Source organism: Salipiger sp. CCB-MM3 (assembly GCF_001687105.1).
GTDB lineage: Bacteria > Pseudomonadota > Alphaproteobacteria > Rhodobacterales > Rhodobacteraceae > Salipiger.
This window is the reverse complement of record NZ_CP014596.1, coordinates 1,229,192-1,284,764: the sequence shown is the minus strand read 5'-3', so window position 1 is coordinate 1,284,764 and position 55,573 is coordinate 1,229,192. Positions and strand designations below refer to the sequence as shown.

At 66.0% G+C, this 55,573-nt stretch carries 51 protein-coding genes and 1 riboswitch (2 of these 52 cut by a window edge); of the genes, 27 read left to right on the top strand and 24 right to left on the bottom strand.

Going from position 1 to position 55,573, the window contains the following annotated elements; genetic code table 11:
* The 3 genes in view from nrdE to nrdH are tightly spaced (at most 19 nt apart) and all read right to left on the bottom strand, a layout consistent with a single transcriptional unit that may run on beyond the window.
* On the bottom strand, positions 1–856 hold the 5' end (the start) of the coding sequence (gene nrdE, locus AYJ57_RS19610; protein WP_066110482.1) for a class 1b ribonucleoside-diphosphate reductase subunit alpha. It extends 1,268 nt beyond the left edge of the window; the window shows 856 of its 2,124 coding nt (coding positions 1–856); it begins with the start codon at positions 854–856; its stop codon lies beyond the left edge, outside the window.
* Positions 841–1,254: a class Ib ribonucleoside-diphosphate reductase assembly flavoprotein NrdI gene (gene nrdI, locus AYJ57_RS19605; RefSeq protein ID WP_066110035.1), complete on the bottom strand. Its 414-nt coding sequence runs from the start codon at positions 1,252–1,254 to the stop codon at positions 841–843. Before nrdI ends, nrdE begins: the two co-directional genes overlap by 16 nt.
* Before the next feature lie 19 nt (positions 1,255–1,273).
* The gene (gene nrdH / locus AYJ57_RS19600) at positions 1,274–1,495 is read right to left on the bottom strand and encodes a glutaredoxin-like protein NrdH (protein ID WP_066110033.1); all 222 of its coding nucleotides are present in this window, start codon (positions 1,493–1,495) and stop codon (positions 1,274–1,276) included.
* 97 nt (positions 1,496–1,592) lie between these two features.
* A riboswitch (cobalamin riboswitch) is annotated at positions 1,593–1,793 on the bottom strand.
* A gap of 574 nt (positions 1,794–2,367) precedes the next feature.
* Here nrdH and AYJ57_RS19595 point away from each other — a divergent pair.
* From AYJ57_RS19595 to katG (AYJ57_RS19585), 3 genes are all read left to right on the top strand, one after another.
* Positions 2,368–3,360, top strand: a complete 993-nt coding sequence (locus AYJ57_RS19595) for an asparaginase (protein WP_066110030.1) — start codon at positions 2,368–2,370, stop codon at positions 3,358–3,360.
* 93 nt (positions 3,361–3,453) lie between these two features.
* Positions 3,454–4,863 (top strand): alkaline phosphatase D family protein, encoded by a 1,410-nt coding sequence (locus AYJ57_RS19590; protein ID WP_066110027.1) that lies wholly within the window; start codon positions 3,454–3,456, stop codon positions 4,861–4,863.
* Between the two features lie 279 nt (positions 4,864–5,142).
* Positions 5,143–7,317: a catalase/peroxidase HPI gene (katG, locus tag AYJ57_RS19585; RefSeq protein WP_066110023.1), complete on the top strand. Its 2,175-nt coding sequence runs from the start codon at positions 5,143–5,145 to the stop codon at positions 7,315–7,317.
* Positions 7,318–7,475: 158 nt separating this feature from the next.
* On the opposite strand, the gene AYJ57_RS19580 is transcribed toward katG (AYJ57_RS19585), so the two are convergent.
* The 3 genes from AYJ57_RS19580 to AYJ57_RS19570 all read right to left on the bottom strand — a co-directional run bounded on the left by AYJ57_RS19580 (position 7,476) and on the right by AYJ57_RS19570 (position 10,322).
* Positions 7,476–8,243 carry a FadR/GntR family transcriptional regulator gene (locus AYJ57_RS19580; protein ID WP_066110020.1) on the bottom strand — a complete coding sequence of 256 codons (768 nt, stop codon included), beginning with the start codon at positions 8,241–8,243 and terminating at the stop codon, positions 7,476–7,478.
* Positions 8,244–8,261: 18 nt separating this feature from the next.
* Complete coding sequence (gene denD, locus AYJ57_RS19575) at positions 8,262–9,227, bottom strand: D-erythronate dehydrogenase (RefSeq protein WP_066110017.1); 966 nt, start codon at positions 9,225–9,227, stop codon at positions 8,262–8,264.
* Positions 9,228–9,302: 75 nt separating this feature from the next.
* Entirely contained in the window at positions 9,303–10,322 is a 1,020-nt protein-coding gene (locus tag AYJ57_RS19570) for a TRAP transporter substrate-binding protein (protein WP_066110014.1), read from the bottom strand.
* Between the two features lie 293 nt (positions 10,323–10,615).
* On the opposite strand from AYJ57_RS19570, the gene AYJ57_RS19565 reads away from it, so the two are divergent.
* Positions 10,616–11,995 (top strand): YncE family protein, encoded by a 1,380-nt coding sequence (locus AYJ57_RS19565; protein ID WP_066110011.1) that lies wholly within the window; start codon positions 10,616–10,618, stop codon positions 11,993–11,995.
* A 53-nt stretch (positions 11,996–12,048) separates the two neighbouring features.
* Here the strand turns inward: AYJ57_RS19565 and AYJ57_RS19560 are convergent, their stop codons facing one another.
* The gene (locus tag AYJ57_RS19560) at positions 12,049–12,519 is read right to left on the bottom strand and encodes a hypothetical protein (RefSeq protein ID WP_066110008.1); all 471 of its coding nucleotides are present in this window, start codon (positions 12,517–12,519) and stop codon (positions 12,049–12,051) included.
* Between the two features lie 312 nt (positions 12,520–12,831).
* Here AYJ57_RS19560 and AYJ57_RS19555 point away from each other — a divergent pair, with 312 nt between their 5' ends.
* The 4 genes from AYJ57_RS19555 (at position 12,832) to AYJ57_RS19540 (ending at position 16,153) form a co-directional block, all read left to right on the top strand.
* A complete protein-coding gene (locus AYJ57_RS19555) occupies positions 12,832–13,623 on the top strand; it encodes an META domain-containing protein (RefSeq protein WP_066110005.1) in 792 nt (263 codons plus the stop codon).
* Between the two features lie 157 nt (positions 13,624–13,780).
* A complete protein-coding gene (locus AYJ57_RS19550; protein WP_066110002.1) occupies positions 13,781–14,995 on the top strand; it encodes a glutathionylspermidine synthase family protein in 1,215 nt (404 codons plus the stop codon).
* Positions 14,996–15,023: 28 nt separating this feature from the next.
* Complete coding sequence (locus AYJ57_RS19545; RefSeq protein ID WP_066109999.1) at positions 15,024–15,605, top strand: DUF1190 domain-containing protein; 582 nt, start codon at positions 15,024–15,026, stop codon at positions 15,603–15,605.
* A 254-nt stretch (positions 15,606–15,859) separates the two neighbouring features.
* Positions 15,860–16,153, top strand: a complete 294-nt coding sequence (locus tag AYJ57_RS19540) for a hypothetical protein (protein ID WP_066109996.1) — start codon at positions 15,860–15,862, stop codon at positions 16,151–16,153.
* Between the two features lie 282 nt (positions 16,154–16,435).
* On the opposite strand, the gene AYJ57_RS19535 is transcribed toward AYJ57_RS19540, so the two are convergent.
* Complete coding sequence (locus AYJ57_RS19535) at positions 16,436–17,125, bottom strand: winged helix-turn-helix transcriptional regulator (RefSeq protein WP_066109991.1); 690 nt, start codon at positions 17,123–17,125, stop codon at positions 16,436–16,438.
* A gap of 213 nt (positions 17,126–17,338) precedes the next feature.
* Here AYJ57_RS19535 and AYJ57_RS19530 point away from each other — a divergent pair, with 213 nt between their 5' ends.
* The 5 genes from AYJ57_RS19530 (at position 17,339) to AYJ57_RS19510 (ending at position 22,131) form a co-directional block, all read left to right on the top strand.
* On the top strand, positions 17,339–18,784 hold the full coding sequence (locus tag AYJ57_RS19530; protein WP_066109988.1) for an FAD-binding oxidoreductase: 1,446 nt from the start codon (positions 17,339–17,341) through the stop codon (positions 18,782–18,784).
* Between the two features lie 81 nt (positions 18,785–18,865).
* Positions 18,866–19,240, top strand: a complete 375-nt coding sequence (locus AYJ57_RS19525) for a group I truncated hemoglobin (RefSeq protein ID WP_066109985.1) — start codon at positions 18,866–18,868, stop codon at positions 19,238–19,240.
* Positions 19,241–19,536: 296 nt separating this feature from the next.
* The gene (locus AYJ57_RS19520; RefSeq protein ID WP_237220232.1) at positions 19,537–19,962 is read left to right on the top strand and encodes a YbaN family protein; all 426 of its coding nucleotides are present in this window, start codon (positions 19,537–19,539) and stop codon (positions 19,960–19,962) included.
* A gap of 178 nt (positions 19,963–20,140) precedes the next feature.
* Entirely contained in the window at positions 20,141–21,373 is a 1,233-nt protein-coding gene (locus tag AYJ57_RS19515; RefSeq protein WP_066109982.1) for an NAD(P)/FAD-dependent oxidoreductase, read from the top strand.
* A gap of 134 nt (positions 21,374–21,507) precedes the next feature.
* Positions 21,508–22,131: a YitT family protein gene (locus AYJ57_RS19510; protein ID WP_066109979.1), complete on the top strand. Its 624-nt coding sequence runs from the start codon at positions 21,508–21,510 to the stop codon at positions 22,129–22,131.
* Here the strand turns inward: AYJ57_RS19510 and AYJ57_RS19505 are convergent.
* The gene (locus AYJ57_RS19505) at positions 22,128–23,033 is read right to left on the bottom strand and encodes a formate/nitrite transporter family protein (RefSeq protein ID WP_066109977.1); all 906 of its coding nucleotides are present in this window, start codon (positions 23,031–23,033) and stop codon (positions 22,128–22,130) included. The two genes, AYJ57_RS19510 and AYJ57_RS19505, sit on opposite strands and share 4 nt — an antisense overlap.
* Before the next feature lie 188 nt (positions 23,034–23,221).
* On the opposite strand from AYJ57_RS19505, the gene katG (AYJ57_RS19500) reads away from it, so the two are divergent.
* Together katG (AYJ57_RS19500) and AYJ57_RS19495 are read left to right on the top strand one after the other, a co-directional pair.
* Positions 23,222–25,396 carry a catalase/peroxidase HPI gene (gene katG / locus AYJ57_RS19500; RefSeq protein ID WP_066110480.1) on the top strand — a complete coding sequence of 725 codons (2,175 nt, stop codon included), beginning with the start codon at positions 23,222–23,224 and terminating at the stop codon, positions 25,394–25,396.
* 175 nt (positions 25,397–25,571) lie between these two features.
* Positions 25,572–26,576 carry an ROK family protein gene (locus tag AYJ57_RS19495; RefSeq protein ID WP_237220231.1) on the top strand — a complete coding sequence of 335 codons (1,005 nt, stop codon included), beginning with the start codon at positions 25,572–25,574 and terminating at the stop codon, positions 26,574–26,576.
* A gap of 15 nt (positions 26,577–26,591) precedes the next feature.
* On the opposite strand, the gene AYJ57_RS19490 is transcribed toward AYJ57_RS19495, so the two are convergent.
* The 7 genes from AYJ57_RS19490 to AYJ57_RS19460 all read right to left on the bottom strand — a co-directional run bounded on the left by AYJ57_RS19490 (position 26,592) and on the right by AYJ57_RS19460 (position 34,030).
* A complete protein-coding gene (locus AYJ57_RS19490) occupies positions 26,592–28,370 on the bottom strand; it encodes an adenine deaminase (protein ID WP_066109974.1) in 1,779 nt (592 codons plus the stop codon).
* The gene (locus AYJ57_RS19485) at positions 28,367–29,257 is read right to left on the bottom strand and encodes a nucleoside hydrolase (protein WP_066109971.1); all 891 of its coding nucleotides are present in this window, start codon (positions 29,255–29,257) and stop codon (positions 28,367–28,369) included. The genes AYJ57_RS19490 and AYJ57_RS19485 overlap by 4 nt, the downstream gene beginning before the upstream one ends.
* Positions 29,254–30,267: an ABC transporter ATP-binding protein gene (locus tag AYJ57_RS19480; RefSeq protein WP_066109968.1), complete on the bottom strand. Its 1,014-nt coding sequence runs from the start codon at positions 30,265–30,267 to the stop codon at positions 29,254–29,256. The genes AYJ57_RS19485 and AYJ57_RS19480 overlap by 4 nt, the downstream gene beginning before the upstream one ends.
* Entirely contained in the window at positions 30,260–31,048 is a 789-nt protein-coding gene (locus AYJ57_RS19475; protein ID WP_203595350.1) for an ABC transporter permease, read from the bottom strand. Before AYJ57_RS19475 ends, AYJ57_RS19480 begins: the two co-directional genes overlap by 8 nt.
* Positions 31,049–31,052: 4 nt before the next feature.
* The gene (locus tag AYJ57_RS19470; protein ID WP_066109964.1) at positions 31,053–31,874 is read right to left on the bottom strand and encodes an ABC transporter permease; all 822 of its coding nucleotides are present in this window, start codon (positions 31,872–31,874) and stop codon (positions 31,053–31,055) included.
* Positions 31,875–32,009: 135 nt separating this feature from the next.
* Positions 32,010–33,026, bottom strand: a complete 1,017-nt coding sequence (locus AYJ57_RS19465; protein WP_066109961.1) for an ABC transporter substrate-binding protein — start codon at positions 33,024–33,026, stop codon at positions 32,010–32,012.
* Between the two features lie 5 nt (positions 33,027–33,031).
* The gene (locus AYJ57_RS19460; protein WP_066109958.1) at positions 33,032–34,030 is read right to left on the bottom strand and encodes a LacI family DNA-binding transcriptional regulator; all 999 of its coding nucleotides are present in this window, start codon (positions 34,028–34,030) and stop codon (positions 33,032–33,034) included.
* Positions 34,031–34,330: 300 nt separating this feature from the next.
* Here AYJ57_RS19460 and AYJ57_RS19455 point away from each other — a divergent pair, with 300 nt between their 5' ends.
* From AYJ57_RS19455 to AYJ57_RS19435, 5 genes are all read left to right on the top strand, one after another.
* Complete coding sequence (locus AYJ57_RS19455) at positions 34,331–35,455, top strand: ABC transporter permease (RefSeq protein ID WP_066109953.1); 1,125 nt, start codon at positions 34,331–34,333, stop codon at positions 35,453–35,455.
* Positions 35,452–36,264: an ABC transporter ATP-binding protein gene (locus AYJ57_RS19450; protein WP_066109950.1), complete on the top strand. Its 813-nt coding sequence runs from the start codon at positions 35,452–35,454 to the stop codon at positions 36,262–36,264. Before AYJ57_RS19455 ends, AYJ57_RS19450 begins: the two co-directional genes overlap by 4 nt.
* Positions 36,265–36,266: 2 nt before the next feature.
* A complete protein-coding gene (locus tag AYJ57_RS19445; protein ID WP_066109947.1) occupies positions 36,267–37,985 on the top strand; it encodes an MlaD family protein in 1,719 nt (572 codons plus the stop codon).
* 6 nt (positions 37,986–37,991) lie between these two features.
* Positions 37,992–38,624 carry an ABC-type transport auxiliary lipoprotein family protein gene (locus AYJ57_RS19440; RefSeq protein ID WP_066109944.1) on the top strand — a complete coding sequence of 211 codons (633 nt, stop codon included), beginning with the start codon at positions 37,992–37,994 and terminating at the stop codon, positions 38,622–38,624.
* Positions 38,625–38,720: 96 nt separating this feature from the next.
* Positions 38,721–39,005: a hypothetical protein gene (locus AYJ57_RS19435; RefSeq protein ID WP_066109941.1), complete on the top strand. Its 285-nt coding sequence runs from the start codon at positions 38,721–38,723 to the stop codon at positions 39,003–39,005.
* A gap of 91 nt (positions 39,006–39,096) precedes the next feature.
* Here AYJ57_RS19435 and choV read toward each other — a convergent pair whose 3' ends face one another.
* From choV to AYJ57_RS19420, 3 genes are all read right to left on the bottom strand, one after another.
* Positions 39,097–40,122, bottom strand: coding sequence for a choline ABC transporter ATP-binding protein (gene choV, locus AYJ57_RS19430; RefSeq protein WP_066109939.1), 1,026 nt, complete (start codon positions 40,120–40,122; stop codon positions 39,097–39,099).
* Positions 40,119–40,958: a choline ABC transporter permease subunit gene (gene choW / locus AYJ57_RS19425; RefSeq protein ID WP_066109936.1), complete on the bottom strand. Its 840-nt coding sequence runs from the start codon at positions 40,956–40,958 to the stop codon at positions 40,119–40,121. Before choW ends, choV begins: the two co-directional genes overlap by 4 nt.
* An 83-nt stretch (positions 40,959–41,041) precedes the next feature.
* Complete coding sequence (locus tag AYJ57_RS19420) at positions 41,042–41,962, bottom strand: choline ABC transporter substrate-binding protein (RefSeq protein WP_066109934.1); 921 nt, start codon at positions 41,960–41,962, stop codon at positions 41,042–41,044.
* A gap of 107 nt (positions 41,963–42,069) precedes the next feature.
* On the opposite strand from AYJ57_RS19420, the gene betI reads away from it, so the two are divergent.
* The 7 genes from betI (at position 42,070) to AYJ57_RS19385 (ending at position 49,980) form a co-directional block, all read left to right on the top strand.
* Positions 42,070–42,747 (top strand): transcriptional regulator BetI, encoded by a 678-nt coding sequence (gene betI, locus AYJ57_RS19415; protein ID WP_066109932.1) that lies wholly within the window; start codon positions 42,070–42,072, stop codon positions 42,745–42,747.
* Positions 42,748–42,749: 2 nt separating this feature from the next.
* On the top strand, positions 42,750–44,210 hold the full coding sequence (gene betB / locus AYJ57_RS19410) for a betaine-aldehyde dehydrogenase (RefSeq protein ID WP_066109929.1): 1,461 nt from the start codon (positions 42,750–42,752) through the stop codon (positions 44,208–44,210).
* A gap of 11 nt (positions 44,211–44,221) precedes the next feature.
* Entirely contained in the window at positions 44,222–45,880 is a 1,659-nt protein-coding gene (betA, locus tag AYJ57_RS19405) for a choline dehydrogenase (protein ID WP_066109926.1), read from the top strand.
* 133 nt (positions 45,881–46,013) lie between these two features.
* On the top strand, positions 46,014–46,865 hold the full coding sequence (locus AYJ57_RS19400) for a glycoside hydrolase family 25 protein (RefSeq protein WP_066109923.1): 852 nt from the start codon (positions 46,014–46,016) through the stop codon (positions 46,863–46,865).
* A 576-nt stretch (positions 46,866–47,441) separates the two neighbouring features.
* Positions 47,442–48,503, top strand: a complete 1,062-nt coding sequence (locus AYJ57_RS19395; protein WP_066109920.1) for a methionine ABC transporter ATP-binding protein — start codon at positions 47,442–47,444, stop codon at positions 48,501–48,503.
* On the top strand, positions 48,493–49,167 hold the full coding sequence (locus AYJ57_RS19390; protein WP_066109917.1) for a methionine ABC transporter permease: 675 nt from the start codon (positions 48,493–48,495) through the stop codon (positions 49,165–49,167). Before AYJ57_RS19395 ends, AYJ57_RS19390 begins: the two co-directional genes overlap by 11 nt.
* A gap of 36 nt (positions 49,168–49,203) precedes the next feature.
* Complete coding sequence (locus tag AYJ57_RS19385; RefSeq protein ID WP_066109914.1) at positions 49,204–49,980, top strand: MetQ/NlpA family ABC transporter substrate-binding protein; 777 nt, start codon at positions 49,204–49,206, stop codon at positions 49,978–49,980.
* Between the two features lie 63 nt (positions 49,981–50,043).
* Here AYJ57_RS19385 and AYJ57_RS19380 read toward each other — a convergent pair whose 3' ends face one another.
* From AYJ57_RS19380 to AYJ57_RS19360, 5 genes are all read right to left on the bottom strand, one after another.
* Positions 50,044–51,300 (bottom strand): NAD(P)/FAD-dependent oxidoreductase, encoded by a 1,257-nt coding sequence (locus AYJ57_RS19380; RefSeq protein ID WP_066109911.1) that lies wholly within the window; start codon positions 51,298–51,300, stop codon positions 50,044–50,046.
* Positions 51,301–51,478: 178 nt separating this feature from the next.
* Entirely contained in the window at positions 51,479–52,363 is an 885-nt protein-coding gene (gene purU / locus AYJ57_RS19375; protein WP_066109909.1) for a formyltetrahydrofolate deformylase, read from the bottom strand.
* 19 nt (positions 52,364–52,382) lie between these two features.
* Positions 52,383–53,657: a serine hydroxymethyltransferase gene (gene glyA, locus AYJ57_RS19370; protein ID WP_066109905.1), complete on the bottom strand. Its 1,275-nt coding sequence runs from the start codon at positions 53,655–53,657 to the stop codon at positions 52,383–52,385.
* 17 nt (positions 53,658–53,674) lie between these two features.
* Positions 53,675–54,220: a sarcosine oxidase subunit gamma gene (locus AYJ57_RS19365; RefSeq protein WP_066109902.1), complete on the bottom strand. Its 546-nt coding sequence runs from the start codon at positions 54,218–54,220 to the stop codon at positions 53,675–53,677.
* A 10-nt stretch (positions 54,221–54,230) separates the two neighbouring features.
* A protein-coding gene (locus AYJ57_RS19360) for a sarcosine oxidase subunit alpha (protein ID WP_066109899.1) crosses the window boundary here: on the bottom strand, positions 54,231–55,573 show its end. It continues 1,648 nt past the right edge of the window; 1,343 of the gene's 2,991 nt are visible here — the last part of the coding sequence; its start codon lies beyond the right edge, outside the window — the gene reads right to left on this strand; the stop codon is at positions 54,231–54,233.

Below are 55,573 nucleotides of genomic sequence, written 5' to 3'. Positions count from 1 at the left end.
CCACGCCAAGGCTGAGGGTCTTGATGCGGATCTTCTCGTCGGCGTTCTCGCGCTTGGTGTCGAGGAACTTCAGGATGTCGGGGTGGTGCGCGTTCAGGTAGACCGCGCCCGCGCCCTGACGCGCGCCGAGCTGGTTGGCGTAAGAGAAGCTGTCCTCGAGCAGCTTCATCACCGGGATGACGCCCGAGGACTGGTTCTCGATGCCTTTGATCGGGGCACCGGCCTCACGGATGTTGGTCAGCATCAGGGCGACGCCGCCGCCACGCTTCGACAGCTGCAGCGACGAGTTGATCGCGCGGCCGATGCTTTCCATGTTGTCTTCGATGCGCAGCAGGAAGCAGGAGATCAGCTCACCGCGGCTCTTCTTGCCTGCGTTGAGGAAGGTCGGCGTGGCGGGCTGGAAGCGGCCCGACAGGATCTCTTCCATGAAGGACATCGCCAGCCCTTCGTCGCCGCGCGCCAACGCCAGCGCCACCATCACCACACGGTCCTCGTAGCGTTCGAGGAAGCGTTTCCCGTCGCGGGTCTTCAGCGTGTAGGAGGTGTAGTATTTGAACGCGCCGAGGAAGGTCGGGAAGCGGAACTTCTTGGCAAAGGCCGCGTCCCAGATCTTCTGCAGGAAGCTCTGCTCATACTGCGCGAGAACCTCGGCCTCGTAGTAGCCCTCGTCGACGAGATAGCCCAGTTTCTCGGTCAGCGAGTGAAAGAACACCGTGTTCTGGTTCACGTGCTGCAGGAAATACTGCCGCGCGGCCATGCGGTCCGCCTCAAAGCGGATGTTGCCGGCCTCGTCATAGAGGTTCAGCATCGCGTTGAGCGCGTGGTAATCCAGCGTCTCGTTCAGGCGGTCAAGCATGGGGTCCCCCAGAAAGCGTCGAGCCCGTCGTTGACGCGGGCGAAATCCTTGGTCGTTCCCGCCAGCTCGAAGGAATAGAGCAGGGGGACATTGCATTTTTGCGCGATGACGCGGCCCGCAAGGGCGAAGGTCTCGCCGAAGTTGCGGTTGCCGCCAGCGATCACGCCGCGCAGCAGCGCGCGGCGGGACGGGTCATTAAGAAAGCGGATCACCTGTTTCGGCACCGCGCCCCGGCCCTCGCCATCGGCGTAGGTCGGGCAGATCAGCACGAAGGGATCGGCGGTCTCGGGCGTCATCTCTTTCGGCGACACCGGGATGCGCAGCGCCGCCCGGCCAAGGCCAGAGATGAAGCGCGCGGTATTGCCGCTGGCAGAAGAAAAATAGACGAGCCCGGACATGGCCGATCCCCTCGAATGATCAGGAGGCGATGCGTGCGATCAGGTCGGGGCGGAAGCCCGACCAGTGGTCCTCGCCCGAGGTGACCACGGGCGCCTGGCGGTAGCCCATCTCGGTGACGCGAGCCATGGCGTCGGCGTCCTCGGTCAGGTCGATCACGTTGTAATCGATGCCCTTGGCGTCGAGCGCGCGGGTGGTTGCGGTGCACTGCACGCAGGCCGGTTTCGAGTAGACGGTGATCATGCTCTTGCGTCCTAAGCTGTGAAGGGGAGGGCGCGCCGCCGGACAGGACTTTTGCCTGCCGCCGTTTGATCACGCCCCGAACCCTCCGTTCGTGGTAAATTCTATCCGGCTTCCGGCAGGTCTCCTGGCTTTGCGGGTCGTGGTTCCGGCCGCGCCTTCCCGGGATATCCCAGTGGCTCTCAGGGCCTTCACTCGCCGCTTACAGTTGCGGGGGCAGCACCGGAATCAGACCGGTTTCCCTCTTAGCGCCGCGCCGGGCCGTCACCCGACTCGATGAACCGAAAGCAACTACATGTAGATCAGTTCACCAATAGGCCGTCAACATACAGTTAACGGTGGGCTGATCGGAAATCGCAAGATGATGTGGAATGAGGCAGATGAGACACGCGGCGCAGGTGGTGCCTCGGAATGCCTGCGGTCCAGAGACCACATCCGCCACGGCAGCGCCAGACGCCGCAATCCGAGCCCGCCCTTGCATCATTGAGCGGTGGACTGCTGCGACCAACGTAGACCGCAGAAACCGAGGCGGAATTGGCGCGCCTTCGCTGCCATGCACACAGAGCAGGGCAGGCTTGCAGCTTTTGCGATTGTGAGCAATTGGAACAGTTAGTACATTCTGCTCACAGACGCGGAAACGCGCTACGGGATTTCCCGGGGCTTACTCCTCCTCCCTCAAGCCCCGGAAATCGGCGGCGACCCTTCTCCTCCTCCCTTGGGTCGCCGCCTCCCCCCGTATCTTTCCCAAACGCTATCTTCCCTAAGGTTCCGAACCTCTGCATGGTCGATCCCGCGTGGGCGGCAATGCGCCGATCCTTCCGCGCAGACGCCGCCGGGCCTCATGGTCCGCCCATCCCGTGCCATAGGAGTTTCGCATGCCCCATATCGTTCTCGTCGCGACCGGAGGCACCATCGCCTCTTTTGCTCAGACCGAAGGGGGCCCGGTGACCGCCGGGCTGACCGGCGACGCGCTGCTGAAAAACCTGCACGCCCCATTGCCGGGCATCGAGGTCACCGTCGACAACCTTCCCGCGGCGGGCAGCAACGCGCTGACACTAGAGACAGTGCATAGCTTCTGCCGCCATATTGACGCGCGTCTGGCCGAGCCGGGTGTCGATGGGGTGGTCGTCACCCATGGCACCGACACGATGGAGGAAAGCGCCTTCCTCGCCCGCCTGCTGGTCAAATCCGACAAGCCCGTGGTGTTTACCGGGGCGCAGCGCCACGCGGGCCAGCCCGACACCGACGGGCCGCGCAACATGCGCGACGCGCTGCTCACCGCCGCCACGCCCGACCTGACCGGCGTCGGCGCGGTGATCGTCTTCGAGGGCGACATCCACGGCGCGCGCTACGTCAGCAAGGTGCACAGTTCGCGCGTCGACACCTTCCGCTCGAACGGCCACGGCAAGCTGGGCGAGATCGACGAGGGCGAGGTGCATCTCTACTCCCGCCCGGCGCGTCCGCGGTTTGTCATCGACACGCCCGCGCTCGATCCCGATGTCGAACTGGTGGCGCTGGGGCTCGGCAGCACGCCGCGCTATCTGCGGTGGGCCGGGGCCAATGGCGCCAGCGGCGCGGTGATCGAGGCCTTTGGCCGCGGCAATGCGCCCAAGGGCTTTGCGGATGCCGCGCGCGATCTGGTGGCGGCGGGCATCCCGGTAATCCTCGCCTCGCGCTGCCCCGAGGGGCGCACCCGCGCCATCTACGGCTCCGACAGCGGCGGCGTCACCATGGTGGAGGCAGGCGCACTGCTCGCCGGGGACCTGAGCGCCGCCAAGGCGCGGCTGCTGCTCGCCGCGCTCTTGCCGACCCTGCCCGCAGGTGCCGGGCGTATGGCGGCGATCGCCGAGGCCATCGCCAAGGTCTGACAGACCCTCCCGCGCGATTTTCCGCGCGGGCACGGGCATTTCCGCGGCGGATGCCTATCTCTAGCGAAGGCAAGAGACAGCAGGACCCCGCAGATGAGCAGTTTCCCCGATCGGATCGGCCCGATCCTCTATTTCCGTGCCGCAGAGGCAGATGCGCTGCGCGTCGCCGCGCTTGTGGTGCGCCCCGAGGGCGAGACGCCCGGCGAGATGCTGGCGGGCGGCATGGGTGTCGCCCCGCTGCCTCTGGCCGCCTGCGAGGGCCGCCAGCTTTGGCGCTATGATCTGACGCTGCCGCAGGACGCGCCGCACTACAGCTTCGAGGGCCGCGAGCGCCGGGTGCAGGTGGAACTCTCCGGCGATCTGCGCATCGCCTTCGTCTCCTGCAACGGCGAAGAGCATGGCGATCTTGGCCGCGACGCCGAAGAGCGCAACGCCATGTGGCAGCGCCTGCTTGGCCAGCACCGGGACAGCCCCTTTGGCCTCATGCTCATGGGCGGCGACCAGATCTATGCCGACGAGGCGACCGACGGCCATCCGCTCAGCGACGACTGGCCGGACGATATTCCCGAAAGCCCCACGCCCGCGCAGCTTGCCGATCTCGAACGCCACCTGCGCGCCCGCTTCTTCGAGCGCTACCTCAGCACCTTCTCGGCCCCCGGATTTTCCGAGGTCTCCGCCGAAGTGCCCGCGCTTTGCGTGTGGGACGATCACGATATCTGCGACGGCTGGGGCTCGCTGCACCGCGACGCCACCCGCTCGGCGGTGGGGCAGCTGCTGTTTCGCGTCGCGCGCGAGACCTATCTTCTGTTCCAACATGCGGCGCGCGAAGAGGATGTGCCGCAGCTTTTCCTCGACCCTGAGGGGCGCAGCCTGTCGTGGCGCCATGAACTGCCCGGCCTGACGCTCTTTGGCCCCGACCTGCGATCCGAGCGGGGGCGCCGGCAAGTCATGGGCGCGCCGGGCTGGCAGGGCGTCACCCAGATCGAAGGCGGCCCGCATACGTTCCTCGTCTCCTCCGTGCCGCTGCTCGGCCCGCGCCTGTCGCTGATCGAGGGGCTGATGATGGCGATCCCGAAGATGCAGAAATACGAGGACGATCTGCGCGACCAATGGCAGAGCCGCGCACATCGCGACGAATGGCGGCGGATGCTGAGCGAAGTGCTGCGGATGCGCCGCGCCGGGCCGGTCACCGTGCTGTCGGGAGAGATCCACCTTGCCACCCGCGCCGAGATGGGGGCGGGCGAGCATCTCATCCACCAGCTTGTCGCTTCGGGCATTTCGCACCGCGCGCCGCCGCGCGCCTATGCGCTGGGGCTGGGCACGCTGGCGGGACTGGGCGAGGCACCGCTGCCCGAGCATCCGATCCGCATCCGCCCGTTGCCGGGCCAAAGCACGCGCTACGCGGCAGAGCGCAACTACCTGCGGCTGGAGCGCCGCAGCGGCCAGTGGCGCGCGATCTGGGAGCTTGAGGACAGCGGCCCAACCCCGGCCATGGCACTGTGATGGCACCTTCGCGCTCCGCCTGTCACCATGACGCCGCCATGTAACCGGCTCGTGACATAAATGCAGCATGTGAAACTCATAATTTAGCCCGAGGCAGAATGACGCATGCGCAACGTCAGGTGGTACGAATCACCTGACCCGTCCGGTCCGTCTGGTTAGACTGCCCGTGCAGGAGGGAAGACGGCGTCGAGCCGGGCAGGGTCCGCCAAAGACCCGCGCCAGCGCCCCACGCCCTGCCTTCGTCCCGCGCAAGGATGACCATCCTATGGGAGAATTGACATGGACGGAAACGACATCAGCACCGCAGGCAAATGCCCGGTGATGCATGGCGGCCTGACCGAGCGGGGCCAGTCGGTCACCAGCTGGTGGCCCAAGAGCCTCAACCTCGACATCCTCAGCCAGCACGATCTGAAGACCAACCCGATGGGGCCGGACTTCGATTATCAAGAAGAGCTGAAATCGCTCGACGTCGAGGCGCTGAAGGATGACCTCCGTCAGCTGATGAAGGACAGCCAAGCGTGGTGGCCCGCCGATTGGGGGTCCTACGTCGGCATGTTCGCCCGCGTCGCGTGGCACGCGGCAGGCTCTTACCGTCTCGCCGACGGGCGCGGTGGCGGCGGCACCGGCAACCAGCGCTTCGCGCCGCTGAACTCCTGGCCGGACAACGTCAACACCGACAAGGGCCGCCGCCTGCTCTGGCCGATCAAGAAGAAATACGGAAACAAGGTCAGCTGGGCTGACCTGATGATCCTTTCGGGCACCATCGGCTATGAGGTCGCTGGCCTGAAGACGTTTGGCTTCGCCTTCGGCCGCGAAGACATCTGGCACCCCGAAAAGGACGTCTACTGGGGCGCCGAGAAGGAATGGCTCGCTGCCTCCGACAACCGCTATGACGACGTGTCGAACCCCGCGACCATGGAGAACCCGCTGGCCGCCGTGCAGATGGGCCTGATCTACGTGAACCCCGAAGGGGTGAACGGCCAGCCCGATCCGCAGAAGACCGCCGAGCAGGTCCGCGAGACCTTCAAGCGCATGGCGATGGATGACGAGGAAACCGCCGCGCTCACCGCAGGCGGGCACACCATCGGCAAATGCCACGGCAATGGTCTCGCCGAGAACCTCAGCGCCGATCCCGAAGCCGCCGAGCCCGAGTACCAGGGCATCGGCTGGATGAACACCAAGGGCCGCAGCATTGGCCGCGATCAGGTGGTCTCGGGCATCGAGGGCGCATGGACCTCCAACCCCACGCAATGGGACATGGGCTGGTTCGACATGCTCTTCGGCCACGAGTGGGAGCTGAAGAAATCCCCCGCCGGCGCATGGCAGTGGATGCCGGTGGACATCAAAGAAGAGGACATGCCCGCCGACGTCGAAGACCCGTCGATGAAGACCATGCCGATCATGACCGACGCCGATATGGCGATGAAAGTGGACCCGGCCTATAACGCGATCTGCCAGAAGTTCATGGCCGACCCCGCCTATTTCGCCGACACTTTCGCCCGCGCGTGGTTCAAGCTGACGCATCGCGACATGGGCCCCAAAGCGCGCTACTTCGGCCCGGACGTTCCCGCCGAGGATCTGATCTGGCAGGACCCTGTCCCCGCGGGGACAACCGATTACGACGTTGCCGCGGTGAAGGCGAAAATCGCTGCATCCGGCCTCAGCCCTGCCGAAATGATCGCAACCGCCTGGGACAGCGCCCGCACCTACCGCGGCTCGGACATGCGTGGCGGCGCCAATGGCGCGCGCATCCGGCTGGCGCCGCAAAAGGACTGGGCGGGCAACGAGCCCGTGCGTCTTGCCAAGGTGCTTTCGGTGCTGGAACCCATCGCCGCCGAAAGCGGTGCCTCCATTGCCGATGTGATCGTGCTGGCGGGCAATCTCGGGGTCGAGCAGGCGGCCAAGGCCGCGGGCGTCGATCTTGACCTGCCCTTCGCGCCGGGCCGCGGCGACGCCACCGACGAGATGACCGACGCTGAAAGCTTCGATGCGCTCGAGCCGCTGGCCGATGGCTTCCGGAACTGGCTCAAGCAGGACTATGCCGTCTCCGCCGAGGAGTTGATGCTCGACCGCGCGCAGCTGATGGGGCTGACCGCGCCGCAGATGGTGGCGCTCTTCGGCGGTATGCGCGCCATGGGCACCAACCACGGCGGCACGGCGCATGGGGTCTTCACCGACCGCCCCGGCGCGCTCAGCAACGACGTGCTGGTCAACCTCGTGGACATGGCCAACACCTGGGTGCCGGTAGGAGAGGGGCTCTATGAGGTCCGCGACCGCCAGAGCGGCGCGGTCAAATGGACCGCCACCCGCATGGACCTGATCTTCGGCTCCAACTCGATCCTGCGCGCCTATGCCGAGGTCTACGCGCAAGACGACAACGCCGGGAAATTCGTCAAGGATTTCGCCGCAGCCTGGACACAGGTGATGAACGCCGACCGCTTCGATCTGAAGTGAACTCGCGCATAAATTGAGAAGAGGCCCGCAGCCCTATGGCGCGCGGGCCTTTTTTCTGCGCGCAACCAAGCCGCCCCCCGGGCTTCTTCTCTTTAAAAATACGCCGGGGGAGTCGCGCGTCGCGCGACGGGGGCAGCGCCCCCTCAGCCCTTCGTCATTCAGCTCTGACCTGCCCGCGCCTTCAGCCGGTGCAGCACTTCCTCGCCGCCGCCATCGCCTTCGAAGAGTTGCCAGCGCTCCAAGAGCGGTTGGCCCGAGTTGCGGCAATGGTGCGCCATGGCCGCGCGTGCGCCACCGGCGTCGCGTGCGGCGAGCGCATCGACAATGGCCACATGCTCGTCGCGCGAGAACCGCGCAATGTCCTCGGCGCTCTGGCGGTTATTGAGGCGGGTCCATTCCGGATAGCGCTGACGCACGCGCCAGAATTCCTCGACCACCGAGACGAAGACCGAATTGCCGGTGGAGCGCGCGACGATCAGATGGAACTCGCGGTCATGCGCCTCGATCCGGTCGAAGGGCAGGGCGGTGTCGCACATGCCCTCGATACAGGCGTTCAGCGCCGCGATTTCCTCGGGCGAGATCGCCCCGGCGGCGATGGCGGCAATCTCGGGCTCGAAGACGGCGCGCGCCTCGACCAGTTCGAAGAAGCCCGGCAGGCCGCTCGGTTCGCCCTTCACCTCTGGCGGAGCGGCGGGCAGCGTATCGGCGACAAAGGCCCCGGCGCCGTAGCGGGTGACCACATAGCCCATAAGCTCCAGCGCGATCATCGCCTCGCGCACGGTGGTGCGGCTGACCCCGAGCTTTGCGACCAGATCCTTGTCGGCAGGCATCTTGGTGCCGGGCGCGAAGTCACCGGCGCGGATGCGCGCGGCGATCTCCTCGGCCACCAGCCGGTATCGTGGGGTCTGGATAATCGGGGTCAGCATCGCGTCTCTTTCGGCCCGTCAGGCCTTGGGCATGTCGTCTTCCATGTAGTAGCGCACGTTTTCCTCGAAGCTCGCGTCGGCTTCAAGCCCCAGCGCCAGCGCCTTGTCGAAGCGATAGTCGAACCGCCAGCCGCGCACGATCGCGGCGATCTCGGGCTGTTCTTCCCATTTGATCAGCTGCGCGGGTTCCGGCCCGGCCACGGCGGTGAGCGCGTCGATCATCTGGCGGATCGACAGGCGTTGTCCGGGCATGGTCATGCAGCGCTGCATGCCGAGGTCTTCGGCATCAAGCTCGGCGCCCTTGATCAGGTTTTCCACGCAGCGGCGCGGCGAGAGGTAGAAATGCTCTTGCCCTTCGTCCACCGGGCAGATCGCCGGCTCGCCGTTCAGCGGCTCGCGGATGATCGAGGACATGAAGGACGAGGCGGCGCGGTTGGGCTTGCCCGGACGCACCGAGATGGTCGGCAGGCGGAAGCCGCGGCCATCCACATAGCCTTTGCGCGAATAATCGTTGAGCAGCAGTTCCCCAATGGCCTTCTGCATGCCGTAGGAGGTCTGCGGGTTGGGAATGGTGTAATCGGTGATCGGGTCGGGCACCTCGCCGCCGAAGACCGCCAGCGAGGAGGTGAAGACCACCACCGGGCAGGTCTCCAGCGCGCGGCAGCGCTCCAGCACGTTGAGCGTGCCGTCGAGGTTGACCTTCATGCCTGCCTCGAAATCGGCCTCGGCATGGGCCGAGACGACGGCGGCGAAATGGAAGATCACGTCGGTCTCGGCGTCGATCAGCGCGTCCACCGAGGCACGGTCGGTGATGTCGCAGGCGCGGGTCTCGACCGGGAAGGGGGCCTCAATGGGCTCGGGCGCCACAATGTCGGCCAGCGTGATCTTGTCGATGGGCGCGTCGCGCAGGTCGCCGCGCGCGGCGAGGCTTTGGGCAACCTTGCGGCCGACGAAACCGCCGCCGCCGATGATCAGAACGTTCATCCTAAGTGTCTTTCCGTAGCAATGGAGGGACGCGCGCGGCCGGGGATGGCCGCGCGCTCAGATGTGGGGCCGGGATCAGCTGTCGCTGTCCTGACCAAGGCCGATGCGCTTGAGGAAGGCCTTGTGGCTGTCGACCATGACCTTGGCCTCGGGCGATTTCTCGGCCCAGACGTCCCAGCGGCTGATCGCGGCCTTGCGGAAGGCGGCGCGGTCCTCGGCGGACCAGTCGTAGATCGTCACGCCTTTCTCGGGCAGCGAGGTCAGCGCCTCGCCGTTCTGCACGATGGTGCGCATCATCAGGTTCAGCGCCAGATCATCCACCGCCGCTTTCAGGATCGCCTGCTGCGCCGGCTCGAGCCCGTCCCAGACCTGCTTGTTGCAGGCCAGATGGTCCGAGCTCATCGAGTGGAAGCCGGGGTAGGTGGTGTGCTTGGCGATGTCGTAGATGCCAAGGCCCACGTTGTTGGCCAGCGTCGAGGCGTCCGCCCCGTCGATGATGCCGGTTTCCAGAGCGGTGAAGATCTCGGTGAAATCCATCACCACCGGGGTGGCCCCCAGTTCGGCGAAAATCTCGGATTCCATGCCCGGCGGCGAGCGGAATTTCCAGCCCTTGAGGTCTTCGATCCCGGCCAGCGGCGCGGTGGAGTTCATCGACTCCTGACCGCCCAGATAGGCGCCGACGAATTCCATCCCGCTTTCGTGGTACAGCTCGTTGATCGCCTCGCGGCCACCGCCCTGCGAGATCCAGCTCAGGTACTGCAGCGGCGTGTCGTAGCCGCCCATGGTGTCGGCGACGAATTGGAACGCCGGGTTGCGCCCGGTCTGATAGCTGGGGTTCGTCATGTCGCAGTCGAGGATGCCGTTGGCGGCGGCCCCGAAGGTCTCGGCCGAGGCGACGACGGCGGAACTGTAGAACATCTCGAGGTCGAGCGAGCCGCCCGACATGGTTTCCACCTGCTCGGCGAACTCGCGCACAAGCTGGCCTGCGACGGATTCCGGCGACTGGTGGGTCTGGATGCGCAGCGTGGTCTGGGCACTGGCGGCACCCGCCAGCAGGATCGCGCCGGCAACGGCGGCGGTAAAGGTCTTGGACATGAATTCTCCTCCCTGTGAATCGTCCTCCAGGGAAATGCGTAGCAAGGGCATTGACTGATTGCCAGACAATCCGTCAATCACGCAGCGCGTTTGCGGGTATCCGCAGATTGGGCGCTGGGTCGGGGCGAGATCACGGCCATGTCATGTGACACGCCAAATACTTGACTGGAAAAGTCGGTCATTCTAGTCAGATGGTACCTGCGCGCCCCTCGCCGCAGAGCCACGGCGCTGCGCCCAAGCTATTGCTTTCAGTTTTCAGCGGCCCGCCCGGCCGCCTCCAAAGGAGGACTCTCATGTCCCTTGCCACGGCACTCCGCACTGGCGTCTGCGGTCTCGCGCTTTCCGCGCTGATGGCTGGCGCTGCGCTTTCCGATCCGTTCACCGGCCTTGCCAAGGGCTTTGAGGGCCAGATGATCGCCGAGGGGCTGAACCGTGCGCCGATCACCGCCGGAAGCACCGCCGAGATCCGCGGCAAGGGCTTCACCCCCGGTCAGAGCGTCGTGCTGCGGCAGAATGGCGTCGCGCTGAACGAGGGCGCGCCGATCGTGGCCGATGCCAAGGGCACCTTCCGCACCGAGATCACCGTCCCCGAAGCCGCTGAGCCGGGGCTTTACCCGGTGGTGGCCGAGATCGCCGATCCGGCCTTTGCCATGACCGTGGACCTGAAGGTCTCGCCGGTGCTGCCCGAAAGCGGCGGGCTCAACGTCACGTCGCAGAAACTGGCGTCGGGGCTCTATCAGGTGGCGCAAACCCCGGATGCGCTCTACGTGACCTCCGCCGTGGGCCGTCCGCCGGTGACCGAAAGCAAGCTGATGAAGCTTGATCCGTCGACGCTGGAAGTGCTGGCTGAAGTGACCCCCGCAGACGCGCCGGATGGCGACAATGGCCGCGATGGCGGTGTCTTCGCGGTCTATGGCGTTGGCGTCGACGTGGCGCAGGGGCAGGTCTGGGTGACAAACACGCGGCAGAACACCGTGGCGGTCTATAGCGCCGACGATCTGTCGCTGATCAAGCAGTTCGAGCCCGGCGCGGTGCCGCACCCCCGCGATGCGCTCGTGCTGGACGGCAAGGTCTACGTCAGCGCCACCTTCGAGCCGGTGATCCACGTCTTCGACAGCGCGACGCTGGAAGAACTGGCCCCGATCGAGCTGCGTTCGGGCAAGCGCGGCGAGCGCTTTGGCACCGCCAGCATGGACATCGACGCCGAGAGCGGCAGGCTGGTCGTGGTCAGCCTGACCACCGACGAGGTCGCGACCGTCGATCTGGGCACCGGCACGCAGACCTCTGTGCATGCGCTGCCGCTGTCCAAGCGCACCATCGGCGTGGCCTATGACGGGGCCGACGGTTTGATCTTCACCACCGGCATGAACACCGACAACCTGCTGATCCTCGACGCCAAGACCGGCGAGGCGCTGCATGACGTGCCGGTGGGCTCGGGGCCGCTCAACGTGACCTATGACGCGGTGAACGATCTGGCGTGGGTCGCAGTGCGCGGCTCGGACTCGCTGGTCGCCGTCTCGCCCGAAGGCGACGTGGTGGCGAAGACCGAGATCGGCAGCTACCCCAACCACCTGACAACCGCCGAAGACGGCGGCGTCTTTGTGGTCAACAAGGCGCGCGGCGCCGAGGATGAAAGCGGCGATCACATCAGCCACGTGACTCCGGGCAGTTGACCCCGAGCAGCTAACCCGGCACGGCGGGTGCCTCACTGGCACCCGCCCCATGCTCAGGCGCCGCGCACCCGCTTGGCCCAGAGATGCGTGGCGAGGCTGATCACCAGCCAGCCCACGAACAGCAGCGGCGCTCCGGCGAAAGAGAGCGGCAGCGCCACGGCACCAAAGAGGATCGGGATCAAGTCGGATGCGTCCCAGCCTTGGCGCAGGATGTCGGGCAGCAGCCCCACGGCACTGCCAAAGAGCCCCGCCACCATCAGCGCCACGATCGAGCCGACGAAGCCCAGCAGATAGCCCCCGATCCCGCGCCGCCCGTAAAGGCCCGACAGCAGCCAGCCCGACAGCGCCCCGCCCAGCACCATGGCTATGAGATAGCGTATCTGCAGGCCGCGCGGCTCGGCCACCGCCCGCTCCGGTCCGAGCGCCACCGCATCCTCATAGAGGAACGCGAAGAACAGCAGCCCGCCGACGAGGGCCATCATGAAAGTCGTGACAAATCGCGCGGTGCGTGCGTGCGGAGCCATCCAAAATCCCTACCTTTTCAAAATGCGGAGATCCGGCGGCGCGCACCACCGGGAGAGTAATCGACGGCGAGCCTAGCACAGGCATTTGCACCCGTCGCCCCCTCAGACTTGCCGGATGCGGGGCTCATCGCATTGGTGCGGCAGGGGAATTCCGCGAACGCGTAGGGCTGGGGGCGTGCGGCGCTTGCCCGTCAAGCGGGCATAGGCCATCATGGCCGCAACTGCAGCCGGAGCGTTGGAGCGCGGTTTGAAACACCACAGGCTGCGGCGAGGAGAATTGCGCAAAATGCATTGTTTACAGGGAGGTATCTCATGAACTCTTTGCAAGGTCTGGCCCGCCGTCTTGGCCTCGCCAGCCTGCTGCTGGCCTTTGGAGGAGCGCCGCTGATGGCCGACACCGTAGAGCTTCCCGTGGTTGTGCATCTCGCCGAGGGGGCCACGCTGCCGCCCGAGGCGCTGCTAGAGGTCTCGCTGCTGGACGTGTCGCGGGCAGATGCCCCGTCCATCGTGATCGCTGAGCGCAGCTATCGTATCGAGACGCTGCCGGTGCAGATCCGGCTGCCCTATGACGACGCGCAAATCGATCCGCGCATGAGCTATGTCGTCTCGGGCAAGGTCGCCTCGGGCGCCACCACGGTCCTGCGCACCACCACCGCTTTTTCCGCGCTGACCCGCGATGCGCCCGAACGTCCCGAGATCACGCTTGAACAGATCGCGCCGGTCCCCTCGGCCGAGACGGCCAAAGACCCGGCTGCCGCGCCGATGCGCATCACCGGCGTCGAATGGGCGGCCTCCGAGATTGGCGGTCGGCTTCTGGTGACCGAGGATCCGCCCAGCATCGCCTTTGACGAGGACGGCAGGTTTTCCATGTACGGCGGCTGCAACCGCTTTTCCGGACGGGCCGAGATCGGCGCGAGAACGATCAGCTTCATGCAGCCCTTCGCGGGCACCCGCCGGGCCTGCCCGGAGCCGCGCATGAAGCTCGATCAGGACATGGTCGCCGCGCTCGAACAGGCATCGGGCTATCTGCGCAGCGGCAACCGCCTCAGCCTCACCAATGCCGCCGGGGTGACCGTGCTGCGGCTGATGGAACGGCCCGAATAAACCACATGAAGTGCCGCTGCGTCACCCCGGCGCGGCGGCACCTCCGGCAATTCAATTTCCAGCGCGCGCGCCTATATACACTCGACCGGCCGATCCGCCCTTCAGTTCCCCCACCATCTCTGGCAAGGGGAGGGCGAAGACGGCCCCCGAGGAGGCGATGGAAAAGATCAATCTGCCCGAGCGCGCCGGATGGCGCGACAAGGCCGAAGAACTGGGCTTCAGCTTTGCTGACATGCATGGCGAGCCCTATTGGGACGAAACGTCGGCCTATCGCTTCACGCTGCGCCAGATCGAGGATGATCTTGAAGATCCCTCAACCGAACTGCATGGCATGTGCCGCGAGGCCGCCGCTGCGATCACGGCAAGCGAAGAGCTGATGACCCGGCTCGGCATTCCCGCCGAGCATTGGGACCTTGTCGCCGAAAGCTGGCAGCGCGGTGATCCCGAGATCTATGGCCGCTTCGATTTCGCCTATGACGGGCAGGGGCCTGCGAAGCTGCTGGAATATAACGCCGATACGCCGACCTCTCTTTACGAGAGCGCGTCTTTCCAATGGCTGTGGCTCGAAGAACAGATCGAAGCGGGCGTGCTGCGCGACGGTGACGACCAGTTCAACGGCATCCATGAGGCGCTGGTCGAGCGCTTCCGTGCGCTGTTCGAGCCGGGCACCGATCTGCATTTCACCGCCGCCGGTGGCAATGCCGAAGATTACGGCACCGTCGAGACCATGGGCTGGGCGGCGCGCGAGGCGGAGCTTGGCGCGCATTACAGCGATCTCGAAAAGCTCGGCGTCAGCACCGAGGGGCAGTTCCTCGACGCCGAAGACCGGGTGATCGGCACGCTCTTCAAGCTCTATCCTTGGGAAGACCTGCTGCGGGACGATTATGCCAAGCACCTGCGCACCGCCGGCTGCCTGATGCTGGAGCCTGCGTGGAAATCGGTGCTGTCGAACAAGGGGCTGCTGCCCGTGCTTTGGCGGATGTTCGAAGGCCATCCGAACCTGCTGCCTGCCTTCTTCGAGGACGAGGTGAGCGGCGCGCTGGCTGGAGATGCGGTGAACGACCCGCTGATCTCTCGCGCTGCAGAGGCGCTGCAGGCAGGCCATGTGAGCAAGCCGATCTTTTCGCGCGAGGGCGCTTCGGTGCGGATCACCGAGAATGGCGCACTGCTCGAAGCGGCGCCCGACGGCGGCTATGAAAACCACGCGCGTGTGGTGCAGGCCTACCAGCCGCTGCCGGTCTTTGAGGGCTTCCGCCCGGTGATCGGCGCATGGGTGATTGGCGAGACCTGCGCTGGCATCGGCGTTCGCGAAGACCGCGCGCGCATCACGCAGGATCTGTCGCGCTTTAAGCCGCATTTCATTAGAGACTGATTTATCCAGACGACCGGGAGAGACACCGATGAGAAAACGTTCCAGAACCGTCGCGCTGGCGATCGTCGGCGCCGCCTCGTTCAGCCTTGCGGGCTGCCGCGAGGAGCAGGTGGACGCGCAGGCCTTTCCCGATCTGGAGAGCTGCCGAAGCGCCGCGATCAACGGCGGCATGTTCTCGGCGCAAGATTGCGAGACCGCTTTTCAGGACGCCGAGACGCTGCATGTGGAATCCGCGCCGCGCTATGACAGCCTGCAGGTTTGCGAAGAGCAGCATGGCGAAGGCGCCTGTGACAGCGAAGCACAGCAGGTTCAGGGCGGCTCTGGCGGTATCTTCATGCCGCTGCTGGCGGGTTATCTGATCGGCAATATGCTCGGCGGGCGTTCCGGAATGGCGGCCGCACAGCCGCTGTATCGCACCCCCGACGGGCGCTTCACCAATGCCACCGGCGCCAGCACCTATTCGAGCAATTCGGGCCGCGCGAAGCTGGGCACCAGCATGTTCTCGAAACCGCCGACCACCGCAGGCAAAGCGCCGATGACCCGCGCCAGCGTCGCCTCCCGCGGCGGCTTCGGTCGCACCGGCGGCGGACGCAGCAGTTTTGGCGGATGACGCCTTGAAGGTGTGAAGAGGCGCGACCGGATCGGCACGCGTGCTTGCTGACGAAAAGTCTAAACCCGGGATATGGCTCTGCGAAGCTCTATGCAAAACAGCGTCGCAAAATCCGATCTGCATAGATTCGCCTTTTTTATGAAAATGAATTGCGATATGCTTCAAATATGGGGGCTGATTTCACCTGTATCTGGAAACCATTTGGTTTGTAATATGGGGATCTTCATTCTGCTTTTCTCGGGGGAGAGTAGAACATGATAGGCGGCAATGAGAACAAAGACCGAGCGCGCCGCGTAGGCGCCGGCGGAGGCTTTGTCATCGCCTGCCTTGTCGGTCTTATTGGCGTTGTGGGCGGGGTCATCCTGTGGCTTTCAGACGCGAGCTTGCTCGTCGTGCTGCTGGCCTATCTAGGTTTTCCCGCGATCATCATTGTCACGCTGTTCGTCATGGTGAGCGTCCGAACCAAGGTTGAGCGCTTGAAAAAACCCGAAAAAGCCACTGTGGAACAAGTGAAAAAAAAGAAGAACCACGGCCACGCAGCGGACTGAGGTGAGCTGCGCGCGCCCAGCAAAGCCTTCCGGTCGTGCAGTACTTAATTAACATAATCTTACTTATACGTTTCAGGGATTCACTTTTGGCGACGCCCGCCTGCTGGCGTGATCTCTTGCGAAAACGCTTGGCGAACCCAGTTGGCAGACCGAACTCTCAATAAGCGAGAGCCAATATATGGCTACTCTTCCTTTAAGAGAAATTACGCGCCATGCGCGTAATATGGCGCCACCACTCTCCTTCATTACGTTCAAGCATGTGGCGCCACATACGCTGCTCTTTCAGGAGACCAATTTCTTCTGCGCCGCGAATGGGCTCAGGCCAAGCCATTGCTGCATGGTCTCAGCCACCGCGCGATTGCCGTCCAGTTGCATTCTCTCGGCGGCCTGCCGCGCCGTCGCAAGACCCATCCAAATCTCGGTCATCGTGCGCAGATCGGTGGTCACGAATAGATCGACCTCGAAGCCGGGATCGGCCAGACACAGATCGACCGCGCCGTTTGGCTCGACGATCAGCCACCACGCGCGCTTGGATTGCGGCAGGTCCGGAAAGCGGAAATTCAGCACCGTCCGGCGCGGCGGCAATGGGCTGGGATCGAGATTGCGGCGCATGTCCCACATCAGCAGCGACACGTCGAGCCGCTCGAGCGACGGCTCGGATTTCACCCATTTCTGGCCCCAGATGCCAAAGGCTTCGACGATCGAAAGCAAATCCTTTCCGGCCGGTGTCAGCAGATAATCGACGTGCTGGGTTCCGGGCACCGGGCGACGCTCGACGATGTCCGCAGCCTCCAATTCCCGCAGCCTCTGCGCCAGCAGCGAGCGCGACATGCGCGGCACGCCGCGCCTGAGATCGTTGAACCGGGTCGAGCCCGCCACGAGTTCTCGGACCAGCACCATGGTCCACCGCGTACAGAGAATTTCAGCGGCCATGGCCACCGGACAGAACTGGAAATAGCTGGCATTCGACATGAGGCCCTCCCTTCCTCGCTCGGTGAGAAGAGTATAGCTCACATTCGAAAAATTGTATCCAGTCCAGTATCTGGACCTGCTGGTCCAGTTCCGCCACTGGTTCGCCTCATTCCGACCCGCCATGCTTTGGGACAGCCGTTCTGGACGGGCGGCGCATTCTTCGGGACAGCGCGACCTGCCGGTCGCACGCCCCCAAGCAAAGCGGAGGACATCATGTCAGCAGGGATTGAACTCAACGGCCTCAACGGCTCGAAACAGAAGATCACCGCAGAAGCCCACGCCGCGCTCGACGCCGCGCTCCGCGGCGGCACCGCACTTGAAGGAGAGCCCGGCTATGCCGAGGCCAGCGAGATCTGGAACGCGATGCACCGCCGCAAGCCCGCGCTGGTGATCCGCGCGCTTGGGACGTCCGACATTCAGGCCGCGGTGAATTTCGCCCGCAGCAACGGCCTGCGCATGTCGGTGCGCGCCGGCGGCCACCAGATCGCCGGACTCGCGGTCGAAGACGGCACGCTGATGCTCGATCTGTCGCTAATGCGCTCGGTGACCGTGGACCCTGCGGCGCGCAGCGCGCAGGTCGGACCCGGAGCCATCCTCGGCGATGTGGACCGTGAGACGCAGGTCCACGGCCTTGCGCTGCCGGTTGGCGTGAATTCCACCACCGGAATTTCTGGCCTGACGCTGGGTGGTGGTTTCGGCTGGATCACCCGCAAATACGGCATGACCATCGACAACCTTCTTTCCGCCGAAGTGGTCACCGCCGATGGCGCCATCCTGCGCGCCTCAGAGACGGAAAACCCCGATCTCTTCTGGGCGATCCGCGGCGGCGGCGGCAATTTCGGCGTGGTGAGTTCCTTCGAGTTCCGCCTGCATCCGGTGGGGCCTGAAGTGCTGTCGGGGCTGGTCATCCATCCGCTCGATGCTGCGGAAGACCTGCTGCCGAAGTTCCGCGAGCTCTGCGCCAAAGCACCGGACGAGTTGACCATCTGGTCGGTCCTGCGCAAAGCGCCGCCCCTGCCCTTTTTGCCCGAGGACTGGCATGGCCGCGAGGTGCTGATCTTTGCTGCCTGCTATTCCGGAGACATGAGCGAGGGCGAGAACGCAATGCGCGAGTTGCGCGCGCTCGGCAGCCCGATCGTCGATGTCATCGGCCCGCATCCCTTTGTCGGCTGGCAGGCCGCCTTCGATCCGCTGCTCACACCCGGAGCGCGCAACTATTGGAAAAGCCGCGATTTCCTGACCCTCGAAGATGCGACGATCTCGGCCATTCTGAAGGCAGTTAAAACGCTGCCCGATCCGCAGTGCGAGGTCTTCATCGCGCATGTCGGCGGTGCAATGGCGCGTGTCGCACCAAATGCCACGGCCTTCCCGCAGCGCGACAGCCATTTCACGATGAATGTGCACACCCGCTGGGACAGCGCCGACCAAGATGGCGCCTGCATCGCATGGGCCCGCGCGCTCTTTGACGCCACCGCGGCGGGCGCGGCGCCAAGCGTCTATGTCAACTTCATGCCCGACGACGAGCCGGACCGGCTGGGAGAGGCCTATGGCGACAATCTCGCCCGGCTGCGCGAGGTGAAGGCGCGCTATGATCCGTCGAACCTCTTCCGGGTCAACCACAACATCCAGCCTCAGGAAGCGGCTGCCGCCGCGCAGTGAGACGCTGGCAGGCGCCCGCTGCGGCGCCTGCCGCCAGCCACCGGAAAGATCAACCGGCAGCAAAGATCGGAGGATGATGCGATGGAGAAAACCCTGTACCAACGGCTCGGCGCCAAGAGCGGCATTGCCGCGCTGGTGGATGATGTCATCGAGGCGCATATGAAGAACCCGGTGATCAGCGCCCGTTTCCTGCCCTATCGCGAAATGCCGCAGGAGATGGACACCGCCAAGAGCCACCTGTGCGATTTATTCGGTGCGGGCAGCGGCGGGCCGGAAGAGTACACCGGGCGCAGCATGCCCGAGGCGCATCGCGGCATGAACATCGGCGACGACGAATATATGGCCGCGATTGACGATATCATGGCCACGCTCAAAGCCCATGGCATCGACGAGCAGACCCGCAAGGACGTTCTGATGATCACCTATTCGCTGAAGGCCGAGATCGTCCGCCAGTGAACCAGACAGCGAGCCAGAAAGTGAACCAAAGCGATTGACCTTGGGTACCGGGGCATTTCCGCCCTCCCTCTAAGCCCCGGGGTTCCGCAGCCGGGCCCCCTTTCCCCTTCCCCGGCTGCGGACGCCTTTTGCCTTCCGTCTCGTGGCGGGCGCCCGCTTCTACACCTTGGCGGGCTGATCACCTAGGCACGGTCCCGGCAGCCGAAGAAGGCGACGCGACCCTTTTGAACCGCAGCCGTTTTGGCCTATCTTGCAAGGCACGGCCCTGAAGGGCGTTTTGCAATCGGCACGCCGCGATGACCAAGCCTGATCCTCACCCGCATCTCCCGCGCACCGCCACCGGCGGCCTGCGCCTCCTGTGGCTGGCGCTTGGGTCCATTTCGCTGGTGACCGGGATCATCGGCATCGTGCTGCCGGTGCTGCCCACGACGCCACTGGTGCTTCTTGCGGCCTTCGCCTTTTCGCGCAGCTCGCCGCGGCTGCATGATTATTTGCAGTCGCATCCGCGCTTTGGCCCGATGATCGCCGACTGGCGCGCCAATGGCGCCATCGCGCCGCGGCACAAGGCCATGGCGGTTGGCATGATGAGCGCGGCCTTCCTGCTGAGCGTGTTTCTCGACCTGCCGGGGCGCGTTCTGCTGATCCAACTGGTCTGCATGGGGGGTGCGGCGATCTTTGTGCTGAGCCGGCCCAACGGACCGGGCCGCCGTCCCCGCGCCTGACGCCCCACCAGCCCTGCCCGTTTTCGCGCCACCGCAGCCCCTGTGACCGTGCTCAATGCGCCATGCAAAGCGGCCCTCGAGCCCGAGGCGCTTTTCGCGCGGCACTGCGCGCGCTACAGCTTGCAGGCAGTGCGGCGCAGGCGCCGCCTTGGCCAATTTCCATAGGCGGAGCAGGACTATGGCGGAAATTCTCGTGCTTGGCGCTGGCATGGTTGGCGTCTCCACGGCGCTGGCGCTGCAGGCGCGCGGCCATGCGGTGCAGCTGCTCGATCGCGGCGCGCCGGGACGCGAGACCTCCTTTGGCAATGCCGGTGTGATCCAGACCGAGGCCGCCGAACCCTACGCCATGCCGCGCGACCCGCGGGTGATCCTCGCCATGATGACCGGGCGCAGCAACGATCTGACATGGTCGCTGCGTGGCCTCGCGGGGATGGCGCCCGCGCTCTGGTCCTATTTCCGCAATTCCGCCCCCACCCGCCACGCGGCGCTGTCGCAGACCTACGCCCGGCTCACCAGCCGCGCAGCGCAGGATCACCAGCCGCTGATCGAGGCGGCGGGCTGTGATAACCTTATCGCCCGCGACGGCATGGCGCAGATCTACCGCGACCCCCGTGCTTTTGAACGCGATGCCACAGACGCCGAGCGCATCGCGGCACGCTACGGCCCGCGTTTTTGCACCTTCGACGGCGCCAGCTACCGCCGCGAGGACCCGGCCCTGCAGGCCGAGCCTGCAGGCGTGCTTCTGTGGTCCGACACATGGAGTTGCAGCTCTCCCGGCGGGCTCGTCGCGGCCTATGCGGCGCTCTTCGAGCGGCGCGGCGGGCGGATCCTTGGCGGCGATGCGGAAAGCCTTGCCCAAGACGGCTCCGGCTGGACGGTCGCCACCGCGGATGGGCCGCTTGCCGCACAGCATGTGGTGATCGCCCTCGGCCCTTGGGCGCCGCGGCTTTTGCGCCGTTTCGACTATCGCATCCCCATGGTGCTCAAGCGCGGGTATCACGGGCACTTTCAGACCAATCAGACCCCGCGCCGCCCGATCGTCGATATGGACAATGGCGTCGTCGCCTCGCCCATGCAGACCGGGCTGCGCATCGCCACCGGTGCCGCGCTTGTGGCCCATGATGCGCCCGCCGATCTGCGCCAGTTGGAGCGAGGACGCCGCGCGCTGGGGGACATGCTGCAGATCGGGCCGCGGATCACCGAGCCGCAATGGTCCGGCACCCGCCCCTGCATGCCCGACATGCTGCCAATGGTCGGCGCCGCGCCGCGCCATCCGGGCATGTGGTTCCACTTTGGCCACGGGCATCAGGGCTTCACCCTTGGCCCCACCACCGCAGAGGTGCTGGCCACGTCGCTGGAGGACGGTGAGGACGAACTGACCCGCGCCCTGTCGCCCGCGCGCCGGATCTAGCCGGATCTCGCCGCGCGATACGCGACGGCAGACCCGGAAATTCCGCCCGCCGGTTGATCTGCGGCTTGCGATGACGCGCGAAGGGGGGCAAGAGGCCCGCATTCCCATGATCCAAAGCCCGGACCCCTGCCCCGATGAAACTCCGCTCCCCGATCTCGCTCTATGATGCACAGGGCCTGGCCTTCGGCATCCTGATGGCCAGCCTCGGCGTGGTCTTCCTCAAGGCCTGCGGGCTGATCACCGGCCAGACGGCGGGGGCTTCGGTGCTGCTGAGCTATCTGCTGCCGCTGGACTTCGGGGTGATCTTCCTCGTGGTGAGCCTGCCGTTCCTGTGGCTGTCATGGAAGCGTCGTGGCAAGGTCTTCACCCTGCGCACGCTGGTGGCGGTGGTCGGCATCTCGGTGACCACGCCGCTGCTGGAAAGCTGGATCAGCTTCGAGCGCCTGCCGCCACTTCTGGCGGCGGTCCTTGCCGGAGCGACCGCGGGCGCGGGGCTCATCGCCCTCTTCCGCCACAACGCCTCGGCGGGCGGTCTGGGCGTGCTTGCGCTGATCGTCGAAGAGCGCACGGGCTTCCGCACCGGCTGGTTCCAGATGTGCTTTGACGCGGTGGTCTTTGGCGTGGCGCTTTTCGTGCTGCCGCTGGATCTGATCCTCTACTCGGCGCTTGGGGCGGCGGTGCTCAACGCGGTGATCGCGTGGAACTTCCGCATCCACCAGAGCGGCGCATCGCCGGATCAGCCCGCGCCCAAAGCCTAAGCGCGCCGGGTGCCCGAAGGCAGGCCGATCTCCTGCCCGCCCTCATCTGCCTGCGCGACCTCGTTCTTCACCTGCCCCCATGTGACAAGCGTGAAGATCGCCGTACCGCCCGCGACGTTGCCCGCCAGCACCGGCAGGAAGAAGCGGAAGAGCGCATGGCCAACACCGATCTCGCCGTGCCAGACCAGCAGCCCAGCCTCCACTGTGCCCGCGATCACATGCGCAAAGCCAGCGGCGGCCAGCAGCCACGTCATCGCCAGCACGATCAGCAGCGACTCGCCGCGCGCGCCGGGCATCACCCAGACCAGCGCCGCGATCAGCACACCCGCGGGCAGCGCCCGAAAGAAGTTGCCCGAGGCCGTGCCCTCGACCGCGTGACGCGCCACGGCAAGCAGACTGTCGGCCAGTTCGGTCGGCACCACGCCGGGCAGCAGCAGGAAAGCCGAGGCGATGGTGGCCCCGGTCACATTCGCCGCCAGAACGATGCCCCAGAGCCGCAGCATCTTGCGCAGACAGGTCGCCGAGCGCTGCGCCACCACCGGCATCACGGTGGTGATCGTGTTCTCGGTAAATAGCTGCATCCGCCCATAGATCACCACGATGAAGCCCAGCGAATAGCCAAAGCACTCGATGAGCCACGCCCAGTCGGCCTTCGGCAGATAAGCCTTCAGCACCGCCTGCGCGATCACCGACAGGCTGATCAAAATGCCCGCCGCGAGACCGGACCAGATCAATGAGACCGAGGGGCGGTTAAGCTCCTCCTCGCCGTCGCGGCGGATGACCTCGTAGATCAGGCGTGCGGAGAGGCGCGAGGCGCTCAGGACCGAGCGTTCTTCGGCGCGGCGGTGCATGGCCTCGCTTTGGGCTGGTTGGGTGCGGGAGGGGTCTTCAGGGTTGTTCATGCACAGGCAACACCCGGCGGCGCATTGGGTTCCGCTGCGCACGCGCGCCGTGAGCGTTGATAGCTTTACCTTATCGCAATGTGAAAAAATTACGATTTCGTTTTATTGCCCGGCGAATGTAGGTCTTTCCTGCGCGGCGGCAACTGCCCCGCCGGTAACAGATAACCCAGCGAATGTCGGAGCCAGAGATGGACGGAAATGATGTGAAACCCACGGGCGGCTGCCCGGTGATGCACGGCGGTCAGACCTCGACCGCCAATTCGGTGACCAGCTGGTGGCCGAACGCCCTCAATCTCGACATCCTGCACCAGCACGACAGCAAGACGCAGCCCTTCGCGCCGAACTTCAACTACCGCGAAGAGCTCAAGAAGCTGGACGTCGAGGCGCTGAAAGACGACCTCCGTCAGCTGATGAAGGACAGCCAGGAATGGTGGCCCGCAGACTGGGGCTCCTACGTCGGCATGTTCGCCCGCGTGGCATGGCACGCCGCAGGCTCCTACCGTCTGGCCGATGGCCGTGGCGGCGGCGGCACCGGCAACCAGCGTTTCGCCCCGCTCAACAGCTGGCCGGACAACGTCAACACCGACAAGGGCCGCCGCCTGCTCTGGCCGATCAAAAAGAAATACGGCAACAAGATCTCTTGGGCCGACCTGATGATCCTTTCGGGCACCATCGCCTATGAGGTTGCAGGCCTGAAGACCTTTGGCTTCGCCTTCGGTCGCGAAGACATCTGGCACCCCGAAAAAGACGTCTACTGGGGCGCCGAGAAGGAATGGCTCGCCGCGTCGGACAACCGCTATGATGATGTGGCCGATCCCTCGACCATGGAAAACCCGCTGGCCGCCGTGCAGATGGGCCTCATTTACGTGAACCCCGAGGGCGTCAACGGCCAGCCGGATCCGGTGAAGACCGCCGCGCATCTGCGTGAGACCTTCGCCCGTATGGCGATGAACGACGAGGAAACCGCCGCGCTTACCGCCGGTGGCCACACCATCGGCAAGTCGCACGGCAACGGCAACGCCGACGATCTCTCTGCCGATCCCGAAGCCGCTGATGTGACCGCGCAGGGCATGGGCTGGATGAACACCAAAGGCCGCGGCATTGGCCGTGACACTGTGGTGTCGGGCATCGAAGGCGCGTGGACGAAGAACCCGACCCAATGGGACATGGGCTATTTCGAGATGCTCTTCGGTCACGAGTGGGAACTGACCAAATCGCCCGCAGGCGCCTGGCAGTACAAGCCCGTCGAGATCAACGACGAGGACATGCCGGTCGACGTGGAAGACGCTTCGATCAAATGCATGCCGATGATGACCGATGCCGACATGGCGATGAAGGTTGACCCGATCTACAACGCGATCTGCCAGAAGTTCATGGCCGATCCGGAGTATTTCTCGGAAACCTTTGCCCGCGCTTGGTTCAAGCTGACCCACCGCGACATGGGCCCGAAAGCCCGCTACGTCGGTCCCGATGTGCCGTCCGAAGACCTGATCTGGCAAGACCCTGTCCCCGCGGGGACAACCGGCTACGACATCGGTGGTCTCAAGGCGAAGATCGCGGCCTCGGGCCTCAGCGTCTCCGATATGGTCTCGACCGCATGGGACAGCGCCCGCACCTACCGCGGCTCTGACATGCGCGGCGGTGCCAATGGTGCGCGCATCCGTCTCGCGCCGCAGAAGGACTGGGCGGGCAACGAGCCCGAGCGTCTGGCGCGCGTGCTGAACGTGCTCGAGCCGCTGGCAACCGCCGCCGGTGCAAGCCTTGCGGACACCATCGTGCTGGCGGGCAACACCGGCGTAGAGCTGGCCGCCAAAGCCGCGGGCTATGACATCTCGGTGCCCTTCGCGCCGGGCCGTGGTGACGCGACCGACGAGATGACCGACGCCGAAAGCTTCGATCCGCTCGAGCCCGCCGCCGACGGTTTCCGCAACTGGCAAAAGCAGTCCTACGTGGTTTCCGCCGAAGAGATGCTGCTCGACCGGGCACAGCTCATGGGTCTCACCGCGAACGAGATGACCGTGCTGCTGGGCGGCATGCGTGCGATGGGCACCAACCACGGCGGCACCCAGCACGGCGTGTTCACCGACCGCGCGGGCGCTCTGACCACCGACTTCTTCGTCAACCTGACGGATATGGCCTATTCGTGGGTTCCGGTGGGCAAGGACCTCTATGAGATCCGCGACCGCAAGACCGGCGAGACCAAATGGACCGCGACCCGCGTCGATCTGGTGTTCGGCTCGAACTCGATCCTGCGCGCCTACGCCGAGATCTACGCTCAGGACGACGGCGCCGAAGCCTTCCTGCCCGCCTTCGTAGCGGCATGGACCAAGGTGATGAACGCCGACCGTTTCGATCTGAAGTGATCGCGCCGCCTAGGTGAAGATCGGCCCGTACCTCATTGAGGTGCGGGCCTTTTTCGTTCGTAGAGCTCACGCCCGCCGCACGATTGCGCGCAATCCCCTTGCCGTTTGCCGCCGCGACAGGCTCTATGCCCGTGCCAGAAAAGGCCGCACCACGCCGGACCGATAAGGAGAGCCTATGCCCGCGCAGCCAGATCAGCCCCGCCTCGCGCCCGCGGATATGCCGCGCGCATCCAATGGCGCGTCCTCTGGCGGGATCGACCTTGGCGGCACCAAGATCGAGGCGCGGCTCTTCGATGCGCAGATGCAGACGCTGGACACCCGCCGCCTGCCGACCCCCGCGGAGGATTTCACCGCTTTCGTAAAGGCTTTGGCCGCGCAGGTACGCTGGCTGGAAGAGACCTCGGGGCTTGGCGCGGCGCTGCCGGTGGGCATCGGCCTGCCCGGCCTTATCGACCCCGAAAGCGGCCTTGGGTTTGCCGCGAATATCCCCATCACCGGCCAGAACCTGCCCGCCGCGCTGGCCGAGGCGCTGGGACGCCCGGTGCCGCTGCTCAACGACTGTCAGGCCTTTGCGCTGTCCGAGGCTCTCGGCGGCGCGGGCACCGGGGCGCGCCGGGTGATCGGGCTGATCATGGGCACGGGGATCGGCGCGGGGCTGGCGCAGGACGGGCGTGCGGGCTATCGCGCCAATGGCTCGGCGCTGGAGGTTGGCCACATTGGCCTTCCTTCACATGCGCTGCAGGAATTGCGCGACCGGCTGGGCGTCGATCTGGCCCTGCGCGACTGTGGTTGCGGACGGCGCGGCTGCTTTGAGACCTGCCTGTCTGGTCCCGGCCTGTCTTGGCTGGCACGGCAGTACCTCGGCGCTGAACTGGAACCCGCGGACCTCGCGCAGCGCGCTGGCGACGGCGAACGCGCCGCCGAAGTGGTTCTGCAGATTTGGGCGCATCTGGCGGGCGAGTTGCTGCTAACGTTGCAACTGGCGCATGATCCGGATTGCATCGTGCTGGGGGGCGGCCTGTCGCAGATACCGGGCGTCGAGCTGCGGCTCGCGGCGGCGCTGGAGCGGGTGCGGCTCGGCAGTATGCGCGCGCCGAAGATTGCCATCGCGCAGCATGGCGACAGTTCGGGGGCGCGCGGCGCGGCCCTGCACGCTTTGGCGCAGGCCCGCGACATTTGACGTAGGGCCGGGCGCTTAGCCCAGCCCGTCTTCGAGCACGCAGCTTTCCAGCACGGTGCCTTCAAAGACCTCGACCAGCCCCAGATCGCTCAGCCTTGGACCGGCGTTGCAGACCAGCGAAGCCCCGAAGAGCGCCTTGAACACCAGAAAGGGCGGCTCCCATGTCACAAGCCCGTCGAGGGTGGCGCGCAGCGCCGCGAAGTCGCGCGCCAGCTGCGGCAGCGGCGCTTCGCTGATCAGCCCCGCAACCGGCAGCGGCAGGCAGCTGAGCACCCTGCCCTTCGCCGCGACCGCGAGCCCGCCGCCCGCCGCGCGCACCGCATTGGCGGCGGCGGCCATATCCTCGGGGTTTCGTCCGAAGACCGTGAGGTTGTGGCTGTCATGCGAGACGCTGCTGGCAAACGCGCCGCGCCAGTCGCCCCAGTTCTCGAGGAACGCGGTGCGCATCGGCGTGCCCGCACCGTGGCGGTTGACGATGCCCATGCGGATCATGTCGTCAGGCAGCACGAGCCGCCCGTTCGCGACCTCCACCCGGCGCTCTCCCCAGACCGGGAAGCGGGGTTTCGACAGCGTCGCGATACGCGCCTGAGGGCCGCGCGCGAGGATCTCGAAATCCTCTGCCATGATCGGGTCCAGACGCATCGTCTGGGCGAGCGTCGCGGGCACGGGCACAGCGGCGGGCGGCTCGGCAAGCTCGCCGCGTTCGGCCACGAGGCGCCCGTCTGCGATCACCGCGCGGGCCGTCACCGTCTCGACATCCAACAGCAGCACCAGGTCGGCGCGGCGTCCCGGCGCGACGAGGCCCAGATCGGGCCGCCCGATCCGGCTGGCCGCGTTGAGCGTCGCCGCACGATAGGCCCAGAGCGGCGGCAGACCGCAGGAGATCAGCAGCCGGATCACCCCGTCGAGCCCGCCCTTGGCGGCCAGATCGTCGGGGAAGATATCATCGGTGCAGAGCGTGACCGTCTGCGGCAACTCGCCAAGCTCCAGCAGCGCCTCTGCCAGTTCCGGCAGCAGATGCGGATGCGAGCCGCGCAGTTCGATGGTGAACCCCGCTTCGAGCTTGGCCATGAGGTCCGCCGCGCCGGTCAGTTCATGATCGGTCTCGACCCCTGCCGCCGCGAAGCCCGCCAGATCACCGCCCGTAAGGCCACGGGCGTGGCCGCAGACCCGCTTGCCGCTTTGCAGCCCGGCCTGAACGATCCCCGACACGCGCGGATCGCCCTCCAAGAGCGGCTGCATGGTCATCAGTTCCGCCGCGCCATGGGTGTCGCTGCGGCCGAGCCAGCGGGCCACGGTCTCGGGGGTGAAATCGCCGCCGCTGGCCTCGAACCCGGGGGCCGAGGGCACGCAGGTCGGCACCAGCGGCAAAAGGCGCAGCGGCAAGCCTTTGGCGGCGGCACAGGCGTAGTCCAGCCCCGCCTCGCCCACCACATTGGCCAGCTCATGCGGGTCCCACAGCGCTGTCGTGACGCCGCGCGGCACCACCGCGGCGGCATAGTCCGCCGGGGTGATCATCGAGCTTTCCACATGCATATGGCTGTCGATGAAGCCCGGCACGATGGTTTGGCCATGGGCGCTGATGCGCTGCGCGGCGTCGCGGCTCGGGTCCGGGGTGTGGACGCTGGCGATCAGCGGGCCGATGAGGCCGATGTCGGCATGGCGCGTCCGCCCGGTGACCATGTCGAGCAGCTCGCCGCCCTCGATCAGCAGATCGAAAGGCGCCTCACCGCGCGCGGCGCGGACCGCACGAGCGCGCAGATCCGGGTCGTTGAGATCGGCTGGGAAGCTCATTGCCCGTCCTCCTGCCGCAGCGCGTCGAGGCAGAGGTGGGCAATATCCTCGCGCGGGGCGGTCGGCAGACGGGTCAGCCCCGCCGCGTCGGCGGTGAAGGTCGTCGCGCCATAGGTGTCATCCGCGGCCACCGAAACCTGCAGGGTCTGGCGCGCGAAGTCGAAGGCCTCGGGGCGAACCAGCGCCAGCGCGGCGACGGGATCGTAGATCGCCATGCCGTCGCGGCCCCGGCTGAGGCCGATGTCGAGGTAGCCGCCCAGAAGGTCGGCGGTCAGCGGATCGGTCTGCGGCATGTCGGCGGGACCAAAACGGGCCTGACGGCAGATCATCAGGTCGATCACGTCGAGGGGCAGCCCGGCCCTTGCCACCACATCCGCCGCTTCGGGATCGCAAAGCGCGTTGAACTCGGCCAGCGGCGAATGATTGCCCGGCCCGTTGCTGCCGCCCATCCAGACCAGCCGCGTGATGCGGGCGGCGGCCTCGGGGTGCGCTTGCACCAGCAGGGCGATATTGGTGAGCGGACCAAGCGCGAGCACCTCGCGCGAGCCGCCCTGCATCAGCCAGCCCGCCAGCGCCTCGATGGCGTCGGCGGGGGGCTGCGGGCCGTCCACGTCGGGCAGAAAACAGCCCCGGCTGTCCATACCCCGATCGCCGAGGATCGCCTGCGCGGTCTCGGGCTCGCGCTTCAGTGGGCGGTCGGCCCCCGCGTGCAGCGGTGCGTCGAACCCATAGGCCTGCGCCGCGCCGAGCGCATTGGCAATGACCTGCGGCAGCGGCGAGTTGCCGGCGACCAGCGAGATGCCTTCGACCGTTGCCCCATAGCGGCGCAGCAACAGCAGCGCCCAGAGATCGTCAAAGCCGTAATCCGTATCGACCCAGAGGCTCATGCCGCAAGGCCCCGCGCGGTCGAGAGCGGCAGATCGAAGGCGATGGTCTCGCCCAAAGCCACCTCGGGCAGGTCGATGGCGGCATCGGCCTTGATCGGGCCGACCGCGCTGTCGATGACATATTCGCGGTGCGCGCCCGCAAAGCTGCAGGCGGCGACGCGGCCCTGATGCGGGCCGCTGCCCACGGTCACCGCGTCCGGGCGCCATGCGAGGATCGGAGCCTCGGGACGGCCGGCCAACGAAAGCCGCCCTTTGGTTGTCACAATATCCTCGCCTTCTACTTTAAAGATATTCTCGAACCCCATGAATTCCGCCGCAAATGCCGTCTGCGGGCGCGCATAGAGATCGAAGGGCGTGCCGAGTTGTTCGATCTTGCCGTCCTTCATCAGAACGATGCGGTCGGCGAGCGCCAGCGCTTCGGCCTGATCGTGGGTGACGAAGACCATGGTGATGCCGGTCTCTTTCTGCACCCGCTGCAGTTCGGTGCGCATCTCGAGGCGCAGGCGGGCGTCGAGGTTCGACAGCGGCTCGTCGAGCAGCAGCACCTTGGGCCGCATGACAAGGCTGCGCGCCAGCGCCACGCGCTGCTGCTGACCGCCCGACATCTCAGCCGGTTTGCGCTTTTCAAACCCGGTGAGGCCGACGGTCGCCAGCCCTTCCTCGGTGCGCTGCTTGATCTCCGCCTCAGGCAGCTTTTGCAGGCGCAGGCCGAAGGCGACGTTCTCATAAGCGGTGAGGTGCGGGAAGAGCGCGTAGCTCTGGAACACCAGCCCGATGCCGCGCTTGTTAGCGGGCACGCGGGTCACGTCGCGCCCGTCGATGGTGATGCTGCCGCCGGTGGGCGACAGCAGCCCGGCGATGGCGCGCATGGTGGTGGTTTTGCCGCAGCCCGACGGCCCGAGCAGCGCGATCAGCTCGCCCTCGCGGATCGACAGATCGAGGTTCGGCACGGCGACCGATTTGCCGTAGCTGAGGGTGAGGTCGGAGAGTTGGACGAAAGCGTCAGACATAGCGAGAGAATCCCAGCAGGCGTTCGGCGGTGAAGACGATGGCGAGCGACATGAAGGCGAGCAGTGCCGAGAGCGCGGCGACAGAGGGATCGAAGGTGATCTCCATATACGCAAGCATGTCGATCGGCAGGGTGCGGACGCCCGGCCCCGAGAGGAACAGCGAGACCGGCACCTGATTGAAGGAGGTGACGAAGCCGAGGATGAAGGCGGCGAGCACCCCGCCCCGGATGTTCGGCAGCACCACTTTGGTGAAGGCCTGCAGGCGCGTGCAGCCGAGCAGCACGGCGGCCTCTTCCATATCGGCGCGCAGGTTGTGCATGGACGAGCTGACCACGCGCACCGCATAGGGCAGCACCAGCGCGGTATGCGCCATGAAAAGCGCCAGCGTCACCGTGACCCCGGTGGGCACCACCATGTAGCGCAGGAGCGCAAGGCCGACGATGATGCCAGGCACGATGATCGGCGCGGCGACGATGGTGCGCACGGTCTCGGCCATCGGCAGGTCGTAGCGGTTCAGCGCATAGGCCGCAGGCACGCCAAGCAGCAGCGCCGCGAGGGTGCCGAAGACCGCCAGCGCCATCGACAGCAGGAAAGAGGCGCGGAAGCTCTCGACGGTGAAGACCTTGAGATACCAGCGCAGGGTCAGCCCCTCGGGCGGGAAGGCAAGGTATTCGGTGTCCGAGGCTCCGGCGAGGATGATTATCAGGAACGGCCCGATCAGGAAGGTCAGCGTGAGGCCCAAGATGGACCAATTCGCAAGATGACGCATGGAGGTGTTCATGAGGTCAGCTCCGGGCGGTGGCGATGCGCTTCAGCAGCAGGTTCGCCGAGAAGGACATGACGATGAGGATCATGGCGATGACGCTGGCCGAGACGAAATCGTTGGACACGTTGACCCGCTGGTATAGCAGCGTTTCCAGCATCAGCACCTTGGAGCCGCCGAGGATCGCCGGGGTGATATAGGCGGTGAGCGCCCCGGTGAAGACCAGCGTGCCGCCGATGACGAGCCCTTCCTTGGTCAGCGGCAGGATCACCTTGAAGAAGACGGCGATCCAGCTTGCGCCCAGCACGCGAGCGGCGGGCACCACGTCACGCGGGATGTTCTCCATCGCCGACACGAGGCTGATGATCATCAGCGGCAGGAACAGTTGCAGCAACCCGAGGAAAACGGCGGTCTCGGTGAACAGCAGCCGCAGCGGCGTGTCCGACAGACCCAGCCCGGTGATCGCCTCGTTGACGATGCCGGTGCGACCCAGAATGACGATCCACGCGTAGGTCCGGGCCACGGGCGAGATCATCAACGGCAGCACGACCATACCGAACACTTTGCCGCGCGACTTGGGGCCGAGGTTGACGATGCAGAAGGCGGCGGCATAGCCAATCACCGCCGCCGTGCCCGCGACCAGAACGCCCAGTTTCAGCGTGCGCAAAAAGACCGTGCGGTTGAGCGGCGTGGAGAAGAAATCGATATAGCCCTGCAGCGACCAGCCGCTCTCGGCCCGGAATGCCTCGGAGAGCAGGATACACACCGGCACGAGGAAGAGCAGCGTCGAGAAGATGGCTGCCGGAAGGGCCAATGCCAGCCCTTCGCGCGTGTTGCGAAACATGGGTAAGGGTCCCGTCTGGAAAGGGGCCATGGGCACCGGGGAGCAATCGGCGCCCATGGCGGAGTGAGGTGCGGAGTGAGGGAGCGGATCGGGGTCAGGCGGCGCGCCGCCCTGCCCCGTTCCGTGTGCCGCGGATTACTGGATGACCTCGGTGTTCCACTGCTCGACCCAGCCTTCGCGATTGTCGAGCACCTCTGCCGCCGGCAGGATGTTCAGCGCGTCGATCACAGCGGCCCCATAGGTAAGGTTGCTGGCCGCCTCGTCGCTCAGCTCGACCTCTTTGTTGGCCGGGCTGTCGATCAGCATCTCGCCGATCTTGGTCTGCACCTCGGTCGAGAGCCAGTAGTCCATGAACTGATAGGCCAGGTCCTCGTTGCCGTTGTCTTTGGTCATGATCATCACGTTCATGCCGCCGGCCTGGCCCTCTTTGGGCTCGGCCCATGCAAACGGCAGACCCGCACTCTTGAAGCTGCCCCATGCGAAGCGGCCCACCGGGGCGGCGATGACTTCTTGCTGGTTCATCAGTTGCACCAGCTCGGACGAGCGCGAATAGAAGGTCACGATGTCATCGGAATGCGCGCCGATCTCGGAGATCACCGGCGCGAGATCGCCTTCCTGATCCATCGACTTGCCCAGCATCATGACGGTGAGCGGACCCTGCGTGCCGGTGATGTTGGGCAGCGCGACCTGACCGGCCAGTTCGTCGCCCAGCAGGTCGCCCCAGCTTTGGATGTCCACCAGATCCGAGCGGTAGACGATGGAGCTGGCATAGAAGGTGTAGCCCACGGCCATGTTGTCGCCGATCGGATCCTTGGCGCTGTCGTAGAGCTTGTCGAAGTTGCTGAGCTTGCTGCTGTCGAGCGGCTGGATCAGCCCCTTGCGCGCCAGAGCCAGCGCGTCCTGCGTCGAGATCACGGCCATGTCGATCACCGGATCGGCGGCATTGGCTTCGATCTTTGCCATACGCTCGACGCTGTTGCCGGTCTCGACCACCAGATCGCAGCCGCAGATCGCCTCGAAAGGATCGTAGAGCGCCTCTTTGTACTCGTCCTGCGCGAAGGAATAGACCGAGATGGTCAGCGTTTTGTCAGCGGCATGCGCCGCCGTGCCGAATGCGCTGGCGAGCGCGAGAATGGAAAGCGAGGTCTTCATGGCAGTCACTCCGTGTTGGTCGGGGTCTTGGTTGGGTCTTCGTTGATCTTATGCGTGCGCGGCGCAGCGGCAGAGGCGCGCGTCACAAGGCGCATGGGCACCGCATGGCCCGCAGCGGGCGCGGCCCCGCCGGCGATCATGCCGGTGAGCACTTCGAGCGCGCGCTCGGCGATGGTTGCCATGTCCTGCGCCGTGGTGGTCAGCGCCGGATGCATGGCGGTGGCAAAGGGCAGATCGTCAAAGCCGGTGAGGCTGACGTCGCCGGGCACCGAAAGCCCCGCGCGCGAAAGATGCGACAGCGCGGCCAGCGCCAGCAAATCCGAGGTTGCAAGGATCGCCGTGGCGCCCTGACGCACGAGGTCCGGCAGGTCTTCCAGACCCGGTTCACCCCATACGGTTTCGAAGCGCGCGCCCTCGCCCAAACCCTCGGTCATGCCGCGCATCCGGTCGCGCTGCACGTCCGACACGCTGTCGCCGCCAAGCAGCACCACATGGCGGTGGCCCAGATCGCGGATGTGCCGCCCCAGCAGTGCGCCGCCCCCGGCATGGTCGGCCGAGACGGTGTTGCGCGGGTCCGAGACCGTATTGATGGTCACCGAAGGAAGGCCCGGCGCCTCTGGCGAGGTGCCTTTCTGCGGCACGATCACCACCCCGTCGACGCCGCGCCCGATCAACCGTTGCAAGGCTTCGGCCTGCCGCGCCTCGCTGCCACGGGAGTCGGCGATGAGGATGCCAAGGCCCCGCGCCTCGGCGGCAACCGAGAGGTTCTGCGCGATGCGCGGGAACAGCGGATTGGTCAGATCGGGCATGACAAGGCCGAGGATACCACTTTGCCCGGTCTTCAGCGCACGCGCCGCGCTGCTGGGCTGATAACCGAGCTCTGCCGCGCGCGCCTGGATACGCGCCACCAGATCCTTCGACACCCGCCCCTTGCCGGAGAGCGCGTTCGAGACGGTGGCGGTCGAGACGCCGATATCCTGTGCGATCTGCTTGATGCTGGCCATGATGTCCTCTTTGGTGAAACGATTAATCAGGGCATTTCGTGTCGGTCAACGCTTAATTAAACGATTAATCATGAGGGAAGGCGGCCCGCTCGTGTTTGCCCAAAATCTGCGCGCGAACTCCCGCATGAGGCGTTCTGTTGAGGCTGTGATGCGCGCAATGAGGCAGCTTCCTGTGCCGGGCGGCACCTGTGGCAAAGCGCGCCCCTGCGGCAACAGCGCCGGGCTGGCCGGGGGAATAGCGCTGGCGCCGCCAAGCAAAGCCTTTAAAAATGAGCAGCATAGGCCGGGAGGGTCCCGCGCATGAGCGCCGAGCATATGCAGGTTCAGCACGAAGAATCAGTCGGAGGCGGGCGGATCACCCTCTCCGGCCCGCTGAGCGTGCAGGAGGTCGGCGCGCTGGAAACGGCGCTTGGCCAAGTGCCCGATGGCGACGTCAGCGTCGATCTGGCCGAGGTGACCCGCATGGACACCGCCGGGGCTTGGGCGCTCATCGCCTTTGAACAGCGCGTGGCGCAGGCAGGCGGCACCGTCCGGTTTGAAAACGCCAGCGAGACGGCGACGTTGCTGCTCGAGACCGTGCGCAGCGCCATGCCGCAGCCCGATGCCGCGGCTCCCGCCCCGCATGGCCCCAAGGCGTTCCTCGAGGCTACGGGCAAGCGGGTCATCGGCGGCTTCGCCTTCCTGCGCGGCTTGCTGGCCTATCTCGGGCTGTTTCTTGCCGGGCTCTTGCGGGTGATCACCCATCCCCGTGAATTCCGCTTCACCTCGCTGGTCGCGCATTGCGACGATGTGGGCCTGCGCGCGGTGCCGATCGTGTCGCTGATGGCCTTTCTGATCGGCGTTGTGCTGGCCTTTCAGGGCGCGAGCCAGTTGCGCCAGTTCGGGGCCGAGGTCTTCGTGGTCGATCTCATCGCCATCTCGGTGCTGCGCGAACTGGGCATACTTCTCACCGCGATCATCGTCGCCGGGCGCACCGCCTCGGCCTTCACCGCCGCCATCGGCTCGATGAAGATGCGGCAGGAGATCGACGCCATGCGCACCCTCGGGCTCGACCCGGTGACTGTGCTCTTTGTGCCGCGCATCCTTGCGCTGCTGCTGATGCTGCCGATCCTCGGTCTGGTGGCCGACATCATGGGGCTGTTCGGCGGCGCGCTGATGTCGTGGATCGAGCTTGGGATCTCGCCCTCGATGTTCCGCACCCGGCTGATCGAGGGCACCGATGTGTCGCATGTGATTGTCGGGCTGGTGAAAGCGCCGGTCTTTGCGCTGATCATCGGCGTGGTGGGCTGCCACGCGGGGATGCAGGTGAAGGGCGACGCGGAATCTCTGGGCCGGATGACCTCGAGCGCTGTGGTGACGGCGATCTTTGCGGTGATCGTCGCCGATGCGCTGTTTTCGGTCTTTTTCGCGGAGCTGGGGCTATGAGCGCGCCGCGTGAGACGGTGATCCGGGTGCGCGGGCTGCGCACGCAGTTTGGCAGCCATGTGGTGCATGAGGATCTCGATCTGGATGTCTACCGCGGCGAGGTGCTGGGCGTTGTCGGCGGCTCGGGCACCGGCAAGTCGGTGCTGCTGCGGGCGATCACCGGGCTGGAGACGCCCGCCGCCGGAGACATCGAGGCCTTTGGCACCAAGGTGCTGAGCGCCAGCAGCGCCGACCGTGAAAGGCTCGACGACCGCTGGGGTGTGATGTTTCAGGATGGGGCGCTGTTTTCGTCGCTGACCGTGCGCGAGAATGTCGAAGTGCCGTTGCAGCGGGTGCCGGGGCTGACCGCGCCGCTGCGCCGCGCGCTGGCCGATCTGAAGATCTCGATGGTCGGCCTGCCCTACCGCGCGGGCGATGCCTACCCGTCGGAACTGTCTGGCGGGATGCGCAAACGCGCAGGTTTGGCACGGGCGCTGGCGCTCGATCCCGAGATCGTCTTTCTCGACGAGCCCACCGCCGGGCTTGATCCGATCGGCGCTGCGGCCTTCGATCAGCTGATCAACAATCTTACAACGGCGCTGGGACTTACGGTGTTTCTGGTGACGCATGACCTCGACACGCTTTACGCAACCTGCGACCGTATCGCCGTGCTGGCCGAGCGGCGCGTTCTTGTCACCGGCTCGCTGCAGGACATGCTGGAGGTCGATCACCCTTGGGTCCAAGAGTATTTCACCGGACCGCGCGCGCGCCTTGCGCAGGCTGCGGCGACAAAGCCCGACGCTGCCGGGCCGCAGGCCGGGGCTGACTGATCATGGAGACGCGCGCCAATTACGTCCTTGTCGGAGCCTTTGCCATCGCGGGCTTCATCGGCCTTCTGGGTTTCCTGCTGTGGTTCGCCAATGTCGAGCTCGACAAGCAGTTCGACTATTACGACATCGACTTCCCGTCAGTATCGGGCCTGAGCATCGCCTCGGAGGTGCGCTTTTCCGGCCTACCCGTCGGGCAGGTGGTGAGCCTTGGGCTCTCGCCCGAAGGCGACGGCTCGGTGCGGGTGCGGGCCGAGGTGACCGCCGGAACGCCGGTGCGCAGCAATTCGTTGGCGACGATCGAGGCGCAAGGCGTGACCGGCGTCGGCTATGTGGGCATCACCGCAGGCAGCCCCGGCGCGCGGCTGCTGTCGGATCAGGCCGAGGGCGACGTGCCGATGATCGAGGCCGGACAATCCGCGCTGCAGTCGCTGACCGAGGAAGGCCCCGAGATCCTGTCGGAAACGCTCGAACTGGTGCGCGAGCTGCGCGGCCTCATCGGGGGCGAAACGCAGGCGCGGGTGCAGACCATCTTGGAAAACGTCGAGCGGGCCTCTGCAGATCTGACAAACACGCTTGATGCGATCTCTTCGGTGGCGGACTCGGTGAATGGTTTTGCCGAGGGTGTCGGGACGATCACCGAGAGCATCGACACGCTGAGCCGCGATGCGGGCACCACGCTGCAGGACGCAAGCGCCGCCATGCGCTCGGTCGAGGCGCTCTCGGAAGAGGCGCGCGGGCTGATCGCGCAAGGCTCTGGCAGTGTGCAGGTGGCCGAGGATTACATCACCACGCGGCTCGGCCCGGCGACGGAACAGGTGCAGCGGTCGGTTGCAGAGATCGGGAGCCGCTTTGCCGCGCTCAGCGACCGGGCCGAGACGCTTGCCAGCACCTTCACCACCACCGGAGAGACCGCGACCCAGCGCCTAACCGAAGCGCGCCAGACCCTGGCTTCGGTCGATGCGCTGATTGCCGAGCTGACGCAGACCTCGCGCAGCGTGGATGGTGCGGCGCAGCGGCTCGACGGGTTGATCGCGGGCGACACCAGTGCCCTTGTCGCAGAGTTGCGCACCGCCACCGCCGAGGCCACAGCGGTCATCCGCGACTTTGGGCAAACCGCGGGCGGCGATCTGGCGGCCATCTTCGAGGACATCCGCAGCGCCACCCGCTCTGCCGCGCAGACCATCGACACGGTGGGCGCGGATCTCACCTCTGCCTCTGGCCAGCTCGATGGGCTGGCGCAAAATGCCTCCGAAACACTGGAGGCGGCGCGGACCACATTTGCCAATGCCAACGAGACGCTCTCGGCGATCAACGGCACGCTGGAGACCGGAGACCGCGCGCTTGTCGCCGCCGAGCGCGCCTTTGACGGGGCCGACAAGGTGATCCGCGACGAGGTGGGCCAGATCACCGCGCAGCTGCGCGAGACGCTGACGGGCCTCGAAAGCGCAATCGGCACGGTGGCCGGAGAGATCCCCGAAATCACCAGCGAGCTGCGCAGCGCCAGCCGCTCGGCAGCTTCGGCCTTCTCGGGGCTCGAAGGTGCGGTGGGCGATGCCCGCCCGGCGCTGCGCGAGTTCTCCTCCACCGCCCTTCCCCAGTTCGGGCGGCTGGCCGCCGAGGCGCGCGCGCTGATCGACAATCTCGATGCGCTGACCACGCAGATCCGCCGCGATCCGAGCCGCTTCTTCCTCGACCAGCGCGCCCCAGAATATCGAAGGTAGCCCGATATGTTCCTGTCCCCGCGATCCCTGCCCTCCCGCCTGCCCGCCTTGCTGCTTGCGCTCGGGCTTTCGGGCTGCGGCGCCATTGCCGCGCTCGACGACGCCTCGACGCCGCTGGAGATCTACGAGTTGCAGACCCCGCCGATCCAGCCTTCGGCGGCGCGCGGGTCGCTGGAACTGGTGGTTGAGCCGCCGATCGCCAGCGGCGCGCTCTCGACCGAGCGGATCATGATCCGCCCGGCACCGCTGCAGGCGCAATATCTGCCCGACGTGCGCTGGTCGGATGAGGCCCCGGCGATGCTGCAGACCCTGCTGGTGCGCAGCCTGTCCGAGACCGGCGCCTTTGCCTCGGTCGGGCGGGCGCCCTTGGGGGCGCAGGGCGACTACGCATTGCTGGGCGAGCTCACCGATTTTCAGGCGCAGGGGGCCGAGGGTGGCGCGGCCGTGCGCATACGGATCATGCTGCGGCTCGTGCGGGAACGCGACGCCTCTGTCGTGGCGGCGCGCACCTTCGAGGTGACCGAGCCCGCCGCAGACACCGAGACCGACACGCTGGTTGCCGCCTTCGACCGCGGCACGTCGCGCATTCTGTCCGAGGTGCTGCCTTGGGTCGTCGGCGCGACGCGCGGCGGCGCCTAAGGGCCCGACTGCGACGCCATGCCGGGCTGACAGCTGCGGGCCCTCGGGCTATACTTCGAGTCTGTCGGGACCGCTGCATTCCTTGGGAGGAGAGGCATGGCAACTGCATCACGACGACTTCTACTGAAATCCTATCGCGCCTGGCTTGAGGCGGACGAGGCCTTTCGGCTTGCACAGCGCCGCGTGGCGGACTTGGTGCCAAGCGCGCGGCAACATCTCTTCGTGCATATCGGCAATCGCGGATCGAAGGTGCGCCAGCTTTACAACGCGCGGCAGAAGGCACTGGAAACGCTGCTTCTTGCGCGCCAGCAGGTGCTGAAGGAACGCGAGGCGCGGACGCTGAGACTGCAGACGCAGATGCTGCTGGTCTATCGCCCCTAGGGGTGATCCCTCAGGAAACTCCGGGCCGCACAAAGAAAAGGGAGGCGCCCCGTCGGGCACCTCCCTTCTGTCTTTGCTTGGGCGGTAAGCCTCAGCTTTGCGACGCCACCAGCCGTTCGAGCAGGGTCGCGGGCGTCACCAGCCCGACGCGCACGCCGCCGCGCGTGACCGCCACCGGCGCGTTGCGCTCGGTCATGCCTGCGGCGAAGTCGAGCACCGGGGTCTCTTCGTCGACCTCCACTTCGGCCACGCCTTCCACCGGCTGCATCACGTCCTTGGCGCGCAGGAAACTGAGCGGGTTGGAGTGCGCCACGAACTCGGCCACATAGTCGTTCGCCGGATCGCCGGCGATCTCGTTCGGCGTGCCGCATTGCACGATGCGCCCGCCTTCCATGATCGCGATGCGGTTGCCGATCTTGAACGCCTCGTCGAGGTCATGGCTGACGAAGATGATCGTGCGCTTGAGCTTGGCTTGCAGTTCCAGAAGCTCGTCCTGCAGCTTGGTGCGGATCAGCGGGTCGAGCGCCGAGAAGGGCTCGTCCATCAGCAGGATCGGTGCCTCGGTGGCAAAGGCCCGCGCGAGGCCCACGCGCTGCTGCATGCCGCCCGACAGCTCGCCGACCTTATTGTCGGCCCAGTCGGAAAGCCCCACGAGCTCAAGCTGTTCGAGCACCTTCTTGCGGCGATCGGCCTTGCCCATGCCGCCCAGTTCAAGACCCAGCCCGACGTTCTCTGCAACCGAGCGCCACGGCAGCAGGCCGAACTGCTGGAACACCATGGCGACGCGCTCGCGGCGGATGCGGCGCAGGTCGGCGGGCGCGGCCTCGGTGACGTTGACGAGGCTGTCGCCCTCGCGCACATGCACCCCGCCGCGCACCACCGGGTTGAGCCCGTTGATGCCGCGCAGCAGCGTCGATTTGCCCGAGCCCGACAGGCCCATGAGCACAAGGATTTCGCCCTCTTCGACGTCGAGGTTGCAGTCGTGCACACCCAGCACCTGCCCGGTGCGGTCTTGGATTGTGGCGCGGTCCAGCCCCTCGTCCATCAGCGGTAGCGCGGTGTCCGGCTCTTCGCCGAAGACGATGGAGACATTGTCGATTTTGACAGCGGTGGTCATTTCTTGTCGCCTCCGAAGTTGAGCATACGGTCGAGCAGAATAGCGACCACCACGATCACCAGCCCGCTTTCAAAGCCGAGCGAGGTGTTCACTTGGTTGAGCGCACGAACCACCGGCACGCCAAGGCCGTCGGCACCCACGAGGGCCGCGATCACCACCATCGACAGCGCCAGCATGATGGTCTGGTTGAGACCCGCCATGATCTGCGGCAGCGCATAGGGCAGTTCGGCCTTGAACAGCACGTCACGGTTGGTGCCGCCAAAGGCGCGGACCGCCTCGGTCAGTCGCTCGGGGGTCGAGGAGACACCCAGCTGCGTCAGGCGGATCGGCGCGGGCAGCACAAAGATCACCGTGGCAATGAGGCCCGGCACCATGCCGATGCCGAAGAAGACGATCGCCGGGATCAGATACACGAAGGTGGGCAGCGTCTGCATCAAATCGAGGATCGGACGCAGCACAGCGTAGAGCCGGGGCCGGTGCGCGGCGGCGATGCCCACGGGCACGCCGATGGCCATGCAGACCACACAGGCCGACAGCACCAGCGTCAGGCTCTCGGTGGTCTCTTCCCAGTAGTCCTGGTTGAGGATGAACAGGAAGCCAAGCGCGATGAAAGCGCAGATCTTCCAGCTGCGCTGCATCAGCCACGCGAAGGCGACGAAGACAGCGATGATGATGAACGGGTGGGGCTCTTGCAGCACCCAGAGAATACCGTCGATCATGGCTTCCAGCACGACGGAAAGCAGATCGAGAAACCCTTCGGCGTGGTCGCGGATGCCTTCGAAGATCGCGGCCGCGAAGTCGCCGACGGGGATTTTATACGAGGTCAGCCAGTCCAAGGCAGCTCTCCTTATCTATGAGAGTTGAGGAGGGAGGCAGGCGCCCCCGCGCGGTCGCGGAGACGCCGGGCACACACCTCGGATCAGAGGCCCAGTGCGGTTTTGACCGCCGGCAGCCCCGGTTCACCGTCCAGAGTGGTCACGCCGTCGAGCCAGCCGTCAAGAATTTCGGGGTTCGCGGACAGCCATGTGGTTGCCGCGTCCTCGGCCTTTTCACCGTCGTTGAGGATCGCGCCCATGATCTCGTTTTCCATCTCGAGGGTGAACTCGAGGTTGGTCAGCAGCTTGCCGACGTTCGGGCATTCCTCGACATAGCCAGAGCGCGTGTTGGTGTAGACCGTGGCACCGCCGAAGTCGGGCCCGAACCATTCGTCACCGCCCGAAAGATAGGTGAGATCGAAGTTTGCGTTCATCGGGTGCGGCTCCCAGCCGAGGAAGACGATCGGCTCGTCCTTCTTCGACAGGCGCGAAACTTGGCTGAGCATCCCCTGCTCGGAGCTTTCCTTGACGTCGAACTCTTCGAGATCGAAGGCGTTGGCTTCGATCATATCCATGATCAGGCGGTTGCCGTCGTTGCCCGGCTCGATGCCGTAGATGGTCTCGTCGAGCTCATCGGCATGGGCGGCGATGTCGGCGAAATCCTTGATCCCAAGCGCGGCACCGGCGGCATTGGTGGCCAGCGTGTACTTCGCGCCTTCGAGATTCGCCCGGACGGTGTCGACCGTTCCGGCCTCACGGTAGGGCGCGATGTCACCCTCCATCGTGGGCATCCAGTTGCCGAGGAAGATGTCCATGTCGCCCTCTTCCAGCGACACATAGGTCACCGGCACCGACAGAACGCGGGTCTCGGTGTCATACCCCAGCGCTTTCAACACGGTAGAGGTGGCGGCGGTGGTTGCTGTGATGTCCGTCCAGCCCACGTCCGAGAACCTGACTTTGGAGCAATCTGCAGCGGCGGCGGTTGCGCAAAGAGCGAGAGCGGAGGTGGTCAGTACGAGTTTCATAGGGTCCCCTTTGGAGGTTAGCGTGATGAAGTCTGAGTTATTGATTGACGAGTCAATTAATGACGGGGTATTCCAGAAAAGCAACCAAAAATCTGTGGGAGCCCCGAATGGCACGCAAATCCGAGGAAGAAAGACGCAGGGATCTGATCGCTGCGACGATCCGCGAGATCGGCGCGTCGGGGACTCTCAACGTCACCACCAGCCAGATCGCCAAAAGCGCCGGTGTCTCGCCGGGGCTTGCGTTCCATTACTTCCACGACAAGGACACGCTGTTCCTCGCAGCGATGCGCTCTATCCTCGCGGAATATAAGGCAGATGTGACGCAGGCTCTGGCCGGGGCCAAAACGCCCGACGAACGTGTGAACGCGATCGTTCAGGCCAGTTTCGGCATGGGCAGCTTCCGCCGTGAGGCGATCTCGGCATGGGTGAATTTTTACGCACTCGCGCTGCGCTCGGAAGAGGCGCGGCGGCTGCTCTACCTCTATCAGCGCCGTCTGCACAGCAATCTCGTCTATGCGCTGCGCCCGAAGATTCGCGAGCGCGCACCCGACGTGGCGCGGCGAATCGGCGGCCTGATCGACGGGCTCTATCTGCGCTACGCGCTAGATACCAAGATGCTGCGCCCCCCCGAGGAAGCCCTCGGCGACGTCGACGGCACAGAAGGCGCTGAACATGTGCTGCGGGCGATCGCCGCCGAATGCACCGAAGTCCACGAAAACGACGACATCTCCATGGCGGAGGCCGATCCCGACCCCATGGCCCCCCTTGCAGGACCCCAGGAGTAAACATGACCACATCCTATCAACCCGCCGGCAGCCACTTCATCAACGGCCGCTACGTCGAAGACACCGCAGGCGAGAAGATCGAGGTGATCTATCCGCACACCGGCGAGGTGATCGCCACCCTGCATGCCGCGACCCCGGCGATCATCGACGAAGCGCTCGCCAGCGCCGAAGCCGCCCAGAAGGCATGGGGCGCGCTGTCGGGCACCGAGCGTGGCCGCGTGCTGCGCAAAGCCGCCGATCTGCTGCGCGAGCACAACCGCGCGCTGTCGGAGGTGGAGACCCATGACACCGGCAAGCCGATGTCCGAAACGCTGATCGCCGACGCCGCCTCGGGCGCCGAGGCGCTGGAGTATTTCGGTGGCCTCGCTGGCACGCTGACCGGCGAGCATATCCCGGTCGCGGGCGGCGATTTCGTCTACACCCGGCGCGAGCCGCTGGGCGTTTGCGTCGGCATCGGCGCGTGGAACTACCCGATCCAGATCGCCAGCTGGAAGGCCGCCCCGGCGCTGGCCTGCGGCAACGCGATGGTCTTCAAACCCTCCGAGATGACGCCGCTCACCGCGCTGAAGCTGGCTGAGCTACTGATCGAAGCGGGCGCGCCCGCGGGCATCTTCAACGTCGTGCAGGGCTATGGCCAAGTTGGCGCGTCGCTGGTCACCGACCCGCGCGTCGACAAGGTGTCGCTCACCGGCTCGGTGCCCACGGGCCGCAAGGTCTATGCCGCCGCCGCCGAGGGCATCCGCCATGTGACCATGGAACTGGGCGGCAAATCCCCCATCGTCGTGTTCGACGATGCTGATCTTGAAAGCGCCGTCTCCGCCGCGATCAACGGCAACTTCTACTCGACCGGCCAGATCTGCTCGAACGGCACCCGTGTCTTCGTGCAAGAGGGGCTCTATGAGACATTCGTCGCCCGCGTCGCCGAGCGCATGGAAAACGCGGTGATCGGCGATCCCATGGATGAGGCCACCACCATTGGCCCGATGGTCTCGGCGCGCCAGCGCGAGATTGTCGACGGCTATATCAAGAAGGGCGTCGAAGAGGGCGCGCGTCTGGTCAAGGGCGGCAAGCTGATCGACGGCGCGGGCTTCTACATCGAGCCGACGCTCTTTGCCGATGTCACCGACGAGATGACCATCGCGCGCGAGGAAATCTTTGGCCCGGTCATGTCGGTGTTGAAGTTCGCCACCGAAGAAGAGGCGCTGACCCGCGCCAATGACACGCAGTTCGGCCTCGCCGCCGGTGTCTTCACCAATGACCTCACCCGCGCGCATCGCGTCGCGGCGGGCTTTGAGGCAGGCACCTGCTATATCAACGCCTACAATCTCACCCCGGTCGAGGCCCCCTTTGGCGGGTCCAAGAATTCGGGTGTGGGCCGCGAGAACTCCAAGGCGGCGATCGAGCACTACAGCCAGTTGAAATCGGTCTACGTCGGCATGGCGCCGACCGAGGCCCCGTTCTGAGGAGGCCCTCAATGCAAGCGGAATACGTCATCGTCGGCGCGGGCTCTGCGGGCTGCGCCATCGCCTACCGGCTCGCGGAAGCGGGCCGGAAGGTCATCGTCATCGAACACGGCGGCACCGATGCCGGGCCCTTCATCCAGATGCCCGGCGCGCTGTCCTACCCGATGAACATGAAGCGTTACGACTGGGGGTATGAATCCGAGCCCGAGCCGCATCTGGGTGGTCGCCGTCTGGCGACCCCGCGCGGCAAGGTGCTGGGCGGCTCCTCGTCGATCAACGGCATGGTCTATGTGCGCGGCCACGCGCGCGACTTCGACACATGGGAAGAGATGGGCGCGCAGGGCTGGGCCTATGCCGACGTGCTGCCCTACTACAAGCGCATGGAGACATGGCACGAGGGCGGCCACGGCGGCGATCCCGACTGGCGCGGCAAGGACGGCCCGCTGCATGTCTCGCGCGGCAAGCGCGACAACCCTCTCACCCGCGCCTTTGTCGAGGCCGGGGTGCAGGCGGGCTATGAAGCCACCGACGATTACAACGGCCAAAAGCAGGAAGGCTTTGGCCCGTTCGACGCGACCGTCTACAAAGGCGAGCGCTGGTCGGCCTATAAGGCCTATCTCAAACCCGCCATGGCCAGCGGCAACGTCGAATTGGTGCGCGGGCTCGCCCGCAAGGTGGTGATCGAGAACGGCCGCGCCACCGGGGTCGAGCTGGAGCGCAAGGGCAAGATCGAGGTGATCAAGGCCGAGGCCGAGGTGATCCTCTCTGCCAGTTCGATCAACTCGCCGAAGATGCTGATGCTCTCGGGCATCGGCCCGGCCGAGCACCTGAAAGAGCATGGCATCGAGGTGGTCGCAGACCGCGCCGGTGTCGGCCAGAACCTCCAGGACCACCTCGAGCTCTACATCCAGCAGGCGGCCACCCAGCCGGTGTCGCTGTTCAAATACTGGAACCTCTTCGGCAAGGCGCTGGTGGGGGCACAATGGCTGTTCACCCGCAGCGGACCGGGCGCCTCGAACCAGTTCGAAAGCGCCGCCTTCATCCGCTCGAAAGCCGGTGTCGAATATCCCGATATCCAGTACCACTTCCTGCCCATCGCGGTGCGCTACGATGGCAAGGCGGCGGCAGAAGGCCACGGGTTCCAAGCCCACGTCGGGCCGATGCGCTCGAAATCGCGCGGCGCGGTGACGCTGAAATCCGGCGATCCCAAGGACGCGCCCAGCATCTTCTTCAACTACATGTCGCATGAGGATGACTGGGCCGACTTCCGCACCTGCATCCGCCTCACCCGCGAGATCTTTGGTCAGGAGGCCTTTGCCCCCTATCGCGGCCATGAGATCCAGCCGGGTGACGCGGTGCAGACCGATGAGCAACTCGACGACTTCATCCGCGAGCACGCCGAGAGCGCCTATCACCCCTGCGGCACCTGCCGGATGGGCCCGGCGAGCGATCCGATGGCGGTGGTCGATCCCGAATGCCGGGTGATCGGTGTCGAGGGGCTGCGGGTCGCCGACAGTTCGATCTTCCCGCAGATCACCAACGGCAACCTCAACGCGCCGTCGATCATGAGCGGCGAGAAGGCGGCGGACCATATCCTCGGCAAGCAGCCCCTGCCCCGCGACAACGGGCAGCCGTGGATCCATCCGGACTGGCAGACCTCGCAGCGCTGACCCCTGCCCCACGTCGCCGCCCGCGCGGCGGCGTGGACGCAACGCTTGGTCATCCCCCGGTGTTGCACAACTACATGATGCCGTGAATCGATTTTCGCGTTACGCTCGCCTCAGGCAAGAGCAGGACAAGAAGATGATCACGACATCCCCCAGACCATGGGTCCGGGCGGGCGCGATGATCGTCGCACTCGCAGCGACCCTTGGCGGTTGCGGCAGTTCGGCGCCACGCACCGCCACCCTTTCCGCCAGCGAAACGCAGGCGCTTTATATCCGCGAAAACCGTGCCAGCGGCATCCCCCGCCGCTTTGGCGACACCGATCCCCATGCGTGGGACTCGGTCAGCCCCTCGCGCTACCCGGTGCATGGGCTCGATGCGGCGCGCTATCAGGGTGCGATCGACTGGCGCGAGGCCCGCGACGCGGGCATTCGCTTCGGCTATCTCAAGGCGACCGAGGGCGGGGATCACATCGATCCGGCCTTTGCGCAGAACGCCGCCGGGGCGCGGGCCGCAGGCGTGCCGGTGGGGGCCTATCACTTCTACTATTTCTGCCGCCCGGCGCGTGAGCAGGCGGCGTGGTTCATCGCCAATGTCCCGAAACGGCGCGGAGATCTGCCGCCGATCCTCGACATGGAGTGGAACCACCTCTCGCCCACCTGCCGCATCCGCCCGCCCGCGGATGAGGTGCGCGCCAGCATCCGCGAGTTCTCCCGCATCGTCGAGCGCCACTACGGCACCGCCCCGGTGATCTACACCACGCCCGACTTCTACGCCCGCAACGATCTGGGCTCGCTGCGCGGGGCCGAGTTCTGGCTGCGCTCGGTCACCGCGCACCCGTCCGAGCGCTACCCCGACGAGCGCTGGAGCTTCTGGCAGTACACCGGCACCGGTCTGGTGCCAGGGGTGCGCGGGCCGGTGGACCTCAACGCCTTTGCCGGGAACGAAGCGAACTGGCGGGCTTGGCTGGCGGCGCGCAGTCAGGGATAGCGGAGCAAGAGCCGGGCGCGCGGCTACCCGTGGGTTGGCGCGCCGCCCCCTGAGGTCATTGCTTTATCCCAGCCACATCCGGACGACCTCAATCGCTGCACGAGGATGACAAAGCGCCAGCCCGCCGGGACGGGCAGGCACTGGCCCGGCGGTCTTCGGCCTTTGCTCCGGGCGGAGCAGCGCGCGCTTGCCCGTGCGATGGCCCCGCGCCGTTGCCGCCACTTTGCCGCGCCCGACCTCCCCATGAGAGGGCGCATTGGCAACGCCGCGCGGCTGTTCGCAGGGCGTAAGGGTTTGTGAGATAAAGCGCATTGCACCAGCCCTGCGCCGCGCCCACCCAGGATCGGGCGCAGCCCTCAGCGCGCAAAAAGAACATCCTCCGGCCCCCAACGCCGCGCGGCGAACAGCGCCCGTGCCCGGCGCCACAAGCCGGAACACCCTCCTGCCCCTCTGCCATGATACACTCTCGCGCACAGGCGGCCCGCGCGCGCAGGCACCCGGCAGGGCTTGCGTCCCCGGCCCATATCCGGTCTACCGCGCCGCAAGGGGGAGGCCGGACGAAAACGAGAGACTCGGATGGCCGAAGTACAGACATCAGGTGCCGCGATCACCTTCGACAAGCTGGGAAAGTCCTTTGACAAAAAGGGCTCCGGCACCGTCATGGCGCTCGAGGATGTGAACCTCGACGTCGCCCCCGGCACGATCACCGGGATCATCGGACGTTCCGGCGCGGGCAAATCGACGCTGCTGCGCATGGTCAACGGGCTCGAGCAGCCGACCTCGGGCACGGTCACCGTCGCCGGACATGACGTCGGTCGCGCCGGTGCCGCGGACCTGCGGCGGATCCGCCGCGAGGTTGGGATGATCTTCCAGCACTTCAACCTGCTGAGCTCGCGCACGGTTTACGGCAACGTCGCCCTGCCGCTCGAGATCGCAGGCGTGCCCGGTGCCGAGATCAAGCGGCGGGTCAACGACCTCATCGGGCGCGTCGGGCTCGAGCAGTTCAGCAACCGCTACCCGGCAGAGCTTTCGGGCGGGCAGAAGCAGCGCGTCGGCATCGCCCGCGCGCTCGCCACCCAGCCCAAGGTGCTGCTCTCGGATGAGGCCACCTCGGCGCTCGACCCCGAGACCACGCAGACCGTGCTGAAGCTGCTGGCCGACATCAACCGCGACCTCGGGCTGACCATCCTGCTGATCACCCACGAGATGGCCGTGGTCCGCGACATCGCCAGCCATGTGGCGGTGATCGACGGCGGCAAGATCGTCGAGGCGGGCTCGACCTATGAGGTCTTTGCCGACCCCAAGCATCCGACCACGCGCTCTTTCCTGTCGGGCATCACCGGCATCACCCTGCCGAGCTTCGTCGCCGGCAAACTGCAGGCCGAGCGCCCGCAGGGCGACAGCCAAGAGGTAATCCGCATCGCCTTCGCCGGGACCCATGCCACCGATCCAATGCTGGCCAAGCTCACTTCCGAGCTCGGGATTCCGGTCAACATTCTGGCGGGCGCGATCGAAGAGATCGGCCCACATCCCTTCGGCAACCTGCTGGTCTCGGTTGAGGCCACCCGCGGCGCCGAAGCCCGCGCCTATCTTGAACGTCACGAGCTGCTCACGGAGGTGCTGGGCTATGTCGGCTAACCTCATCAACCTGCTGATCGAAGCCACGCTTCAGACCCTCTATATGGTGGCCATCTCGGGCGCGCTCGGCACGCTTTTCGGCCTGCCCATCGGCGTCTACCTTGCCGTGTCGCAACGCGGCGAACTGCTGTCCTCGCCTTGGGTGAACAAGGTGCTTGGACTGATCGTCAACGCGACGCGCTCGGTGCCCTTCATCATCCTCGTGGTGGCGATCATCCCCTTCACCCGGCTGATTGCGGGCACCTCGATTGGCACCAGCGCCGCCATCGTGCCGCTGACCATTGCTGCCGTGCCCTTCATCGCGCGTCTGGTGGAGAACGCCATCCGCGAGGTCGACAGCGGCCTCATCGAAGCCGCCCGCGCCATGGGCGCCACGCCGCTGCAGATCATCCGCAAGGTGCTGATCCCCGAGGCGCTGCCCGGCATCACCCTTGGCCTCACGCTCGCGCTGGTCAGCCTCATTGGCTACTCGGCTATGGTCGGTGCCGTGGGCGGCGAGGGCCTTGGCGATCTCGGCATTCGCTACGGCTACCAGCGCTTCATGCCCGAAGTGATGCTGGCGGTGGTCGTCATTCTGATCGTGCTGGTCCAGCTCGTGCAGTCCCTCGGCGAGGGGCTGGCCAGACTGGTCGACAAGCGCGCGCCGCGCAACCGCGGCCGCTGAACCAACAATAAGAACGCAGATGGAAGGAGAATTCCCATGAAGCGTATGATCCCCCTCGTCTCCGCGCTGGCCCTGATTGCCGGCACCGCGATGGCCGAAGACATCAAGGTTGGTGTCTCGCCCGGTGAGCACGCCGAGATCATGGAAGAAGTCGCCAAGATCGCCGAGCCCATGGGCCTCAACATCGATGTGGTCGAGTTTTCCGACTATGTGGTGCCGAACCAGGCGCTGGCCGATGGCGACATCGAAGCCAACTCGTTCCAGCACGAGCCCTATCTGGACAACCAGATGAAGGACCGCGGCTTTGAGCTGGCGCCGATCGCGACCACCATCACCACCCCGATGGGCGTCTACTCGGACAAGATCACCGCACTCGAGGACTTTCCCGAGGGTGGTACCATGGGCATCCCGAACGACCCCACCAACGGCGGCCGCGCGCTGCTGGTGCTGCAGCAGCTTGGCCTGATCAAGCTGGCCGAGGGCACCGGCCTCGTGCCGACCGTTCTGGACGTGGTCGAGAACCCCAAGGACATGCGCTTCCAAGAGCTCGACGCCGCGCAGCTGCCGCGTTCGCTGGCCGACCTCGATGCCGCGCTGATCAACACCAACTACGCGATCGCCTCGGGCCTCTCGCCCAAGGAGGACTCGATCGCCATGGAAAGCGCCGACAACCCCTATGTGAACATCATCGTCGTGCGTCAGGGCGACGAAGAGCAGCCCTGGGTGAAGCCGCTGATCGACGCCTATCACAGCCCCGAAGTGAAGGCCTTCATCGAAGAGAAATACCACGGCACCGTGCTGACCTCCTGGTAAGCATCGCGCCGCATGGCATTGGAAAGGCGGGCTTTCGGGCCCGCCTTTTTCTTTGCCGCACGGTCAGCGGTCGAGCCGGTCGCGCAGCCGGTAGTAGTGAATGCCGATGCCGCCATAGACCCGGTGCAGCCCATGCAGCGGCAGCGCGGGGATGGTCGGCAAGGGCGGGATCGGCAGCGGCGCGCCTTGCGCCAGATGCGCGGCAAACGCCTTGCCGATCGCCACCGACAGCGCCACGCCGCGGCCGTTGAAGCCCGTCGCCGCCAGCAGGCCGGGCGCGGGCGCGCAGATGCGCACGCGATGATCGGGTGTCATGCCGAAGCGGCCAAACCAACGATGCGCGATGGTGAAGCCCGGACCGAAGAGCGCGGCAAGTTCTGCTTCCAGTTCAGCGAAATTGGCCTCCCTGCGCGGGTCGGCGAAGCTGCCCCGCCCGCCGATCATCAGCCGGTTCTCCGGGCCGACGCGGAAATAGGTGCCGACGCGCCGGATTTCAGAGCAGACCGCGCCGCTCGGCAGAATGCGCTGCAGCTGCTCCGCACTCAGCGGCGCGGTGGCGATCTGAAAGCTGTTGGCGGGCACCGTGGCCCGCGCCAGCCGGGGCTCCAGCCGCGGCGGCGTGTAGACATTGCTGGCGAGCACGACGCGATCCGCCTCAACCAAGGCGCCATTCTCCAGCCGGGCGCGCCATCCAGTGCCGACCCGCTCCAGCGTCGTCACCGGCGTCTTGGCGAAGATCTCCGCCCCCGCCGCACGGGCCGCGCCGATCAGCCCGTGGACCAGCTTCAGCGGATGGACCTTGCCGGCGCGGCGGTCGATCCAGCCGCCCAGAAACCCATGCGCGCCGGTGGCCTGCGCCATTGCCGGACCATCCAGCCAGTCCACCGGAGCGCCGCGCGCCTGCCACTGTGCCATGCGCGCGCGCAGGCCGGGCAGATGCACCTGCTTGTTGCCCGCCTGTATCCAGCCCGCCCGCTGCGCGTCGCAGTCGAGGCCGAGCCGATCCACCAGCGCAAAGAGCACATCAGCGGTCGCCCCGGCGAACTCCGTCGCCTGCGGTCCCCAGATCCGGTCAAGCGTCTCGGGATCGTCCTTCAGCCCCGGGATCACCTGCCCGCCGTTGCGGCCAGAGGCGCCAAAGCCGGGCTCACCCGCCTCGAGCACCACCACGCCAACGCCCGCCTCAGCCAGATGCAGCGCGGTCGAGAGCCCCTGCAGCCCGCCGCCGATCACCAGCACGTCAGTGCGGCGGCTCTCGGTCAGGGCGGGCAGTTTCGGCGCGTCAGGGGCCGTGGCGGCCCAGAGGGACTGAAAGATCATCGCAGGCTCCGCAAAGCTTCGGCGGGCACGGATTGCCCGCCCCATCGCCAGCCTGCGCGCCGCTGGCGGCGCTGTCGAGCCGCGGCATCACCGGGCGGCACGCCAATCCCGCAAACCTGTTGCGTTCCGGTGACTTGCCGCCCGTTCTTGAGGCAGATTTCGTTTCGCCCTATGCGCCTCAGCCCATCCGTTCCGAGGCGTATTCGCCGGGGCTGGCCGGGAAGACGATGGTCTTGTTGCCATTGAGGAAAACCCGGCGGTGGATATGCGCGTGAATGGCCCGCGCCAGCACCTGACTTTCCACGTCGCGGCCCAGCGAGACGTAGTCCGAGGCGCTTTGCGCATGGGTCACGCGGATCACGTCCTGTTCGATGATCGGCCCCTCGTCGAGATCGGCAGTGACGTAATGCGCCGTCGCCCCGATCAGCATCACCCCGCGCTCGAAGGCCTGCTTGTAGGGGTTGGCCCCTTTGAAGCTGGGCAGGAACGAGTGGTGGATGTTGATGATCCGCCCCGACATCTCGGTGCACATCTCGTCGCTCAGCACCTGCATGTAGCGCGCCAGCACGACCAGTTCCGCGCCGCTCTCGCGCAGGATGCGCATCTGCTCGGCCTCGGCCTCGCGCTTGTTTTCTTTGGTGACCTTGACGCAGTAGTAGGGGATGTCGTGGTTCACCACGACCTTTTGGTAATCGAGGTGGTTGGAGATCACCGCCACGATCTCCACCGGCAGCGCGCCGATCCGCGAGCGATAGAGCAGATCGTTCAGGCAGTGGCCGAAACGGCTGACCATGATCGCGACCTTCATCTTCCGGCGCGGGTCGTGGAAGGCGAACTCCATGTCCAGAACCGCCGCGATCGCGGCAAACCCCTCGGCCAGCGCCTCGCGGCTGTGGCCCGCCTCGGAACTGAAGCTGAGGCGCATGAAGAAGCGGTCGTTGCCAAGGTCCGAGAACTGCGCGCTGTCGTGGATGTTGCAGCCCTGCTCGGCGAGATAGGTGGAAATCGCCGCCACGATGCCGGTGCGGACGGGGCAGGAAACGGTCAGGATGATCTGGGTCATGGGCGTCTTTCGTCTCGGCTCAGAGGTCGGCGGAATAGATCGGGAAATCGTCGCAGAGCGCCCGGACCTCGGCGCGCACCTTGGCCTCGACCTCGGCATCGCCCTCGGGGCTGTGCGAGAGCGCGTCGATGACCCGCAGGATCAGACTGCCAATGAGTTCGAACTCGGCCTCGCGGAAGCCGCGCGTGGTGCCCGCCGAAGTGCCCAGACGGATGCCCGAGGTGACGAAAGGCTTCTGCGGATCGTTGGGGATGGCGTTCTTGTTGCAGGTCAGCCCCGCCCGTTCGAGCGCGATTTCGGCCACCTTGCCGGTCACGCCTTTGGGCTGCAGATCGACCAGCACCATGTGGCTGTCGGTGCCGCCCGACACGATGCCCAGCCCGCCAACCATCAGCACATCTGCCAGCGCCTTGGCGTTCTCGATCACCTGCCCGGCGTAATCGGCGAACTCGGGTTGCAGCGCTTCGCCGAAGGCCACCGCCTTGGCGGCGATCACATGCATCAGCGGGCCACCCTGATTGCCCGGAAAGACCGCCGAATTGAACTTTTTCGCAAGCGCCTCGTCGTTGGTGAGGATGACGCCGCCGCGCGGGCCGCGCAGGGTCTTATGGGTGGTCGAGGTGACAACATGGGCATGCGGCACCGGGTTCGGGTATTTGCCACCCGCGATGAGGCCCGCGTAATGCGCCATGTCGACCATGAGGTATGCGCCCACCTCGTCGGCGATCTTGCGGAACCCTACAAAGTCGATCTGGCGCGGATAGGCCGAAGCGCCCGCCACGATCAGCTTGGGCTTGGTCTCGAGCGCCTTTTCCCGCACCTTCTCCATGTCGATCAGGTGGCTGTCGGCGTCGACCTCATAGGACACGACATCGAACCATTTGCCCGACATGGTGACCGGCGAGCCGTGGGTCAGGTGCCCGCCGTGCGCCAGCGACATGCCCATGATCCGGTCCCCCGGCTGCAGCAGCGCGAGGAACACCGCCTGATTGGCCTGCGCGCCGGAATGCGGCTGCACATTGGCATATTCCGCGCCGAACAGCTGCTTGAGCCGGTCGATGGCCACCTGCTCGACGGTATCCACATGCTCGCAGCCGCCATAGTAGCGTTTGCCCGGATAGCCTTCGGCATATTTGTTGGTCAGCACCGACCCCTGCGCCGCCATGACGCTGGCCGAGACGATGTTTTCCGAGGCGATAAGCTCGATCTGGCTTTGCTGGCGCTCCAGTTCGGCAGACACAGCGGTCGCGATGACGGCATCGGAGATGCCGCCTTTGGGCAGGCGGTCGAACATTGAATTATCCCTTCAGGTCAGAGGGTTTCGGCAGCAAGTTCACGTACGCCGACCTGCAGCAGGTGCAGCAGGTGCGGAGCGAAGCTGTTCCAGACGTCCATGCGGAAGCGGTCGTCGGCGTCGCGCCAGAGCGTGACGGTGGCACCATCAAAGAGCGTCCGGCGCGCAGAGCCCACCGTGATCCCGTCGATATCGCGGGCGCAGCCAATGGTCATCAGTTCGGCGGCGCGCGGCCCCTCGATGACAAAGGTCACCTCGCGGGCCGAGATCTCCACCAGACTGTGCGGCAGGGTCGCGTAGACCCCGGTGCAGGCCTCGGTCACGGGCGCGGCCTCGGCGGCCAGCAGCAGCCATTCATCGGGACCAAGGCAGGCCACCTCGACGGCACCCTTCACGGTCTCGCCGATCTTGCGCGGCAGCGCGACCCCGAGGGCCTGTTCGAGCGGCGCCAGATCGCCGCGGGCCCGCAGCGAGAAGCGCACCTTGGGCAGAACCGAGCTTACCTTGGCAGCCGAGGTTTCGACCTGCGTGGCGGGCGGGAAGGCGGAAAGCGGAGCGTTCATCAGGGCCTCCTCAGATCTTCAGACGGGCGTTTTCGGGATCGACGAAGATCGTCGAGGTGATCTTGGCGGCGATGGTGCGGTCGGGCATCGGGATGTGCACGGTCTCGCCCATCCGGTCGTGCCCGCCCTGCACCAGCGCCAGCGCGATGGGACGGCCCGCCGCGTCGGAGTGATACGAAGACGTCACATGGCCGACCATGGTCATCGGGATCGCCTGCTTGGGGTCGAAGACGATCTGCGCGCCCTCTTCGAGCTTGCTGTTGTCCTCGGTCAGCAGACCGACCAACTGCTTGCGGTCCTTGGACACGAGGTCGGGCCGCGCGAGGCCGCGCATGCCGACGAAGTCGGGCTTTTTCTTGCCCACGGCCCAGCCCATGCCCGCGTCATAGGGCGTGACGGTGCCGTCAGTGTCCTGACCCACGATGATGTAGCCCTTCTCGGCGCGCAGCACGTGCATCGTCTCTGTGCCATAGGCGCAGATGTCGTACTGCTGGCCCGCGTCCCAGAGGGTCTCCCAAAGCTTGCGGCCCATGGGGGCTGGCACGTTGACCTCGAAACCGATCTCGCCGGTGAAGCTGACCCGGAAGAGACGCGCGGGCATGCCCGCCACGGTGCACTCCACGCAGGACATATGCGGGAAGGCCTCTTCGGTGAGTTCCACACCTTCGACGAAGGGCGCGAGCAGTTTGGCGGCGTTCGGACCGTTGAGCGCGATGGTGGACCATTGCTCGGTGGTCGAGGTCAGCCAGACATTTAGGTCGGGCCACTCGGTTTGAAGGTAGTCTTCCATCATGTTCAGCACCCGCGCGGCACCGCCGGTGGTGGTGGTGACGTGGAACTTGTCGTCAGTCATACGGCCGATGACGCCGTCGTCGCGGATGAACCCATCGTCACCGCAGAGCAGGCCATAGCGGCAGCGGCCCGGTGCGAGCTTGGTCCACGGGTTGGTGTACATGCGGTTCATGAATTCGACGGCATCGGGGCCCACGACCTCGATCTTGCCCAGCGTCGAAGCATCGAAGATGCCGACGCTGGCGCGGGTGGCGCGGCACTCGCGCGAGACCGCAGCCTCCATGTCCTCGCCCGCTTTGGGGAAGTACCACGCGCGGCGCCATTGGCCGACCGGCTCGAAGACCGCGCCGTTCTCTTCGGCCCAGAGGTCGATCTGGGTCTTGCGGGTCACCTCAAAATGGCTGCCACGATGATAGCCCGCGAAGGCGCCGAAGCTGGTCGGCGTATAGGGCGGGCGGAAGGTGGTCAGACCGACCTGAGGCTGTTTCTTTCCAAGCGCATCCGAGGCGATGTTCAGGCCGTTGATGTTGGACATCTTGCCCTGATCGGTGGCCATGCCAT

Excerpts from the sequence above, each read along its gene's own strand:
- nrdI (WP_066110035.1), bottom strand. The coding sequence starts at position 1,254 with ATGTCCGGGCTCGTCTATTTTTCTTCTGCCAGCGGCAATACCGCGCGC.
- nrdH (WP_066110033.1), bottom strand. The coding sequence starts at position 1,495 with ATGATCACCGTCTACTCGAAACCGGCCTGCGTGCAGTGCACCGCAACC.
- AYJ57_RS19595 (WP_066110030.1), top strand. The coding sequence starts at position 2,368 with ATGCCCCATATCGTTCTCGTCGCGACCGGAGGCACCATCGCCTCTTTT.
- AYJ57_RS19590 (WP_066110027.1), top strand. The coding sequence starts at position 3,454 with ATGAGCAGTTTCCCCGATCGGATCGGCCCGATCCTCTATTTCCGTGCC.
- katG (WP_066110023.1), top strand. The coding sequence starts at position 5,143 with ATGGACGGAAACGACATCAGCACCGCAGGCAAATGCCCGGTGATGCAT.
- AYJ57_RS19580 (WP_066110020.1), bottom strand. The coding sequence starts at position 8,243 with ATGCTGACCCCGATTATCCAGACCCCACGATACCGGCTGGTGGCCGAG.
- denD (WP_066110017.1), bottom strand. The coding sequence starts at position 9,227 with ATGAACGTTCTGATCATCGGCGGCGGCGGTTTCGTCGGCCGCAAGGTT.
- AYJ57_RS19570 (WP_066110014.1), bottom strand. The coding sequence starts at position 10,322 with ATGTCCAAGACCTTTACCGCCGCCGTTGCCGGCGCGATCCTGCTGGCG.
- AYJ57_RS19565 (WP_066110011.1), top strand. The coding sequence starts at position 10,616 with ATGTCCCTTGCCACGGCACTCCGCACTGGCGTCTGCGGTCTCGCGCTT.
- AYJ57_RS19560 (WP_066110008.1), bottom strand. The coding sequence starts at position 12,519 with ATGGCTCCGCACGCACGCACCGCGCGATTTGTCACGACTTTCATGATG.
- AYJ57_RS19555 (WP_066110005.1), top strand. The coding sequence starts at position 12,832 with ATGAACTCTTTGCAAGGTCTGGCCCGCCGTCTTGGCCTCGCCAGCCTG.
- AYJ57_RS19550 (WP_066110002.1), top strand. The coding sequence starts at position 13,781 with ATGGAAAAGATCAATCTGCCCGAGCGCGCCGGATGGCGCGACAAGGCC.
- AYJ57_RS19545 (WP_066109999.1), top strand. The coding sequence starts at position 15,024 with ATGAGAAAACGTTCCAGAACCGTCGCGCTGGCGATCGTCGGCGCCGCC.
- AYJ57_RS19540 (WP_066109996.1), top strand. The coding sequence starts at position 15,860 with ATGATAGGCGGCAATGAGAACAAAGACCGAGCGCGCCGCGTAGGCGCC.
- AYJ57_RS19535 (WP_066109991.1), bottom strand. The coding sequence starts at position 17,125 with ATGTCGAATGCCAGCTATTTCCAGTTCTGTCCGGTGGCCATGGCCGCT.
- AYJ57_RS19530 (WP_066109988.1), top strand. The coding sequence starts at position 17,339 with ATGTCAGCAGGGATTGAACTCAACGGCCTCAACGGCTCGAAACAGAAG.
- AYJ57_RS19525 (WP_066109985.1), top strand. The coding sequence starts at position 18,866 with ATGGAGAAAACCCTGTACCAACGGCTCGGCGCCAAGAGCGGCATTGCC.
- AYJ57_RS19520 (WP_237220232.1), top strand. The coding sequence starts at position 19,537 with ATGACCAAGCCTGATCCTCACCCGCATCTCCCGCGCACCGCCACCGGC.
- AYJ57_RS19515 (WP_066109982.1), top strand. The coding sequence starts at position 20,141 with ATGGCGGAAATTCTCGTGCTTGGCGCTGGCATGGTTGGCGTCTCCACG.
- AYJ57_RS19510 (WP_066109979.1), top strand. The coding sequence starts at position 21,508 with ATGAAACTCCGCTCCCCGATCTCGCTCTATGATGCACAGGGCCTGGCC.
- AYJ57_RS19505 (WP_066109977.1), bottom strand. The coding sequence starts at position 23,033 with ATGAACAACCCTGAAGACCCCTCCCGCACCCAACCAGCCCAAAGCGAG.
- katG (WP_066110480.1), top strand. The coding sequence starts at position 23,222 with ATGGACGGAAATGATGTGAAACCCACGGGCGGCTGCCCGGTGATGCAC.
- AYJ57_RS19495 (WP_237220231.1), top strand. The coding sequence starts at position 25,572 with ATGCCCGCGCAGCCAGATCAGCCCCGCCTCGCGCCCGCGGATATGCCG.
- AYJ57_RS19490 (WP_066109974.1), bottom strand. The coding sequence starts at position 28,370 with ATGAGCTTCCCAGCCGATCTCAACGACCCGGATCTGCGCGCTCGTGCG.
- AYJ57_RS19485 (WP_066109971.1), bottom strand. The coding sequence starts at position 29,257 with ATGAGCCTCTGGGTCGATACGGATTACGGCTTTGACGATCTCTGGGCG.
- AYJ57_RS19480 (WP_066109968.1), bottom strand. The coding sequence starts at position 30,267 with ATGTCTGACGCTTTCGTCCAACTCTCCGACCTCACCCTCAGCTACGGC.
- AYJ57_RS19475 (WP_203595350.1), bottom strand. The coding sequence starts at position 31,048 with ATGAACACCTCCATGCGTCATCTTGCGAATTGGTCCATCTTGGGCCTC.
- AYJ57_RS19470 (WP_066109964.1), bottom strand. The coding sequence starts at position 31,874 with ATGTTTCGCAACACGCGCGAAGGGCTGGCATTGGCCCTTCCGGCAGCC.
- AYJ57_RS19465 (WP_066109961.1), bottom strand. The coding sequence starts at position 33,026 with ATGAAGACCTCGCTTTCCATTCTCGCGCTCGCCAGCGCATTCGGCACG.
- AYJ57_RS19460 (WP_066109958.1), bottom strand. The coding sequence starts at position 34,030 with ATGGCCAGCATCAAGCAGATCGCACAGGATATCGGCGTCTCGACCGCC.
- AYJ57_RS19455 (WP_066109953.1), top strand. The coding sequence starts at position 34,331 with ATGAGCGCCGAGCATATGCAGGTTCAGCACGAAGAATCAGTCGGAGGC.
- AYJ57_RS19450 (WP_066109950.1), top strand. The coding sequence starts at position 35,452 with ATGAGCGCGCCGCGTGAGACGGTGATCCGGGTGCGCGGGCTGCGCACG.
- AYJ57_RS19445 (WP_066109947.1), top strand. The coding sequence starts at position 36,267 with ATGGAGACGCGCGCCAATTACGTCCTTGTCGGAGCCTTTGCCATCGCG.
- AYJ57_RS19440 (WP_066109944.1), top strand. The coding sequence starts at position 37,992 with ATGTTCCTGTCCCCGCGATCCCTGCCCTCCCGCCTGCCCGCCTTGCTG.
- AYJ57_RS19435 (WP_066109941.1), top strand. The coding sequence starts at position 38,721 with ATGGCAACTGCATCACGACGACTTCTACTGAAATCCTATCGCGCCTGG.
- choV (WP_066109939.1), bottom strand. The coding sequence starts at position 40,122 with ATGACCACCGCTGTCAAAATCGACAATGTCTCCATCGTCTTCGGCGAA.
- AYJ57_RS19420 (WP_066109934.1), bottom strand. The coding sequence starts at position 41,962 with ATGAAACTCGTACTGACCACCTCCGCTCTCGCTCTTTGCGCAACCGCC.
- betI (WP_066109932.1), top strand. The coding sequence starts at position 42,070 with ATGGCACGCAAATCCGAGGAAGAAAGACGCAGGGATCTGATCGCTGCG.
- betB (WP_066109929.1), top strand. The coding sequence starts at position 42,750 with ATGACCACATCCTATCAACCCGCCGGCAGCCACTTCATCAACGGCCGC.
- betA (WP_066109926.1), top strand. The coding sequence starts at position 44,222 with ATGCAAGCGGAATACGTCATCGTCGGCGCGGGCTCTGCGGGCTGCGCC.
- AYJ57_RS19400 (WP_066109923.1), top strand. The coding sequence starts at position 46,014 with ATGATCACGACATCCCCCAGACCATGGGTCCGGGCGGGCGCGATGATC.
- AYJ57_RS19395 (WP_066109920.1), top strand. The coding sequence starts at position 47,442 with ATGGCCGAAGTACAGACATCAGGTGCCGCGATCACCTTCGACAAGCTG.
- AYJ57_RS19390 (WP_066109917.1), top strand. The coding sequence starts at position 48,493 with ATGTCGGCTAACCTCATCAACCTGCTGATCGAAGCCACGCTTCAGACC.
- AYJ57_RS19385 (WP_066109914.1), top strand. The coding sequence starts at position 49,204 with ATGAAGCGTATGATCCCCCTCGTCTCCGCGCTGGCCCTGATTGCCGGC.
- AYJ57_RS19380 (WP_066109911.1), bottom strand. The coding sequence starts at position 51,300 with ATGATCTTTCAGTCCCTCTGGGCCGCCACGGCCCCTGACGCGCCGAAA.
- purU (WP_066109909.1), bottom strand. The coding sequence starts at position 52,363 with ATGACCCAGATCATCCTGACCGTTTCCTGCCCCGTCCGCACCGGCATC.
- glyA (WP_066109905.1), bottom strand. The coding sequence starts at position 53,657 with ATGTTCGACCGCCTGCCCAAAGGCGGCATCTCCGATGCCGTCATCGCG.
- AYJ57_RS19365 (WP_066109902.1), bottom strand. The coding sequence starts at position 54,220 with ATGAACGCTCCGCTTTCCGCCTTCCCGCCCGCCACGCAGGTCGAAACC.